Source organism: Paenibacillus xylanilyticus (genome assembly GCF_047246825.1).
GTDB classification, from domain to species: Bacteria; Bacillota; Bacilli; order Paenibacillales; family Paenibacillaceae; genus Paenibacillus; species Paenibacillus xylanilyticus_B.
Map to the genome: position 1 here is coordinate 346,029 of NZ_JBFOLB010000001.1, position 57,671 is coordinate 403,699.

51 protein-coding genes and 2 pseudogenes (2 of these 53 cut by a window edge) are annotated in these 57,671 nt (G+C 46.6%); 45 read left to right on the forward strand and 8 right to left on the reverse strand.

The window, feature by feature from the left end:
* The 4 genes from AB3N00_RS01475 to AB3N00_RS01490 all read left to right on the forward strand — a co-directional run.
* On the forward strand, positions 1-316 hold the end of the coding sequence (locus tag AB3N00_RS01475) for a Gfo/Idh/MocA family protein (protein WP_413032964.1). It extends 788 nt beyond the left edge of the window; the window shows 316 of its 1,104 coding nt (coding positions 789-1,104); its start codon lies off the left edge, out of view; its stop codon occupies positions 314-316.
* Positions 317-432: 116 nt separating this feature from the next.
* Entirely contained in the window at positions 433-1,767 is a 1,335-nt protein-coding gene (locus tag AB3N00_RS01480; protein WP_413032965.1) for an NtaA/DmoA family FMN-dependent monooxygenase, read from the forward strand.
* A 26-nt stretch (positions 1,768-1,793) separates the two neighbouring features.
* On the forward strand, positions 1,794-2,534 hold the full coding sequence (nfsA, locus tag AB3N00_RS01485; RefSeq protein WP_413032966.1) for an oxygen-insensitive NADPH nitroreductase: 741 nt from the start codon (positions 1,794-1,796) through the stop codon (positions 2,532-2,534).
* A 142-nt stretch (positions 2,535-2,676) separates the two neighbouring features.
* Positions 2,677-3,102, forward strand: coding sequence for a MarR family winged helix-turn-helix transcriptional regulator (locus tag AB3N00_RS01490; RefSeq protein ID WP_413032967.1), 426 nt, complete (start codon positions 2,677-2,679; stop codon positions 3,100-3,102).
* A 111-nt stretch (positions 3,103-3,213) separates the two neighbouring features.
* Here the strand turns inward: AB3N00_RS01490 and AB3N00_RS01495 are convergent, their stop codons facing one another.
* Entirely contained in the window at positions 3,214-4,065 is an 852-nt protein-coding gene (locus AB3N00_RS01495) for an AraC family transcriptional regulator (protein WP_413032968.1), read from the reverse strand.
* Between the two features lie 173 nt (positions 4,066-4,238).
* On the opposite strand from AB3N00_RS01495, the gene AB3N00_RS01500 reads away from it, so the two are divergent.
* The 20 genes and pseudogenes from AB3N00_RS01500 to AB3N00_RS01595 all read left to right on the forward strand — a co-directional run.
* Positions 4,239-5,645: a glycoside hydrolase family 4 gene (locus AB3N00_RS01500; protein WP_413032969.1), complete on the forward strand. Its 1,407-nt coding sequence runs from the start codon at positions 4,239-4,241 to the stop codon at positions 5,643-5,645.
* Positions 5,646-6,024: 379 nt separating this feature from the next.
* Positions 6,025-7,227, forward strand: coding sequence for a glycoside hydrolase family 5 protein (locus AB3N00_RS01505; RefSeq protein ID WP_413032970.1), 1,203 nt, complete (start codon positions 6,025-6,027; stop codon positions 7,225-7,227).
* A gap of 206 nt (positions 7,228-7,433) precedes the next feature.
* Entirely contained in the window at positions 7,434-7,973 is a 540-nt protein-coding gene (locus AB3N00_RS01510) for a GNAT family N-acetyltransferase (protein ID WP_413032971.1), read from the forward strand.
* Between the two features lie 525 nt (positions 7,974-8,498).
* A complete protein-coding gene (locus AB3N00_RS01515; RefSeq protein WP_413032972.1) occupies positions 8,499-9,182 on the forward strand; it encodes a cysteine hydrolase family protein in 684 nt (227 codons plus the stop codon).
* Between the two features lie 51 nt (positions 9,183-9,233).
* Positions 9,234-10,241, forward strand: a complete 1,008-nt coding sequence (locus tag AB3N00_RS01520; protein WP_413032973.1) for an ABC transporter substrate-binding protein — start codon at positions 9,234-9,236, stop codon at positions 10,239-10,241.
* A 12-nt stretch (positions 10,242-10,253) separates the two neighbouring features.
* Positions 10,254-11,027: an ABC transporter ATP-binding protein gene (locus AB3N00_RS01525; RefSeq protein ID WP_413032974.1), complete on the forward strand. Its 774-nt coding sequence runs from the start codon at positions 10,254-10,256 to the stop codon at positions 11,025-11,027.
* Positions 11,024-11,776 carry an ABC transporter permease gene (locus AB3N00_RS01530; RefSeq protein ID WP_175398857.1) on the forward strand — a complete coding sequence of 251 codons (753 nt, stop codon included), beginning with the start codon at positions 11,024-11,026 and terminating at the stop codon, positions 11,774-11,776. Before AB3N00_RS01525 ends, AB3N00_RS01530 begins: the two co-directional genes overlap by 4 nt.
* Positions 11,773-12,846 (forward strand): ring-opening amidohydrolase, encoded by a 1,074-nt coding sequence (locus AB3N00_RS01535; RefSeq protein WP_413032975.1) that lies wholly within the window; start codon positions 11,773-11,775, stop codon positions 12,844-12,846. The genes AB3N00_RS01530 and AB3N00_RS01535 overlap by 4 nt, the downstream gene beginning before the upstream one ends.
* A 42-nt stretch (positions 12,847-12,888) precedes the next feature.
* Complete coding sequence (locus AB3N00_RS01540) at positions 12,889-13,323, forward strand: cupin domain-containing protein (protein WP_413032976.1); 435 nt, start codon at positions 12,889-12,891, stop codon at positions 13,321-13,323.
* Between the two features lie 16 nt (positions 13,324-13,339).
* Positions 13,340-14,947, forward strand: a complete 1,608-nt coding sequence (locus tag AB3N00_RS01545) for a PucR family transcriptional regulator (RefSeq protein ID WP_413032977.1) — start codon at positions 13,340-13,342, stop codon at positions 14,945-14,947.
* Positions 14,948-14,983: 36 nt separating this feature from the next.
* On the forward strand, positions 14,984-16,732 hold the full coding sequence (gene atzF / locus AB3N00_RS01550) for an allophanate hydrolase (protein WP_413032978.1): 1,749 nt from the start codon (positions 14,984-14,986) through the stop codon (positions 16,730-16,732).
* 261 nt (positions 16,733-16,993) lie between these two features.
* Positions 16,994-17,458 (forward strand): hypothetical protein, encoded by a 465-nt coding sequence (locus tag AB3N00_RS01555; RefSeq protein WP_413032979.1) that lies wholly within the window; start codon positions 16,994-16,996, stop codon positions 17,456-17,458.
* The gene (locus AB3N00_RS01560) at positions 17,455-18,528 is read left to right on the forward strand and encodes a CehA/McbA family metallohydrolase (protein WP_413032980.1); all 1,074 of its coding nucleotides are present in this window, start codon (positions 17,455-17,457) and stop codon (positions 18,526-18,528) included. The genes AB3N00_RS01555 and AB3N00_RS01560 overlap by 4 nt, the downstream gene beginning before the upstream one ends.
* On the forward strand, positions 18,525-19,280 hold the full coding sequence (locus tag AB3N00_RS01565) for a glycerophosphodiester phosphodiesterase (RefSeq protein WP_413032981.1): 756 nt from the start codon (positions 18,525-18,527) through the stop codon (positions 19,278-19,280). The genes AB3N00_RS01560 and AB3N00_RS01565 overlap by 4 nt, the downstream gene beginning before the upstream one ends.
* Entirely contained in the window at positions 19,265-20,329 is a 1,065-nt protein-coding gene (locus tag AB3N00_RS01570) for a LacI family DNA-binding transcriptional regulator (protein WP_413032982.1), read from the forward strand. The genes AB3N00_RS01565 and AB3N00_RS01570 overlap by 16 nt, the downstream gene beginning before the upstream one ends.
* Complete coding sequence (locus AB3N00_RS01575; RefSeq protein WP_413032983.1) at positions 20,305-21,129, forward strand: ABC transporter permease; 825 nt, start codon at positions 20,305-20,307, stop codon at positions 21,127-21,129. The genes AB3N00_RS01570 and AB3N00_RS01575 overlap by 25 nt, the downstream gene beginning before the upstream one ends.
* A gap of 45 nt (positions 21,130-21,174) precedes the next feature.
* Positions 21,175-22,215, forward strand: a complete 1,041-nt coding sequence (locus AB3N00_RS01580) for an ABC transporter ATP-binding protein (RefSeq protein ID WP_413032984.1) — start codon at positions 21,175-21,177, stop codon at positions 22,213-22,215.
* Between the two features lie 14 nt (positions 22,216-22,229).
* Positions 22,230-23,393, forward strand: a complete 1,164-nt coding sequence (locus tag AB3N00_RS01585) for an extracellular solute-binding protein (protein ID WP_413032985.1) — start codon at positions 22,230-22,232, stop codon at positions 23,391-23,393.
* A complete protein-coding gene (locus AB3N00_RS01590) occupies positions 23,390-24,229 on the forward strand; it encodes an ABC transporter permease (RefSeq protein ID WP_413032986.1) in 840 nt (279 codons plus the stop codon). The genes AB3N00_RS01585 and AB3N00_RS01590 overlap by 4 nt, the downstream gene beginning before the upstream one ends.
* 281 nt (positions 24,230-24,510) lie before the next feature.
* Positions 24,511-25,119, forward strand: a pseudogene (locus AB3N00_RS01595) (ketopantoate reductase family protein); the annotation flags it as partial.
* A 120-nt stretch (positions 25,120-25,239) separates the two neighbouring features.
* Here the strand turns inward: AB3N00_RS01595 and AB3N00_RS01600 are convergent.
* Positions 25,240-25,623: a RidA family protein gene (locus tag AB3N00_RS01600; RefSeq protein ID WP_413032987.1), complete on the reverse strand. Its 384-nt coding sequence runs from the start codon at positions 25,621-25,623 to the stop codon at positions 25,240-25,242.
* A 486-nt stretch (positions 25,624-26,109) separates the two neighbouring features.
* Between AB3N00_RS01600 and AB3N00_RS01605 the strand changes: the two genes are divergently transcribed.
* The 6 genes from AB3N00_RS01605 (at position 26,110) to AB3N00_RS01630 (ending at position 30,998) form a co-directional block, all read left to right on the forward strand.
* The gene (locus AB3N00_RS01605; RefSeq protein WP_413032988.1) at positions 26,110-27,759 is read left to right on the forward strand and encodes a catalase; all 1,650 of its coding nucleotides are present in this window, start codon (positions 26,110-26,112) and stop codon (positions 27,757-27,759) included.
* Positions 27,760-27,972: 213 nt separating this feature from the next.
* The gene (locus AB3N00_RS01610) at positions 27,973-28,437 is read left to right on the forward strand and encodes an NUDIX domain-containing protein (RefSeq protein ID WP_413032989.1); all 465 of its coding nucleotides are present in this window, start codon (positions 27,973-27,975) and stop codon (positions 28,435-28,437) included.
* A 140-nt stretch (positions 28,438-28,577) separates the two neighbouring features.
* Positions 28,578-29,330 carry an alpha/beta fold hydrolase gene (locus AB3N00_RS01615; RefSeq protein WP_413032990.1) on the forward strand — a complete coding sequence of 251 codons (753 nt, stop codon included), beginning with the start codon at positions 28,578-28,580 and terminating at the stop codon, positions 29,328-29,330.
* A gap of 119 nt (positions 29,331-29,449) precedes the next feature.
* Complete coding sequence (locus tag AB3N00_RS01620) at positions 29,450-29,941, forward strand: MerR family transcriptional regulator (protein ID WP_413032991.1); 492 nt, start codon at positions 29,450-29,452, stop codon at positions 29,939-29,941.
* Complete coding sequence (locus tag AB3N00_RS01625; protein WP_413032992.1) at positions 29,941-30,384, forward strand: SRPBCC family protein; 444 nt, start codon at positions 29,941-29,943, stop codon at positions 30,382-30,384. The genes AB3N00_RS01620 and AB3N00_RS01625 overlap by 1 nt, the downstream gene beginning before the upstream one ends.
* A 20-nt stretch (positions 30,385-30,404) precedes the next feature.
* Positions 30,405-30,998, forward strand: coding sequence for a dihydrofolate reductase family protein (locus AB3N00_RS01630; protein ID WP_413032993.1), 594 nt, complete (start codon positions 30,405-30,407; stop codon positions 30,996-30,998).
* Between the two features lie 78 nt (positions 30,999-31,076).
* Here the strand turns inward: AB3N00_RS01630 and AB3N00_RS01635 are convergent, their stop codons facing one another.
* Positions 31,077-32,441 (reverse strand): alkaline phosphatase, encoded by a 1,365-nt coding sequence (locus tag AB3N00_RS01635; protein WP_413035164.1) that lies wholly within the window; start codon positions 32,439-32,441, stop codon positions 31,077-31,079.
* Positions 32,442-32,883: 442 nt separating this feature from the next.
* Between AB3N00_RS01635 and AB3N00_RS01640 the strand changes: the two genes are divergently transcribed.
* Together AB3N00_RS01640 and AB3N00_RS01645 are read left to right on the forward strand one after the other, a co-directional pair.
* On the forward strand, positions 32,884-34,509 hold the full coding sequence (locus AB3N00_RS01640; protein ID WP_413032994.1) for a helix-turn-helix domain-containing protein: 1,626 nt from the start codon (positions 32,884-32,886) through the stop codon (positions 34,507-34,509).
* A 23-nt stretch (positions 34,510-34,532) separates the two neighbouring features.
* On the forward strand, positions 34,533-36,278 hold the full coding sequence (locus AB3N00_RS01645) for a cache domain-containing sensor histidine kinase (protein WP_413032995.1): 1,746 nt from the start codon (positions 34,533-34,535) through the stop codon (positions 36,276-36,278).
* Positions 36,279-36,351: 73 nt separating this feature from the next.
* Here AB3N00_RS01645 and AB3N00_RS01650 read toward each other — a convergent pair whose 3' ends face one another.
* The 3 genes from AB3N00_RS01650 to AB3N00_RS01660 all read right to left on the reverse strand — a co-directional run bounded on the left by AB3N00_RS01650 (position 36,352) and on the right by AB3N00_RS01660 (position 39,960).
* Entirely contained in the window at positions 36,352-37,242 is an 891-nt protein-coding gene (locus AB3N00_RS01650) for a carbohydrate ABC transporter permease (protein ID WP_413032996.1), read from the reverse strand.
* 15 nt (positions 37,243-37,257) lie between these two features.
* Positions 37,258-38,148: an ABC transporter permease gene (locus tag AB3N00_RS01655; RefSeq protein WP_413032997.1), complete on the reverse strand. Its 891-nt coding sequence runs from the start codon at positions 38,146-38,148 to the stop codon at positions 37,258-37,260.
* A 207-nt stretch (positions 38,149-38,355) separates the two neighbouring features.
* Positions 38,356-39,960 (reverse strand): hypothetical protein, encoded by a 1,605-nt coding sequence (locus AB3N00_RS01660; protein WP_413032998.1) that lies wholly within the window; start codon positions 39,958-39,960, stop codon positions 38,356-38,358.
* 294 nt (positions 39,961-40,254) lie between these two features.
* Here AB3N00_RS01660 and AB3N00_RS01665 point away from each other — a divergent pair.
* The 3 genes and pseudogenes from AB3N00_RS01665 to AB3N00_RS01675 all read left to right on the forward strand — a co-directional run.
* Positions 40,255-40,731, forward strand: a pseudogene (locus AB3N00_RS01665) (MFS transporter); the annotation flags it as partial.
* Positions 40,732-40,863: 132 nt separating this feature from the next.
* Positions 40,864-41,352 (forward strand): NUDIX hydrolase, encoded by a 489-nt coding sequence (locus AB3N00_RS01670; protein WP_413032999.1) that lies wholly within the window; start codon positions 40,864-40,866, stop codon positions 41,350-41,352.
* A 148-nt stretch (positions 41,353-41,500) separates the two neighbouring features.
* Positions 41,501-41,950 (forward strand): DUF1569 domain-containing protein, encoded by a 450-nt coding sequence (locus AB3N00_RS01675; RefSeq protein ID WP_413033000.1) that lies wholly within the window; start codon positions 41,501-41,503, stop codon positions 41,948-41,950.
* Between the two features lie 229 nt (positions 41,951-42,179).
* On the opposite strand, the gene AB3N00_RS01680 is transcribed toward AB3N00_RS01675, so the two are convergent.
* Entirely contained in the window at positions 42,180-43,091 is a 912-nt protein-coding gene (locus AB3N00_RS01680; protein ID WP_413033001.1) for an AraC family transcriptional regulator N-terminal domain-containing protein, read from the reverse strand.
* Positions 43,092-43,292: 201 nt separating this feature from the next.
* On the opposite strand from AB3N00_RS01680, the gene AB3N00_RS01685 reads away from it, so the two are divergent.
* Entirely contained in the window at positions 43,293-44,273 is a 981-nt protein-coding gene (locus AB3N00_RS01685) for an aldo/keto reductase (protein ID WP_413033002.1), read from the forward strand.
* Positions 44,274-44,619: 346 nt separating this feature from the next.
* Here the strand turns inward: AB3N00_RS01685 and AB3N00_RS01690 are convergent, their stop codons facing one another.
* Positions 44,620-45,465: a helix-turn-helix transcriptional regulator gene (locus AB3N00_RS01690; protein WP_413033003.1), complete on the reverse strand. Its 846-nt coding sequence runs from the start codon at positions 45,463-45,465 to the stop codon at positions 44,620-44,622.
* A 141-nt stretch (positions 45,466-45,606) separates the two neighbouring features.
* On the opposite strand from AB3N00_RS01690, the gene AB3N00_RS01695 reads away from it, so the two are divergent.
* The 9 genes from AB3N00_RS01695 to AB3N00_RS01735 form a co-directional block, all read left to right on the forward strand.
* A complete protein-coding gene (locus AB3N00_RS01695) occupies positions 45,607-47,550 on the forward strand; it encodes a glycoside hydrolase family 127 protein (protein WP_413033004.1) in 1,944 nt (647 codons plus the stop codon).
* A gap of 158 nt (positions 47,551-47,708) precedes the next feature.
* Entirely contained in the window at positions 47,709-49,469 is a 1,761-nt protein-coding gene (locus tag AB3N00_RS01700; protein WP_413033005.1) for a histidine kinase, read from the forward strand.
* Positions 49,466-50,602, forward strand: coding sequence for a response regulator transcription factor (locus AB3N00_RS01705; RefSeq protein WP_413033006.1), 1,137 nt, complete (start codon positions 49,466-49,468; stop codon positions 50,600-50,602). The genes AB3N00_RS01700 and AB3N00_RS01705 overlap by 4 nt, the downstream gene beginning before the upstream one ends.
* Positions 50,603-50,776: 174 nt before the next feature.
* A complete protein-coding gene (locus AB3N00_RS01710) occupies positions 50,777-52,459 on the forward strand; it encodes an extracellular solute-binding protein (RefSeq protein WP_413035165.1) in 1,683 nt (560 codons plus the stop codon).
* A gap of 81 nt (positions 52,460-52,540) precedes the next feature.
* On the forward strand, positions 52,541-53,431 hold the full coding sequence (locus AB3N00_RS01715) for an ABC transporter permease (RefSeq protein ID WP_175398815.1): 891 nt from the start codon (positions 52,541-52,543) through the stop codon (positions 53,429-53,431).
* 22 nt (positions 53,432-53,453) lie between these two features.
* Complete coding sequence (locus AB3N00_RS01720; protein ID WP_175398814.1) at positions 53,454-54,338, forward strand: carbohydrate ABC transporter permease; 885 nt, start codon at positions 53,454-53,456, stop codon at positions 54,336-54,338.
* Between the two features lie 269 nt (positions 54,339-54,607).
* Positions 54,608-55,363 (forward strand): class I SAM-dependent methyltransferase, encoded by a 756-nt coding sequence (locus AB3N00_RS01725; protein WP_413033007.1) that lies wholly within the window; start codon positions 54,608-54,610, stop codon positions 55,361-55,363.
* A gap of 176 nt (positions 55,364-55,539) precedes the next feature.
* The gene (locus tag AB3N00_RS01730; protein WP_413033008.1) at positions 55,540-56,523 is read left to right on the forward strand and encodes an alpha/beta fold hydrolase; all 984 of its coding nucleotides are present in this window, start codon (positions 55,540-55,542) and stop codon (positions 56,521-56,523) included.
* 392 nt (positions 56,524-56,915) lie between these two features.
* Positions 56,916-57,671: the 5' portion of an NCS2 family permease gene (locus AB3N00_RS01735; RefSeq protein WP_413033009.1), read on the forward strand. Its footprint extends 543 nt past the window's final position; 756 of the gene's 1,299 nt are visible here — the first part of the coding sequence; it begins with the start codon at positions 56,916-56,918; its stop codon lies beyond the right edge, outside the window.

Here is a 57,671-nt window from a genome sequence, read left to right on the forward strand (position 1 = left end):
CTTCGGAGACAAGGGTACGATCGTGCTGAGTGCGCCTGCTTCAATTCAATTCGGGTCACACCAATTGCGCGGTGCAGGCACTAATGACCAACAGCTTGGTGAGCTAACCATTCCCGATTCCTATTACTGGGTGCCAGACTCTCTCAAAGATGACCTAGGATTTGTTCTGAACATGGCTCAGGCTTATCGTAAATTCGCCCAAGATATCCATGAAGGAACATCCTTAACACCCACTTTCGCGGATGCGGTAAAACTCCATCAGTTACTGGATGCAGTAGAGAAAGCAGCACGAACTGGAGAACGTCAATATTTTTGATTCTGAAAATTTAGGGACAGAACAAAGCTATCAACTTTTAGTTAACAGGCTAATTATTAAAGGATTACAAAAAGGTGATTTTACGCTGTGGCTTTCGGAGTAAGGAGAAGAACGACATGAAAACAAGAAGTGAGATGCAGCTGGCTCTACAAATGGTTTCTGGGTATGGAGCTGAGTTCAGCGCCTGGAGAATGCCCGGTACCGACCCAGCAGCTTATACCAATACGGATCAATATGTGGAACGGGCTAAATTAGCCGAAAAAGGAAAATTTCAAATGATTTTCATTGCTGATACTCCAGCATTAACCGTTAACTTAGGGCCTCAGACGCCTATGTTTCCTATGGACCCTATGCTGGCTCTAATGGCTGTAGCAAGAGAGACGAACCATATTGGGCTTGTTGCTACTCTCTCTACGACATTTAATTATCCTTACAATATCGCGCGTCAGTTCAAAGCACTGGATGTAATCAGTCATGGACGTGTAGGGTGGAATGCAGTTACCACATCTGATCCCTTAGCGGCAGCTAATTTCGGTTCACGGGTTGCCAATCGCCAAGAACGCTATGACAAGGCGCATGAGAGCATCCAAATCGTGCAGGCATTGTGGGGGAGCTGGGAACCAGACGCTTGGACGTTAGATGTAGAAGGAGGGACATTTGCCGATATGGACAAAATTCAGCCCATAAACCTTCAAGGTCAATATTATGCATCTCGCGGTCCGTTGCCGATCCCGCCATCCGAACAGGGCCAGCCTGTTATTTTCCAGGCTGGAGGAGGGAGAGAGGGATTGGAATTGGCGGGAAAATACGCTTCTGGCGTCTACGCCAATCCTTATGATATAGAGTCTGCTCGTGAACAAAGGCAAGCGATTCGGGAAAGTGCTGCCCGTTTCGGCCGAAACCCCGATGATATCAAGATGTTTGCAGGTTTCATGTTTTCTCTGGCTTCAACGGAAGAAGAGGCTCTAGTACGTCGAAAACAACTGATGAGTTTTAATCCGGAGGAGATTCCCAACAGGGTAAATTACCTTGGTTCCATGGTTGGTCTGCCTTTATCCGTAAATTCGGTAGATATAGATAAACCTTTAGCGCACGACTTATTGAAGAATGCATATGCCAACCCAATGGATCCACGTTCCGCAAGAGCATTGAAGTTGTTGTTACAAGGGTTATCTATTCGGGATGTTCTCGCCCACGGAGTCATTAACTATCATCCGGTAGTTGCAGGTACCCCTGAGCAAGTCGCTGATTTCTTGGAAGAATGGTTTGTGGCGGGTGCATGTGACGGCTTCTCGGTTGTACCCGATATATCCTTTGATGGAGTTGCCGATTTTGTGAACCTGGTTGTCCCGATATTGCAGGACCGGGGATTATTTCATAGGGAATATGAAGGGAAAACACTACGCGAGAATATGGGCGTTCCTTACGAATATGGGATGCGGAAAAATTAAATAACTAAATATTGGAGAGGACTTTTATGAATAATACACTCGAATTGCTTCATAACCATACATCGTTTCGTGCTTACACATCTCAACCCCTTACGGAAGAACAACGGGACGCAATCTTTCAGGCAGCTAATCAAACCTCATCGTTCAGCCTTCTGCAGGCCGTATCCATTATTCGAATTACAGATCCGGTACTTCGAAAAAAAGTCAGACATCTCTGTGTCGATCAACCTTATATTGAAGAAGCGGCAGAGTTTTGGATTTTCTGTGCAGATTTTAACCGAAACCATCAAATTGCCCCGGATGTGGATATTGAATTTATTGAATTTCTATTGATCGGATCATTCGATGCCGGACTAATGGCACAGAATGCGTTAACGGCAGCCGAATCCATGGGACTTGGCGGTGTTTTTATTGGTGGGGTCAGAGCCAATATTTCCGAACTATCTGACGTATTGAATTTACCGAAATATGTGATTCCTTTGGTCGGATTATGTATTGGCCATCCAGCTGGAGATAAACCTGAGCTGAAACCCCGGCTACCACAATCCATGGTATTGCTTGAAAATCAGTATCAACCCCTTGATCGAGAGAAATTAGCTGTCTACGATGAAACCATGCTGAAGTATTATAAAAGTCGTCCGGTTAAGGCTCCTTTCACAGTGAAAAAAGTAAAAGGATGGAGTGACCATGTCCAGGATCATCTTGAAAGAAGTATTCTGCCTGAAATGATGGACTACTTGAACAAGCAAGGATTTGCAAAAAAATAAGCATCAAAACAAAGCTATCCTTTGTGAAAATTAGATACGAAAACTTTCCCTAACAGGGGAACTTTAGGTAAATTGACACCTGTATTTCACCGTGATACATTTAGTATACTAACTATAATTCGGGTGCAGGGAGGAAACATTCATGACAGATCCAGTGGATTGTGAGATTCGACAGACGTTAGATCGGATTTCTTCCCAAATGCGTCGAAATTATAGTGAATCTCTAAGGGAAATCAATCTCTACGTAGGCCAAGATAATTTGTTGTATCGACTGTGGTTGGGTGACGGGGTAACACAAATGCAACTATGTGAACACTTAAAATGTGAACCGCCTACGGTAACTAATATGGTTAAATCATTGGAGCAGAACGGATTTATATATCGGAAACGTGATGAACAAGATGCAAGAATCATGCGTATATATCTAACGGATAAAGGCAAAGAATTAGAAAAGCCGGTTGAAAACAAATGGAAGGAACAGCAGGAAAAATTACTGCATTCCATATCTAAGGAAGATCGGTTGATCTTAAGACAACTAATGCAACAAATGGAGAGTAATATAGTATAGCTCGCTTATAAATATATTCAGTTCTCAAGATATAATTAGTAGTCCACATTAAATGCATGTGAAACAAGCCGCTATTTCAGCGGCTTGTTTTATTTCAAAAGTACAGCGCGCCTACTCGAATTTTGAAGGAGGCACGTTGTAATATTTTTTGAAGGCTTTAGAAAATGTAAAGGGATCGGGATACCCGAGGAAACCAGCGATCTGTTGTATCGTATATTTTTTTTCGTAGAGATAATCCCTTGCCCGATTCATTTTGATCCGGGAAATGTACTGTCCTGGCGTGATACCTACGGTTTTCTTGAATAAGGAGATAAAATATTTCTCGGAGACACCGGCAATTGACGCGAGTTCGTTGATCCGAATGGAACACTCCAGGTTCGCATCCACGTATTGGAATACGTCCTGCAGGAATTCCAGGCTTCCTTCTGTTTTTCTTGGGTGTTTACCGTCCAGGAATGTACCAGCATAGGTACCTTGTTTGTGAAGCTCGAGGATCTGCGCGATGACGACGAGAAGAGAAGCTTTTAAGTAAAGCTGGTTCCCTGACGTGCCGCTGCCCCGCTTTAAGCGGTGATAGGCTGTGGTGAACAGCGTGACTTCCTCATGGATCAGGTTGCCCGGCACAATGCCCGGGAGTAGAAACTCGCCCAGAATTCGCTGTTGGTCGCCGATGCCGAAATCAAAGTGGATATATATGAATCTGCAATGATCTCCGTTTGTTGAGGCGATATAAGGCATATCGGGATAAAAAAAGACCACGTCCCCCGGGAACGCTATATGTTCGATCCCATCAAGTGTGATCTTAACGGAACCCGATTGGATGAACCAGAGATCGTAATCGGGATGCGACTTGTGTTCAATCCAGCCCATATCATGAGCTTGTTCTAAATAAGAACTCATCCGGAGCGTAATGTACTCCGAGAGTTCGTTGAGTATACTCATATTTATTCTGCCTTCATTCATTGGATCCTCCCAATTTCCTCTACCGCATGACATCCTTCAATTTCAATTAGTATATCAAAGGATTAAGGACTTGTTAATGATCATACTATTTGACATGTTTTAAAAACTATCGCACATTCCGCTTTTGCTTCACTCTCCTATAATGAACTTATAACATATGAGGAGGGTTAATTATGAATAGTTCAAATATGCAGCAACCGAAGGTTGTCGTGATCGGAGCAGGCAGTCTATTTTTCGGACGTCAATCCATTTGGCAGATGATTCACTCCCCTTACCTGAATCGGGGAACGCTTGCTTTGGTGGATACGGATGAGGAAAGACTGGCGAAAATGGTAAGACTCGCAGAAATGGTGGCTCGGGAGAACAACGTATCGTTGAAGGTGGAGGGCTCGACGGATCGAAGAAAGGTGCTACCGGAGGCCGACTTCGTTGTGCTCAGCTTTGCCGAGCAATCGGTGAAATATCGGGGTATTGATTGTCAAGTGTCTTTAAAATATGGCATCCGCATGTGCTCCGGGGATACAATCGGACCGGGCGGGATATTTCGGGCAATGCGGGAGCTTCCGGTGATCATGGAATGCGCCAAAGACATTGAAGAGTTGTGTCCCGATGCTTGGGTTATCAACTACATTAACCCCTCTACCGTCCATGGTATCGCGTTACACCGTTATGCCCCGAAGCTGAAATCGTTCGCGCTGTGCGACAGCCACCATATGCCGCATAAAAAGGCCTTTTACGCAATACGAGCCGGAATAATTGGAGACCGGAGCGAGTTTAGCGAAGAGATCGACAGGAAATTCGATTTTCGCATCGCCGGCGTCAATCATTTCACGTGGCTGCTAAAAGCGGAATATGAAGGCAAGAATCTCATACCCGCGATCGCAGAGACCATGCGCAAGGCAGCTGGTGAAGAGAACAACGGCGGAGACCGCGGCGCAAAAGCACTTCATAATGACGCCATTACGTACGAACTGTACGATACTTTTGGTTACATTCCTACCTGCACAGCCCACACGAAGGAATACGTTCGTTTTTGGCAAGGCCTTGGAAAGACGCAAGACGCCATTCCGCCGTTATCGATTTGGGAGACGGAGGAACGGTATCAGCGTCATGACGAGATGTGGCAGCAGGTGGACGACTTTCTCTCTGGTGACATTCCGATCGCTGATTACATGAGTACTTTTGGCCCGGATCATGCCACAGACATTATCGAAAATATGGTGGGGAATTTGGGAAAACGGTTCTTTATCAATACGCTCAACAACGGGGCGGTAACAAATATGAATCATGATTCGTTCCTGGAGCTGTTATGCGACGTAAGCATGGATGGAATAAAGCCGGTCCACGTAGGTGAGATGCCGCGAGGAGTTCGAGGGATGCAGGAGCTTGTGTTGGATACGCATGAGCTTACGGTGGAGGCAGTCGTGGAGCAAAGTTATGAAAAGCTGAGGAGAGCCATGTTGACAGATCCGCTCATAAGTTCCATCAGTGACGCGGATAATATCATCAAAGAATTGCTGGCATTGGAGCGGGAGATGATTCCGGGTATCTGGTATACGGATGGGCTAAATGAGAATTGACTTTCTGGATAAATCATCATAAGTAAGTTCCGCATCTGGAATCATTAAATAAATCTGAATGCACAATGAAAGTCGCTAATATAAGCGGCTTTTTTGTCTTGAATCCGCAAACGAACACGTATATCTTTCATCCATCTCCTACTCGCGATCTCGTTCTCACGTACCTGTACCATCTATAGAACATAAAAATATTTGTCGAAAAATCATAGACAGAATATCGTTCTTTATTTTCCATATTTGTGTTATTCTGTTCTTGTTAGGCGGCTATTTTATTTGCTTGATCGATACGGAAGGGGGAAGATTATCGAATCATCCAATGGGGATAAAGAGAGTAACGGCACTGCTTGTTGAAAAAAATAGAATAAGCGGAGGTTTGGTTATGCTCAAAAAAATGAAGAAATTTGGCGTTTGCAGCTTAGGGCTAGTATTGTTGGCAGCCGTGGCATTTACCGGGTGGAGTACCCGGGCATCGGCAGCTGATTTCAGATCATTAACAGCCTCGCAAATCGTATCGGAGATGGGTGCAGGATGGAATTTGGGGAATCAGCTTGAAGCAGCAGTAAACGGTGTACCGAATGAGACAGCATGGGGCAATCCTGTCGTTACCCCAGAATTGATCAAAAAGGTGAAGGCTGCTGGCTTCAAAACAATTCGAATTCCCGTATCCTATTTAAATCATATTGGAAGCGCTCCCAATTATACGATCAATGCCACATGGCTGGATCGGATCCAAACCGTAGTTGACTATGCATATAATGAAGGCTTATATGTGGTCATTAACATTCATGGGGATGGGTATAATTCCGTTCCGGGTGGATGGCTTCTGGTAAACGGCAGCAATCAGGCTGCCATTAAGGAAAAATATCAAAAGGTATGGCAGCAAATTGCTACCAAGTTCAGCAGCTATAATGAGCGTCTTATTTTCGAATCCATGAACGAAGTGTTCGACGGAAATTACGGTAATCCGAATTCGGCGTATTATGCTAATCTGAACGCCTACAACCAAATCTTTGTGGACACGGTCCGGAAAACAGGAGGCAACAACAACGCCAGATGGCTGCTGATTCCAGGCTGGAATACAAATATTGATTACACTGTAGGCAATTATGGATTCGCGCTCCCGACCGATCAATTCAGATCCTCGGCAATTCCCAGCTCCCAGAAGAGAATCATGATCTCGGCACACTACTACTCCCCTTGGGATTTTGCAGGTGAGGAGAACGGCAATATCACCCAGTGGGGTGCAACGGCAGCAAATCCTTCGAAGAAGTCTACTTGGGGACAAGAGGATTATCTGAATTCGCAGTTCAAATCGATGTACGATAAGTTTGTAACGCAGGGCTATCCTGTTGTGATTGGTGAATTCGGTTCTATTGATAAAACAGCTTACGACGCTAGCAATAACGTATATCGTCAAGCCTATGCCAAAGCGGTAACAGCAACCGCCAAGAAGTATGGTGCCGTGCCGGTGTATTGGGACAATGGACATAACGGTCAGCATGGTTTCGCTTTGTTTAACCGTTCAAACAATACAATCACTCAGCAAGGCATCATTAATGCCATCATGCAAGGTATGCAATAATCCAAGATCGTGTTTTACCATGAAATTGGCGTGTCCTTTCATAAGAAGGGACATGCCGTTTTTTTGTGCGATCCGTAGAGTTATGAGGTACATTTTTCCAATGAAATTTACATAAGACACATACAGAATTCATTAAACTCCACAATACCTTTTATATACTTAATTTGCTTGAAATAGCGAACTAAAAGGACTAGGTGGTAGACAGAATGCTGAAAAAACGAGATTTGCATGAATGCCACACACTGTACAGCTTATTGATAGACCCCGCAGTGTCACCTTACGTTCGTTACCAGTGCCAGTCGCATGAGGAATATTTATTCCTGACCAAGCAGTTGATGGATGAAGAAGAACAGAATACCACGATTTCCCGAACGATTCTGAACGAAACTGGACAGCCGATCGGAACCATTGATTTGTATCATGTCGTAAATAACACGGGGTACCTGGCCACATGGATTGGAGCGCCGTATTTCGGAAAAGGCTACAGCCAACGAGCGAAATCCGCCTTTTTGACTGAACTTTTCCTCGAACATGCGATCGAAACGGTATTTATGAAAATTCGCAAGCAAAATATCCGATCCAGTAAAGCCGCACAGAAGCTGCCTTATGTAAAGTTAGCCAATGATTTGTATCATGAAATGTATCTATCGATTAATGCGAAGGAACAGATCTATGATCTGTATCATGTGGAACGGTCGACCTTTATCGAGAGCAGCATTGAGCTGCATCACGTAGTGGCTACGTAACAAATAATATAAAGAACCCTTTGCATAAGAGGAACGATTAAGAAATCATGAACATAATAAAGCAAAGTGAGCTGTCGAGGGTCAAAAGCATGCTCTCATTAAATGTCGCTAATTTAGCGGCTTTTTTTGTTGTCTTATCGGCACAAGTTCCTGTCCAGAGGGAGAATAATAACTTGTTCTGTGATGAATCAAACATGGATTGAAACGTGTTACGGCTCACTACGTATCATGCCCTCCTCCCACTATCTATTGTGGGCCTGCCATTCTATTCTCCACACTAAGGAGAAAGGAAGGAAATGGAAGGAGTTAACAAGCTTAATGTCATATTTAATAACATATAAGTCGTGTTTTTGTGAAAATTACAAAATTAAATCAATACTTTTTATGAAAAAACACAAAGACTTACGGAATTTTTCGTAATATAATATGACACAAGAAGAAAAACGATCATAAAAGTCAGGTTATGTAACATGTGATTACGGCCTACTAGATGAATGCTGATACGTACTGAAAGGGGACTAGAACATGCAAATTACAGCAGAGCCTTATCATTGGCCTTTTGACGGGAGTGTCGATCCCATGAGAACAGCATTAGTCATCATCGATATGCAAATCGACTTTTGTGGCAAAGGTGGTTATGTGGACCAGATGGGGTATGACTTGTCCTTGACGGCCAAACCGATTGGGCCCATTCAAACACTTCTTCAGCGGGTTCGACAAATTAAAGGTTTTCACGTCATCCATACGAGAGAGGGACATAAGCCGGATCTGTCTGATTTACCCGCGAACAAACAGTGGCGCAGCAAACAGATCGGTTCAGAAATAGGCTCGCTTGGGCCTGCGGGACGCATATTGGTTAGAGGTGAACCGGGTTGGCAGATTACCCAGGAGCTTGCACCCATCGAAGGGGAATCGATCATTGACAAACCAGGTAAGGGCAGTTTTTATGCGACGGACTTGGATCTGATCTTAAAGAATAAAGGAATTACCCACTTAATTTTGACGGGGATCACAACGGATGTTTGCGTGCACACGACAATGCGCGAAGCCAATGACAGAGGATATGAATGTTTGATTCTTGAGGATTGCACGGGAGCAACCGATCCGGATAATCATCACGCGGCGCTTCAAATGGTTAAAATGCAGGGCGGCGTGTTCGGCAGTGTCAGCAGCTCAAGCGAGGTTTTGAAAGCACTAGCTATGTTTTAAGCAGACAATACCATAAAAACAGACAAAACCAACAACATCGGAGGAAACCATATGTGGAAATGGTCTAGAAAGTCATTAATTATCCTCATGTCCGCTTTAGTTCTCGTACTAACAGCTTGCGGTTCTAATAATACACCGAGTTCAGCTACAGGGGATGGGGAAACAGGTGAGCTGAAAAAGGTCATCCTGCGTCTGAAGTGGGTTCACCAAGCACAGTTTGCAGGGTTCTATACAGCAGTGGAAAAAGGCTTCTATAAAGAAGTGGGCTTGGACGTTGAAATCAGACCAGGAGGCGCGGATTTCCCTTCCGTACAGATGATTGCATCAGGTGCGGAGCACTTCGGTGTAACGGGTGCAGATCAAATACTGATGGCCAGGGAAAAAGGGGTTCCCGTGAAGGCACTTTCCGCTATATATAGAAAAACGCCATTCGTGTTGTTTAGTCTCAAGAATTCCGGGATCACGAAGATGGAAGATCTGGTCGGTCAGAAGATTGGTGTGAAGCTGGGCGGAAATGAAGAATTAACTTACCGTGCAATGGTGAAGAATGCCGGCATCGACGGCACAAAGGTAGAAGAAATGCCAGCGAAATATGACCTGAGTCCATTGCTCAGCGGGCAAGTGAAGGCATGGCCAGGCTATGTGATCAATGAGGTCCTCGCTGTACAGGAACAGGGGAATGAAGTCAACATCATAGAGCCGAACGATTATGATATTAACTTTTATGCGGATACGTTGTTTACGACCGAGGATATTATCGAACGGGACCCGGAGATGGTAAAAAGCTTCGTCCAGGCTTCCATGAAGGGTTGGAGTTACGCCATGGAGAACCCGGAAGAGGCTGCCGAATTCGGCTTGAAATACGGGGATAAATTGACCCTTGATCACGAGGTTAGCATGATGAATGCGAGTATTCCTTTGCTGGAGCCTGAAAATCTTCCACTCGGCAAGATGCAATCAGAGGCATGGGAAGTGCTGCAAAAGAACCTGATTGATCTGGATTTCTTGAAGGAAGAGCAAAAGCTTGAGGACGTATTCTCAAATGAATTTATTGAATAGGGAGTGATTTTAATGCTAACAACGGCTTCTTCCAAAAACGAAATCGCGGTTACGTTGAAAAATTGCTCCTTATCGTTTGGTGACGTAAACGTACTGAATAATGTGTCGATTGATATTTATAAAAATGAATTTGTTTCGATACTCGGACCAAGTGGCTGCGGCAAATCAACACTACTCCGATTAATGCTCGACTTGCTTCAGCCGAACGCGGGAGGAAAGATCGTCTATCCATCGAAGGATCTCTCGCTCGGCATGGTATTCCAGAAGCCGGTATTGATGCCTTGGCTGACTGCAATCCAAAATATCTCCCTGCCTCTCACGATTGGGGAGAAGAAATTCACCAAAAAGGAGATCAAGGAAAAAGCGGAGTCCTCGCTTCGGTTAGTTGGACTGCAGGATTTCATGAATCATTTCCCGCATCAGCTCAGTGGAGGCATGCAGCAAAGGATTGCGATTGCACGGGCGCTCGCGGCAGATCCGACGGTATTGCTTATGGATGAGCCCTTTGGTGCATTGGATGAATTTACGAGAGAAAAGCTGAATTTCGAGTTACTGCGTTTATGGGAGAGTCCCGAAACAAGCCTAAGCACGGTCGTTATGGTTACCCACTCGATTCAGGAATCTGTACTGTTATCCAACCGCGTTATCATGATGTCACCAAGGCCTGCGGGAGTGGAGGATATTATTTCAGTTCCGCTGCCGTCACCGAGAGAGGTGGGGATGGATGAACTTCCGGCCTTCCATCAGACTGTAAATGAGTTAAGAAAGCGGGTCAAACATCTATGAGGACAAAAATACAAGACGCCATGTATCCCGTCGTATTCGCTATCGCCTTCCTGGTATTGTGGGAACTTGCTGTACGTCTCTTCGATATACCGCTCTATTTGCTCCCATCTCCCACTGGAATCATATCTGTTATGGACAGCTCGTTGTGGTCGCATATGCTAGTCACGTTGATGGAAGCTTTGGCGGGCTTCGTACTGGCCAATTTCTTCGGATTGATTACCGCTGTCATATTCGTACATTCCAAACCCATTGAAAAAGGAGTATTCCCGCTGGCCATTGCGCTCAAAACTACCCCTCTTGTCGCTCTGGCTCCGCTTCTGGTCGTATGGATGGGGACGGGTTACTCTTCCAAGGTTGTAGCTTCGATGCTAATCTGTTTCTTTCCCATTCTGGTCAACAGCGTTAAGGGTCTAAAAGCGATTGAGCACGAAGCATGGGAACTTTTCTCCACATATAAAGGTACCAAATCGGAAATTTTCTGGAAGTTGCGGCTGCCGACGAGTTTGCCTTACGTGTTCTCCGCGTTGAAAATTTCGACCTCTCTAGCCATTGTTGGTGCAATTGTCGGTGAATTTGTCGGTGCAAACAAAGGGCTAGGCTATGTCGTCTTGGTTTCCTCGTACCATATGGATACGCCTGTGATGTTCTCCGCAATTATCGCTTCAGCATTATGCGGACTTGTTCTATTCTGGGCAATCAGCTTACTTGAGAAAAAAATTATATTCTGGCAAAGGGCGGATGACCTATGATGAAATGCACCGTGAACCGTGTTCCAAGCCGTTCGCCTAACGACATGGTGTCGCTTGAGCAAGCGATCAAAGAAGGAGTAATTGATCCGCAAGATGTGGTTGCGGTTCTAGGCAAAACGGAGGGCAATGGCTGCGTGAACGATTTTACGCGAGGCTATGCTGTTTTAGCTTTAAAACAATTTTTTAGCGAATATCGCAAAGATTCAACCTCTCCAATTTCTTATGTCATGTCAGGAGGAACCGAAGGCATATTGAGCCCTCACTTTACGGTGATCAGCCGCAAAGGTACCTACAGCCAAAGTGAGGTGAGACAGGATCAAAAATCACTTGCGATCGGTGTGGCTAAGACGGCTGATTTCCTTCCGGAGGAGATTGGGAGGCTGGCTCAAGTGGATGAGGTGGCGGCGGCTGTTCAACGAGCCATAGCGGAAGCTGGCATCGAGTCCGCGGCAGATGTACATTTTGTGCAAATTAAGTGTCCGCTGCTGACGTCGGAGGACGTGCAAGATGCTCAAAATAGAGCTCATAGCACCGTAACGGAAGATACGTATAAATCAATGGGGTATTCGAGGGGCGCATCGGCAATTGGTGCAGCAATTGCTCTCGGAGAGGTTGATCGGGCGGAGCTTAAGGATACGGATATTTGCGGGTCCTGGCAGCTGTTCAGCAATGTCGCCTCAACCTCCGCAGGAAGCGAGCTTGCGTATTGTGAAGTAATCGTCTTCGGTAATTCTGCCTATGCGGAAGGTCCGTACTTCATCGCCCATGATGTGATGAAGGATGCCATTGACGCGGCTGCACTCAAACGTCTGCTGGTGTCACACTCAGATTCTGAAATGGTACAGGTGCTTGCTAAAGCAGAGGCAGATCCAACAGGATTCATTAGGGGCAACCGGCATACGATGCTTGATGATTCGGATATCAATCATACGAGACATGCACGTGCTGTCGTCGGAGGTGTACTTGCCTCAGTGTGTGGCGATCCGATGATATACGTATCCGGTGGTGCTGAGCATCAGGGGCCTCCAGGCGGCGGGCCGGTAGCGATCGTTTTCAAGCGTAAGGAATAAACGAACATCCAACAAATAGCCAAAGACGGAGGAACGATAACGATGATCACAGCAAAGAAAACTGAGGTAATTATTGGAGAAGAAATGCAATGGGGGCTTATGCCAGACCATATTGAACTTTATCACCGCGAGATTGTGTCTGCGTCACAGGCCGATCAAATGGGCTTTCGCACCAGCTCCGTTCTATGGGAGAAAATTGGAGTTGGCGGTCAGGTACTGCCGCATTTTCATGATGTGGCTGAAATTATCTATATTACAGTTGGTAAAGTAAAGCTGTTGTGCAATGGAGAATGGAAAAGCTACAAGGCGGGCGATACGTTCCATGTCCCGGCAGGCGTCGTGCATTCGGTAGCGAATGACGATGATCAACCGACCGAGCAGATCAGTATTTTTTTACCTGTAGAAGAAGATACCCCGACCAACTCGTTTTTTAATACATCGCTGGTGGAAGACGTGTATTCTACAAAATTGAAATAGTCAGGCGGGACATGAGATGGCAGATCACAAGAAGGCAGGATTCACGTGCAACGATGTTTTCCTGATCCCCGACTTTAAGGAAGCTGTCGTCTTGGCTGGCGCTAATGGCATGCAGCGAATCATTAATCGCGTCAACGTGATGGAAGTGCCGGATGTCATCGATTGGGTGCGTCCGGGGGAGTTTTTAATAACGAGCGGCTTCCCATTTCGAGATCAGCCGGATGCGATCGCGGATATCATTCCGCAGCTAGTGGAGAAAGGTGTATCGGCCCTCGGGATTAAGACCAAACGATTCATCGATCAAATTCCTGCTCGTGCGCTGGAGCTGGCTGATCAGCTCGATTTTCCGATCTTTGAGCTTCCAGCCGCGATCGTATTTTCGGATGTTGTCCGGGATATCATGGAGCGGGTGCTCGTGCAGGAGGCAAGGGAGCTTTCGCTGCTGCAAAGCCGTTTTCAGAAGTTGTCACAGCAGCTGCTGCACGGGAAAGGATTAGAGGAATTTTTGCAGACACTGGATAGCATACTGAACAATCCGATTATATTGCTGGATGATTCCAATCAACTCTTTCTTTCTCCACAGGCGGAAATACTAGAGGAAGCGGACAACCCGATGCTATGGGCTGCTCTTCGGGAGGAAAGCAATCTCGGAGTAAGCTTCATTACACTGGGCGAGCGCCGAATCCGTGTATATGTGTCGGCTGTCAATGACAAGCAATACGATAAATGCCTGCTTGTCCTGCTCGAATGGAATCAGGAACATTCCGTTGTTGATCGGCTGACGATCGACCGTGTTGGTGTTTTGGTAGGGTTAGAGATGATTAATGCGAATGCTAGGCGGGAAGTAGAGCTGAAATACGTCGACCAGTTTTTGCAGGATTGGATTACGGGCAGGATCGTTACCATAGAGGATTTGAGGCTGCGTGCCGAAGCGTGCGGGCACTCTCTCGAGGATGACCGGCCGCGCTGCGTTGCCTTAGTACGCTTTCTAAACTCCAAACCAAATATCAAGACGATGCAGCAGGCGATTAAACGGCTGAGAACCAAATCCATATGCGAGGACCTTCAAGCAACGATACTGGAGGGGGAAATGATTTTTCTTTTTCCGGAGGCGATGAATGGTATCCGAAATGTGGCGGTTGAAGCGATTTTGGCGGATATGAAGACACTTTTCCCAACAGAGAGCTTCTCGCTTTGTGTCGGTAATCGAACCCTTGTTGCAGAAAAGGTACATGAGAGCTATAACGATGCCAAAAAAATTCATCATATCAGCTCCATTTGTGATTACCGTGAAACGTATGTCGACTACATGAAGCTTGGTGTATTCCAACTGCTCTATCACCTTCCAGATACGGAGGAGGTTCAAGATTACCGAGATCGATTTATACTTCCATTGCTTGCATATGATGCGAAGCATAACTCCCAGCTATTTGAAACCCTGAAGGTTTATTTCAAGCACAATCGAAATGTGAAAAAGACTTCAGCAGAGCTGTTTACCCACTATAATACCGTATCCTATCGGGTAGAGCGTGTATGTGAACTGCTCGGCATAAAAATGGATAATGGTGATGATCTATTGCAGCTGCATTTGGCTGTGAAACTGAACGAAATGAGACCGGTCTAATGTAAAAACAGGCAGGTGTTTAAGGAGGGAAGCCGGATGAGCAGGTTGAATATGCCGCGTGATATTACGGTTGACTGGCTGCAAGCGAGTTATGGAAGCGGGAAAATTACCCCCGAGCAGGTCATAGAAGAGATTATCCACCGTGCTCATGAGGACGAAGGAATGAACATTTGGATTACACCGCCTGTGCTCGAGAGAATTCAGCCTTACTTGGACAACCTCAAGTCAATGGATACTTCCCTGCCGCTTTGGGGCGTGCCATTCGCAATTAAGGACAACATAGATTTGGCCGGCATACCCACGACGGCTGGATGCCCCGAATATGCTTATATTCCCGAGAAGCATGCTGCAGTCGTAGAGCGACTGGTGAATGCGGGAGCGATTCCTGTTGGTAAAACGAATATGGACCAGTTTGCGACAGGACTTGTTGGCACCAGAAGTCCTTATGGTGAGACACATAATGCGCTAAGTGACAAATGGATTAGTGGCGGCTCCAGTTCGGGTTCTGCCGTTGCGGTAGCGAGGGGGCATGCGGCATTCGCCCTAGGTACCGATACCGCGGGTTCTGGACGGGTTCCTGCCGCATTGAATCGTCTCGTAGGCTATAAGCCGAGCCTTGGTGCCTGGCCGACAAAAGGTGTTGTACCCGCTTGTGCAAGCTTGGACTGTGTAACCGTATTTACCCATTCTTTACAGGAAGCAAGAGTTATTGATAAGCAAGTCCGCGGGTTTGACCCATCGGATCCGTGGTCAAAGAGCGTTCCGCGCTTGAAGGAGAAGCTTCCGGAGAAGATATACTTGCCGATGGAACCATTGAACTTTTTTGGACCAATGGCGGAGGAATACAGCAAAGCGTGGGATGCAGCGGTTGAGAAGATCGAAGCGCTCAATCTGCCAGTTGAGTATATCAATTACGATATGTTTGAGCAGGCTGCGGCGCTCCTTTACGCTGGCCCATGGGTTGCCGAGCGCTGGGCCAGCGTAGGCGAATTTGTGGATGCGCGTCCGGGGATCACGTTTCCGGTGACCGAGCAAGTCTTGCGTACGGGCGCATCCGGGAAGCATGATGCTGCTTCTGTATTTACAGCGATGCATAAGCTGCAGGAGCTGCGTATGAGGAGTAATGAGCTTCTGAGAGGAGCCGTTCTTGTCATACCGACCTGTGGTGGAACGTGGACAAGAGCGCAGGTTGAAGCTGACCCCATATCCACGAATTCGGACATGGGGAATTATACGAACCATTGCAATCTGCTTGATCTATGCGCGATTACAGTACCGGCAGGTGATGCCGCGACAGAAATGCCTTTTGGGATTACACTGTTTTCGCTTTCGGGAAATGAGCATTTGGTAGAAAAAGCTGTAGCTTCGTTTCTTGGAGCAGACTTGCCGCCTTTGGAAGTGAATAGGTCAGAGACGATACTCCTTGCCGTTTGTGGCCTGCATATGAGAGGATATCCACTGGAGAAGCAAATGCTGGAGTTCGGGAGCCAATTCGTTTATGAGGCGCATACGGCAGAGAAGTATCAGATGGTGAAGCTGCCTACAGTACCGGCTAAGCCTGGTTTGCTAAAAAAGAATGTGGGAGGGAGCGCAATTGCACTCGAAGTGTGGGAGATGCCAGCAGCTTCATTTGGTGCTTTTGCTGCACTGATTCCAGCTCCGCTCGGCATCGGAAAGATTGAATTGGCAGATGGAACAGAGATACCTGGTTTTATATGCGAGGGCTACGCGGAAGCGGGTGCAGAGGATATTTCCGCTTACGGGGGCTGGAGAAACTCACCATAAACAAGAAGAAGTCAGGTTCGCTTACTGCGACCAGCCTTCAACGCGTAAACAATCTAGTGATAAAACAGATACGACGACCGTTCTTCTTTTAATAGAAGAGCGGTCTTTTTTGCATTTACAGAACATTAACATGATGCAGATACAGGCCTGATTATTCATCCGTAACATTAGTGGTGGATGTGGGAACGGTCCCACACCGGGAGAATTCTGCATACATAAAGCGATTGAAGACTACGAAAAAAAGAAAGGCGGTGCGGCCCAATGAAGCTGGTGGATCTGCAAGGATATGCGGCACCCGGGGATTCCAAAACGCATATTCGAATTCCTTTTGAGTTGGACGAGGGCTGTGACAAGCTGCACCTGCGATTACAATATGCACCGAAGACGCTGGACAATCGGGAGAAGGCACTGCAGCTGCTCAAGGACAGTTACGACTTATACATCTTGCCGGAACATCGGGAATACGCGATCGTCAACGCCGACCGGTATCTGCCCTTGAAAAATCTGATAACCCTCTCGCTGGACGATGAGCAGGGATACCGCGGAGCGTGCCACCGCCAAGATGAGCTGCAGGAGCTGTTCGTATCGGAGCAAGAAGCTTCTCCTGGCCTCATGGCGGGCGAGCTGGTCGCTGGACATTGGAGCGTCACGCTCAGCCTGCACTGTATCGTGACGGACACCTGCGATTACCGGCTGCAAATCTGGACGGAGGATGACGGGATATGAAATGGCTCGCCTGTGAACTACATACGCACACGCTGCACAGCGACGGCAGCCAGACACTGGAGGAGCTGGCTGAGGGAGCGGCCAAACTGAGCTTCGATGCCATCGCGCTGACCGACCACAACACGATGTCTGGCCTGATCGGCAAAGAAGAAATTGAGCAGAAATATGGACTTCGGATCATCCCTGGGATGGAGTGGACAACGTTTTATGGTCATATGGTCACGATTGGGCTGAGCGCTTTTGCCGACTGGCGTCAAACGGTTCGGGGCGGGATCGATGAAGGAATTAGGTCCGTGCACCGCCTCGGCGGAATCGCCGGGCTCGCCCATCCGTTCCGCATCGGCAGTCCGGCATGCACCGGCTGCTTCTGGGAATACGAGATCGGGAATTGGTCTGCCGTTGATTATATCGAAGTCTGGTCCGGCACATTCCCTTCAATCCAACTGAACAACCGGCGGGCATTCGATCTGTGGACAGACAAGCTGAACGAAGGATATCGAATCGCCGCCACTTCGGGCCGAGATTGGCACGCGCAGAGTGAGACGGATGAGCCGATCTCGGTCACTTACCTAGGCATCGAGGAAGATGGAGTGGTGGAGAACGGGAATTCCGCATCCTTGTCAACCCATGAAGAAACGCTGATTCGTACGCTGCGGGAAGGGCGCGCGTCCGTTACGATAGGACCCCTATTGACCCTGACGCTGGACGCAGGAGGCACAGTCTGTCCGATCGGCTCCACAGTTCCAGCGGTAGTTGAGCGAGGGGAAAGTACTGAGCAGCCGATTCTGGCAAACCTGATGCTGGACTTCTCGGTCCGCGCAGGCCTGTGGTCGCTGCCGAAGCAGATCTGCAGATTGAAGCTGTGCTCCAATCTGGGCGAAGAGCTAAGCCTGGAAGTTCCCTTGCCATTAGACGGACAAAGGATGACGTTCGAAGCCCAACTGCCGGAGTTTCCTCCCGCTATCCCTCGCCGGTGGATTCGAGCCGAGCTATGGGGAACCGTACGGGGTGCCCATGTGCTCATCGCCTTTACCAATGCGATTTATTTCGAAGGAGGAGGACACTTGTGAAGAACAAATTCCCACTGATCACGGCTCACACAGGCTGCATGGGCTATTCTGATCATTCTTTGGAGTCACTGCAGGCCGCTCTGACACTTGACGCGGATATTTACGAAGACGATATCCGGTTAACTCGGGACGGCGTACTGGTGCTAGCCCATGACGAAGAAATTGCCTTGGCGGACGGAAGCCGCGGCAATCTGGCAGAGATGACACTAAAGGATCTGAATGCAGGCAGTTCAGCGTCGTTCCCGACTCTTCAGAATGTGCTGGAGCGGATCCGCGAAGCTGGTAAAATTATGAATCTCGACATCAAAACGGACAGCGCTCTGGAGCCGGTGTCTTCCCTGGTCGAACGAATGGGTATGACGGAACAGGTATTCCTCAGCGGCTGCAAATACGAGACGGCAGTCAAAGCCGGACGGTATGCTCCGCACATCCGCAGGCTGCTGAATGTAAACATTGATAGCTTCAGAAGTCTGCACTACGGCGAGGCGATTATCCAGGCGTGCGCAGAAGGTCGTGATGCCGGCTGCTTTGGGCTTAACGTACCATATCAGGTGGTTCGGCCGGAGCTGCTGGACGCGGTGCGGCGGAACGGTCTGGATATCTTCGTCTGGACAGTTACGGAGGTGGACGACATGAGGCGCCTTGCCCAGTGGGGCGTCGATTCGATAACAACCCGCGATCCAGCGAAGCTGATCGCCGTCCGGAGAGAAACGGAATTTGCAGAGGAGAATAGGGATTGGACAATAAGCTGAATCACAGTCTGCGGGAGCTTGCGCAGCTGGCTGGTGTATCGAAATCGACCGCTTCTCGGGTCATCTCCGGAAACGGATACGCAAGTCCCGAAGTAAGGGAACGTGTGCTCAAGGCGGTAGAGCAGCTCCGATACAAGCCGAGCGCTGTCGCCCGGGCGATGGTAGCCAAGCGGACGTACAACATCGGGGTCATCGTTTTCCGCGACAAGCTTCCGATCGTGTCCCACACGCTGTACGGCAGAATTATCGACGAGATTTTGATGGCTGCTGAAGCGATGGGCTACTCGATCTTTCTGAAGACTGACCGGGAGATGTCGCTCCGCTCCACCGATTATATGCTGGAGCAGCGGGTGGATGGTCTCATTCTGGTCAGCCGGCTGCAGAAAAACGTCATCGACTATGTCAAAAACTTTCATATCCCTTACCTGATGGTAAACGGCTCGACGGAAGATCCGGACGTCGTGCATCTCGTGAGCAATGACGAAACCGGCGGGGAACGGGCGGCGGAGCATCTGTATGAGAGTGGACACCGCAGGTTTTTCATCATCGCTGGACCGGGGGAGCACCGGAGCCACTCTTTGCGGCTGGCTGGCTTCCGTAAACGGCTGGAATCTCTCGGTGTTTCTTCCGGTAAGGAGGGGTTCACCATTGTTGAGTCGCCGGAATCCAGCTTCCAATCCGGCCGGAAACTGATGGAGGAGCATTATGCGGCATTCCGGGAAGGTCGATACAGTGCCCTGTTCAGCACCAACGACATGCTTGCACTGGGTGCGATGAAAGTGCTGCTGGAGCGAGGCGTCCGCGTTCCGGAGGAAGTGTCCGTTATGGGTTATGACAATACCGAAGTCGCTGGCATGTATCACCCGTCGTTGACGACCGTCAGCGTGGATGCGGCAGGTATTGGCCGGGACGCGGTCTCGATTCTGGATCAGCTGATCGGCGGCGAGGAGAGTGTGCCGCGCCTGATTGAATATGAAAGTGAAGTGATCGTTCGTCAATCGACGAATGGAAAGGAGGACGGGACATGTTTTGGTACTGGAAACACGTAGGCCCGAGAAGGATTATCGAATTTTTGCTGCTGACAGTGTTCGCCGTTTTTTTCGCGGGGCCGCTGGTCAACCTGCTTGTGCTTGCCTTTAGCGAGAAGTGGAATTATCCGGACATCCTGCCCCAGGTATGGGGCTTCAAATGGTGGGAGTTCGTGCTGGCGAAGGAAGATATTGTCTCGTCGATCTCGCTGTCGTTTCTCATTGCCACCCTGGTAACCCTGCTGTCTATTGTGGTCTGCATCCCGGCAGCATACGCGTTCGCAAGACTCCAGTTTCCGCTGAAGCGGATGTTCCTGTTCTCGTTTCTGCTGACGCACGCTTTTCCCAAAATGGGATTGTACGTCTCTATCGCGGTTCTCTTCTACCGAATTGGCCTGATGAATACGCTGTTAGGCGTCGTGCTGATCCATATGATTAACGTGTTGATGTTCATGACCTGGATTCCCACTGCCGCCTTTCGCAACGTACACCGGGCGCAGGAGGAATCGGCGCGGGACGTCGGAGCTAGTCCGTTCAAAGTCTTTCGCAGCATCACGCTCCCAATGGCGATGCCGGGCATCATGGTTGCTTCAATCTTCACATTCCTCAATTCGCTCGACGAAGCGCAGGGGACATTCCTGGTCGGCATTCCCGACTACAAAACGATGCCGATCGTGATGTACTCGATCATTTCCGACTTTCCGAGCAGCGCCGGGGCCGTATTCTCAATCATCCTGACGCTGCCGACGATCATCCTGCTGGTGGCAGCCCAGCGGCTGGTAAGCGCGGACGTGCTCGCAAGCGGTTTTCAAATGAAATAAAAAGGTTTCGGTCTATATACCGGGGCAAAGGGAGGCGGCAGCACCATGCAGTTATCTGTACGAGAATTAGCCAAACGCTACAAAACTGGTGACGGGGTCAGCAGCATCAACATCGACATCGAAAAAGGCGAGCTGGTCACCCTTCTCGGTCCTTCGGGATGCGGGAAAACGACCGTGCTGCGCAGTATCGGCGGATTTCTAGAACCGGACTCCGGCGACATCCTGATCGAAGGCAAAAGTGTCATTCAACTTCCGCCGGAGAAACGGCCGACCTCGATGGTATTTCAGAGTTATAATTTGTGGTCGCATATGTCGGTGTACGAAAATCTGGCGTTTGGCCTGAAGATCCGTAAAGTACCGAAGGCGGAGATCCGCACGGCGGTCGAAGATGCGCTCAAGTTGGTCCGGCTGTCAGGCTTCGGAAAGAAGTATCCGGCGGAGCTCTCGGGAGGACAGCAGCAGCGAGTAGCGTTGGCCCGGTCGCTGCTGCTCAATCCGGCGGTGCTGCTGCTGGACGAGCCATTCTCGGCACTGGACGCCAAGTTGCGGCATGAAATGCGCGAAGAGCTGCGGGAGATTCAGATGAAGACGGGACTCACGATGGTATTCGTCACGCACGACCAGGAAGAAGCACTGTCGTTATCCGACCGCATTATCGTCATGAATCATGGGCGCATCGAACAGATTGCTGAGCCGCAGAAAATCTACGATGAGCCCGCTTCACTGTATGTCGCCGGTTTTATTGGCAAGATGAATTTTTTGAAGGGGGTGGCGGAAGGGGAGGACATTCGGATTGGAAACCTTCGCCTGCCGAACGAGAAGGGATTATCGGGGCAGGTGACAGCGGCGATCCGGCCGGAAGATGTCCAAGTGAGTGGCAGCATGGTTGGAGAAGGCGTTTTGGCGGGCAAGGTCAAGCAGGTGATGATTCTGGGACATTACGCCGAAATTACCGTGGATCTGGCGGAATTCGGCATGATACGTGCTTTCCTGAACAAGGAAGTCGTACAGCAGCTTCAAGTAGGAAAAGACGTCGGCATCTCGATATCGAAAATGACCGGATTCCCGGTCGATGAATCGAACTGAGGAGGATGAAACATATGCGTTTGAAGAAGCCATTGTTATCGTTGTTGACGGTTGTGGGATTGTCGGTGTCATTGCTGGCCGGGTGTGGAAACGGAAGTGAGAACACAAGTACCTCCACTGAGGGAAGTGCTGCGGCATCGGGAGATCCGGCATCTTTTAACTTCTATTTTACCGGCTCGCAGAACGTCAAGGACCTGTGGGATTCACTGGAGCCGATGTTTGAGAAACAGCATCCGGATATTGACGTGAAACTGGTTTACATTCCGTCTGGCACCGGCGCTGAGCCGACTTACGACCGGATCGTTGCCGCCAAGACGGCGGGTAAAGGCTCAGGAGATATCGACCTGTACGAAGACAGCATTGCCTACGTTTCACAGGGCACGAAGGACGGAATATGGACGCAATTAAACGCGGATGACATTCCGAACCTCAGCAAAGTCAACGCAGAAACAATGAAGGATGTGGACAACTTCGCAGTGCCGTATCGTTCATCCGCAGTGGTGCTGGCCTATGACAGCAGCAAAATTTCCAATCCGCCGACCACGCTGGATGAGCTGCTGGAATGGATCAAAGCCAATCCCGAGCAGTTTGCCTATAATGATCCGTCAACAGGTGGTTCCGGCAGTTCGTTCGTCCAGACGATCGTCTACAAAGACCTGCCGGAAGAAGACATTCACAACTCCGATCCGGCGATCATGGAGAAATGGGACGGCGGCTTCAACACCCTCCAGGAAATCGGACCATATGTCTACGGTCAGGGCATCTATCCGAAGAAAAACCAAGGTACGCTGGATCTGTTGATGAACGGAGAAGTATCCTTGATTCCGGCCTGGTCGGACATGGTGCTGCAGCAGCTGAATGAAGGTCTGCTGCCGGATACAATCAAGATGCAGCAGATCACGCCAGGCTTCAATGGCGGACCAACTTATCTGATGGTCAATCAGGAATCGGACAAGAAGGAAGAGATCAATGAATTCCTGAACTTCGTCCTCTCGCCGGAAGCACAGGAGGTCATCGTTGAGAAAATGAACGGTTTCCCGGGCATTGAGCTCTCCAATATGTCGCAGGATATGCAGGATAAGTTCGACGGCGTGGCCGAAGGCTTCCGTACGTTCAACATCGGGGATCTGGGCACAGAGATTAACAAACGCTGGCAGAGCGATGTTGCCGCACAATGAGTAAGGAAGCCAAACAGTCGATCACGGGCCTGGCAATGGTCCTCCCCTCCTTCGCCATCCTGCTGATCGTTGTTATTATCCCGATCGTCCAATCCTTCATCATGAGCTTGAGCAACGGCTCTGGCGGATACGATCTGAGCCGCTATACGTATCTGTTCACCGATAAGGGGATGCGCAACAATATTGTCTTTACGCTTCGGGTCACCGCCATTACGTGCGTTGCCGTGATGCTGGTCAGCTACACGCTGGCGATCTACATGCGTTTCAACCAGGGACCGATCGTCAATCTGATCCGCAAAACTTACATGATCCCGCTGTTCATCCCCGGTGTCATCGCCACCTATGGTCTGATCAACCTGCTCGGCAACCACGGCTGGCTTGCCCGCTTGCTCGAGGTCGTCGGTATTACGCTGCCGCGCATCATTTTTGACGAAAAAGGTATCATCATCGCCAATCTGTGGTTCAACATTCCGTTTACAACGATGCTGCTCAGCTCTGCGCTATCGGGCATTCCTTCATCGGTCATCGAGAGTGCGAAGGACGTGGGCGTAGGGAGATTGACACTGTTTACTCGGTTTATTTTTCCTCTGTCATACAAGACATTTCTTGTTGCACTGACTTTCGTCTTCATGGGGGTCATCGGTTCCTTCACCGCGCCCTACCTGATTGGAGCCAACTCTCCACAGATGCTGGGTGTCTCCATGCAGCAGGTATTCAGCGTGTTCCAGGAGCGTGAACAGGCAGCAGCGATCGCTTTCTTCTCGTTTCTGCTTTGTTCGGTACTGGGTGCGTTCTATATCCGGTCGATGGCGGAGGAGGAGAAGGCGAAGATCTAGGTGTGATTGTGAAAAGATAAAAGTTGAAGCGCTCCTTCGTAGGGAGCGCTTTTTTTGATGCGAAGACATGATCGGTTCGATCAGCATGATGAGCGCTGCCAAAATGGAAAGGTTATAGAAGATATTTTTCCTGAAGCAAATTTCTAAAACATCACAAATTTTTAGTGGAACCTAATCAACCTTAAACATGCCAGAGTTAACTTCATAGTAAGCAGTAATAAAATCACGAAAGTTACTAACCGATGAAGATAACCATTTTTGTTTTACCCAAGATAGGCTGCCAATTTAAGAAGTATGCTTTTCAAATTGGGGAATTAAATGGAGAAATCACCGAACGAATTCAGCGCGTTAAATCGGTTTTGGATCTTGTGGGTGGAACACACATTTCCGACAATTTGGTTGGAACCAAGTGGTCAAAATTGCTGATCAACAACGCATTCAGTGGTTTATCAGCCGCATTAAACGGAGAATATGGAGATATTCTTGATAACGAAGTTGGCATTGTGAGTGCCGTTCATATCGCCGATGAGACGATTAAGGTTGGACACGCCAATGGGATCCAATTTGTTAAAATGAATGGATTTGATATCGCCTCGCTTGAACTAAAAAGTGAAAATGATATTCCTGAACGAATTAAAACGTTACAAGTCGTGATGGAACCTTCCAGGCTGTTAAAAGCAAGCATGCTTCAGGATCTTGAGAAAAAACGCAAAACTGAAATTGATTACATTAATGGCGTGGTTTCGAGTAGAGCGAGGGGTACGGGAATTGTGACGCCTTATAATGATCTAGTTGTAAAACTGGTCAAATCTGCTGAAGAAACGCAAACGGTTCCTCATTTTCACACGAATATAAAAGCTTTTGAAGATTTGGTAAGTGGACAAATATAAGGTGAATGAAGGGTAAGGGATAAACCGTTGAACATTAAGTTCAACGGTTTTTTTAATAATTCGATCCTTCTGTTTTGAACAATTAGTTTGTGACTTATGTAAGCCCAACAGGTGACTGGGTTAGTCCGTGTGTGCGACTGCGCTAATTTCGATCAGTTGAACAGGGGACGCCAGGTATGACACGCCGATGCAGCTGCCGGCCGGTCTGTGTTGACCCATGTATTCCTTGAACAGCTTGATGCATGGTTCGAAATGCTCTTCCGCGTTAGTCAGATAGACCTCCACATAAGCTAGGTTCGACTTCGTGACACCAAATTCTGCTAGCACGCGATCTAGATTTTCTAGTGTTTGACGAGTCTGGGCCTCGATATCGCCCTCACCAACAAACGCACCTTCCTTATCATGGGAAAATTGTCCTGAAATGTAGACTGTTCCGTTGACGCTGTAGCCCTGCGAGATACCGTGATCCCAAAGATGGTGATTATAAGTTTTGACAGTAGTCATTTGTTTCTCTCCTTTAGTTCAAAGTAAGGTTAGTATAAAACGAGCGTTAATTAAAAAATAGTACGCACTTTATTGATAGCAACTATCAGAAAAGATAGTGCACCAACGAATATGGCTGTTTATAAACTTCTTAAAACCTTATGTTCTCAACTTTAAAATTAAAGACAGATGGCATGGTGAAAGGGGTAACTTACCAACTGAACTTCTCATAGCATCGCTTAAAAGTTCAAATCCATGTTTAGGTTAATAATGGAAGGGTAACATATTATGGTGGAGATGAATTTGCAAACTTATAAGGCGGTCTAAAAGAACATCTGGATCAAAAAGTAGGATCAACTTGGAGCTGCACCAAAATATTCTAACCACATGGATTAAACCTGCTTACATAGGTTTATTTAATTTTAAATAACGAGTGCAGGATACTGTATAAATTTTCTAATTACAGATAAGATATAGTGGAACTGATTATGGAGGAGGTTTTCAATTTTGGCAGAGAACAAAGATAAAAATGCTTTAAATGAACAAGACGTGAAGCGTGAGACTTTGACTACGCGCCAGGGCCATCCAGTGAAGGATAACCAAAACATCCGTACAGTCGGCAATCGCGGTCCAGCCACACTTGAAAATTACCATTTCATTGAAAAAATATCCCATTTTGATCGAGAAGAGGTTCCGGAGCGTGTGGTACACGCTCGAGGTTCGGGAGCCTTTGGATACTTTGAAACGTACGGAAAAGTTGGAGATGAGCCAGTAGAAAAGTATACTCGTGCGAAAGTATTTTCGGGTGCCGGGAAAAGGACACCCCTGATGGTCCGTTTCTCTACAGTAGCAGGTGCGAAGGATTCGCCGGAAACAGCACGGGATCCGCGCGGTTTTGCAGTGAAAATGTATACGGAAGATGGCAACTGGGACCTGGTTGGAAACAATCTGAAAATTTTCTTTATCCGTGATGCGATGAAGTTTCCTGATATGATTCACGCATTTAAGGCCGATCCGGCTTCAAACGTGCCAAATCCTCAGCGGATGTTTGACTTCGTTTCCCGTACACCTGAGGCAACACATATGATTACATTCCTATTTTCCCCTTGGGGTATTCCAGCTACATACCGGCACATGCAGGGTTCTGGTGTGAACACTTACAAATGGGTCAATGAGAAAGGCGAGGCTGTGTTGGTGAAGTATCACTGGGAGCCGAAGCAGGGGATACGTAATTTAACGCAGGAAGAAGCCGATGCGATACAAGCAAAAAATGTTGGTCATGCAACGCAAGATCTATATGAATCAATAGAGCGCGATGATTATCCGGAGTGGGAACTCTTTGTACAGATTATGGAGGATGATTACCATGCGGAGCTTGATTTTGATCCTCTTGATGATACCAAACTTTGGCCAGAGGAGCTGTTTCCATGGTTGCCTGTAGGACGTATGGTCCTTGATCGCAATCCAGTAGATTTTCATGCGGAAATTGAGCAAGCGGCTTTTGGTACAGGGGTTCTTGTCGATGGTATGGACTTCTCTGATGACAAAATGCTGCAAGGTCGGACCTTCTCGTACTCGGATACACAGCGTTATCGCGTCGGTTCAAACTATCTGCAATTACCTGTCAACGCGCCAAAAACGCCTGTACGTACGAATCAACATCGCGGTCAAATGGATATCCGTGATCCGAAAGAGTCTGGGGAAAATCCGCATATTAACTATGAGCCATCGATGATGGGCGGGCTTAAGGAAGCAAGTGAAGAAAATCATCGTCCGCACCATCCTATGTACAATGCGGCAGCTATGAGTGCACCAATTGATCGGCCTAATAACTATGGGCAAGCGGGCCACACCTACCGTAGCTTTGAGGATTGGGAACGCGATGAATTGATTAAAAATCTCTCTGAAGCACTGGCAGTATGTGAAAAACGGATTCAGGATGCCATGATTGAGCACTTCACACAAGCCGATGAAGACTATGGCCGTCGTGTGAAAGAGGGTATCGAAAAGAAAATGAAAGAAATGAAAGAAATGGAGTCGGATAATAATGTTCCAGGCCGCGAAGCAGGGAAATCGAAATATGGCCAAGGTTCATTAGCAGCGAACAAAGCAACAAAAGATGCTGTGAACAAAAGTCAGGAAGCCGATCCATATTAATGATGAAGTAATGCCAAGGGCGTCCAGCGTGTCAGTGAAAACTGAATCGCTGGACAGCCTTTTTTTTTGCTCATTTCATAATACACTTGGGGGAAACTCGAAAATTTATCCAGCTCATTGATCTGGGTAGTGCGTTCGTGAATGTTCAGAATTTGTTGAGTCATACATGATAAAATCGCGAGACGGATTAATGGCAAAAATGGGGGATCAAAAATGGAGAGAAAAATTAGAAATTCAGCAAAAGCATTAATTATCAAAGATGGGAAAATGCTCGCAATTAAGCTCGATGATCATGGTGATGTTTTCTATATCATGCCTGGTGGGGGTCAGAATGCAGGGGAAACTCTGACTGCTGCCGTGAAGCGAGAGGTAGCGGAAGAAATCGGAGTGGAGGTAGAACCGTTATCATTGGAGTTTGTAATTGAAGGGGTATATGGTGAAGCTTTTCATCGTGTGGATTTGGTTTTTTTATGCGAATACGTAGGTTTAACTGACAATTCTATGCTGCAAGGTGACGAAAACCAAATAGGATATGAATGGCTTGATGTAGAAAATATTATGAATCAACCGTTATATCCGTCCAAATTAAGAAAGCAGATTCTAAGACTATTCAAGGGAGAAAAGACAGATATGTATTTAGGAAATGAGGAACCTGGAGACCCTGAAAGTTTGGCATAATTCTCCTGCGACAATCACATAAAAATTTTGTTTTCGACCTGTTAAGTTAACAGGTCGAACTCATTTAAATATAGACTGGATGTACAGTCATGATTAGAATGAGTATTAAGAAAATATTTCCATTATGAGGAGGGGACAAGATGGAACTTTTTTACGAAATTGAAGGGAATGGAGTCCCGATAGTCCTGATTCATTCGGGAGGTGTCGACTCAAGGGTATGGAGGTATATGGTGCCTGAACTGGCAAAATCATTTAAGGTCATCACCTTCGATGGTCGAGGAACCGGTCGCTCACCTGCTATGCAAGAGCCGACTTCACTTGTGGAGGATTTACGCAAACTTCTCACACATCTCGGACTGGAACGTGTCACACTTGTTGGTCATTCCATGGGCGGGCAGATCGCGACTGACTTTACGCTATCCTATCCTTCAATGGTTGAGCAGCTAGTGGTAATTGCCCCTTCATTAACAGGATACGACTATTCGCAGGAGTTCACCAATTATATGACATCCGTGAATGCGGCTGCTCCCGATATATCTAAAATCGTGGAGTTGTCCCTAGCTGCACCGATCTATCGGGCTGTCATGGCTAGCCCCCATGGGAGCTTTCTGAGTGAAATGCATGCTCACTACATGGGAAGGGTATTTAACGAATGGAAAAGCTTTGAGGTCCTTTGGCCAGAGCCACCTTCTATTGAACGTTTAGAGAAAATTACAGCGAGTACGTTATTTATACATGGAACAATAGAATGGCCGGACATGTATAATATTGCCGAGCACTTCAAGCGTGTACCTGAGATTAGGTTTGTCGAAATCCAAGGGGCCGATCATATGCTTGTCCTTACTCATGCAGCAGAATTAGCCATAAGCATACGAGAGTTTTGTCAGAGGTGAGAACCGCAAGAGAATAGATTTTAATATAAAATTTAAAAAAAAGCACTTGAACGTGACGTAACGTCATCTTTTATACTGAATTTACCGGTAAACAGCTGGCGTAACGAAAGGGGATGATCATGAAACAGAATTGGAAAGTCGGTGAGCTTGCCAAGTTGACGGGGTTAACGGTTCGAACACTTCGATACTACGATCAAATCAGTTTGTTTTCTCCCTCATACTACTCACCTTCAGGACATCGGCTTTATACTGAATCGGACATTGCACGATTACAACAAATTTTGTCCTTGAAGGATCTCGGTCTGTCGCTTGATGAGGTAAAAGCCGTTCTAGCTGATGATCGTATCAGCTTGTTCGAAATAATAACTCTCCAGATCGGGCGAATTAAACAAACCCTTCTGACTCAGCAGAAACTGCTGCAGGAATTGGAGTATGTATACAATCTTATCCAGAGAAAAGAATCTATAGCGATCGGAGATTATACCAAGCTGTTAGCGGTAATGCGCTTGGGTCACGAGAACTTTCTCACGGAGCAGCGGGTTAATTGGAATGCACATCTAGATCGACTGGGCGAATTTCTTGACCAAGATGAATCGGAGGGCGATAAATAATGAAAGAATATTCCATTATCCACGACACATTCAGCCTAGAACGAACCTATAAAGCTTCACCTACTCGAGTGTATGCCGCATGGTCGAACCCTGCCTCAAAAGCCAATTGGTTCGCAAAAGCGGATGAGTTCGAATTCCGCATAGGCGGTCAGGAGATTATCCGAGGTGGGGAGCCCGGTGGTCCGGTCTATGCCTCTATCTTTACCTTTCAGGACATTGTGCCTGACCATCGGATAGTCTACACGGCAACGATCGATATGGAAGAGAAGCGCATTTCCGTATCAGTAATAACGGTGGAATTAAAACCCGAGGGTGCCAGCACCAAGCTCGTTTATACCGAACAGTGCACCTTCCTTGACGGACTGGATTCGAAGGAAGCACACATTGAAGGGGCCAACGATTTTCTGGACAAGTTGGAGATTGAGTTGGAGCATCATAATTAAACGAGAAATGAGGTTGCGACATGGGAAGAAAAGTGATCGTATCCGAATTCGTAACCATGGATGGTGTTATGGAAAATCCGGTTTGGACAGTTCCATTCAATACGGTAGAGCAAAATCAACACAAGTTCGAGGAACTTCTAACGTGTGACGCGCTCCTGCTCGGTCGGATCACTTATGAAGGTTTTGCTGCAGCATGGCCCAAAATGGGCGAAACCAATACGGTTGTTAATCAAATTCGTGATTTTGCACTTCCAGAAGGTTTCGCCGACAGAATGAACAATTATCCCAAATATGTTGTATCCAGAAAGAAAACGCAACAGCAGATGAATTGGAATGCAACCCTCATCCAAGGGGATCTTAAGGAAGAGGTGTTGAAACTTAAAGGGCAACCCGGTAAAAACATCCTGGTGCTTGGCAGTGGCGAATTAGTTAGGACGCTGATGCAGCATGATCTCGTCGACGAGTTTCGAATCATGATTTTTCCGGTTATACAGGGGAATGGTAGGCGTTTGTTCACAGAGAACATCAACACGATGTCTCTTAAACATGTCAATACCAAGACTTTACTTTCAGGCGCAGTTGAATTGACATACCGTCCATCCAAAGAAGATTAACACTTTTAGGAGACAACAATAGCCCATCTCCAATTCCTGACGGAAAGAAGAGAATGGGCTATTGTTGAAGATGGCTGACTATTTATGCTTCTTTAAAATATCGAAAATGATTGCTGCATTATCCGTATTGTCGATCAGGCCTGCGAATCGATGGCTTGCCGGACCGTAAGCATAGACTGGCACGTCGTCTCCCGTATGTCCACCTGTTGTCCAGCCAGTGAACGAACGGTTATCGATAATAGCCTCAATGGCATTGTCGATCGTCGTTACATCTGCGTCTTTTGCTGCATCTTTTACGGATTGAATTTCTTCTGCTGTCAGTTCAAGCTTGAGGTAGCTCTTAAGTGTCTCTTCTACGGATGCACCTTCAGCAATTTGAGCTGCCATGAAGTCTGGAGTGCGTACTGCAGCTTTGATCGGATCCACGAAGAAGTTATATTCTCCGTCTTTTCCGAGCGTGAGTCCGCCAGTGGAATGGTCAGCAGTTGCTACGACAAGAGTTTCGCCGTCTTCTTTGGCAAAATCAATAGCTGCCTGGAATGCTGCTGCAAAGTCCTCCATTTCGCTCATGGCGCCAACAATGTCATTATCATGACCGGCCCAGTCAATCTGGCTGCCTTCAACCATTAGGAAGAACCCATTTTCGTTGGTGCTCAGGCGATCAATGGCTGTATTCGTCATCTCGGCCAGCGAAGGTGTTTCGCTAGTACGATCAATCAATTTGTTCATTCCTCCGTCAGCAAAAAGTCCGAGAATCTGTTCATTTGTATCTTCAAGCAGGGTGCTGCGATCGGTCACGTAGCTAAAGCCTGCTTCCTGAAACTCTTTCGACAAGTCACGATCCTCACGTACAAAATTGGATTTTCCTCCACCCAACAGGACATCAAGTTTGTGATCTCCATTGATCAATTCATCATAGTAATCATCTGCGATCGCGTCCATGTTCTTCCGGCTGATGTCATGCGCGCCGAATGCAGCCGGCGTGGCATGAGTGATCTCCGAGGTCGCAACAAGACCTGTGGATTTTCCGTTTTCCTTTGCCTGCTCCAATACTGTTTTAACTTCAGTATGGTCATTATCGACAGCAATGGCGGCATTATATGTCTTCACGCCAGCAGACATAGCGGTTGCTGCGGAAGCGGAATCTGTTACGTTCTGACTGTCGTCATCCGGATATGTCATTTGAGCTCCCACAAGATAGGGATCAAATACGGTTCTCTCCATGACCTTTGTTGAAGGATTATCTTTCATATAACGATATGCGGAAGTATAAGCAGTTCCCATGCCATCACCAATGAGGAAGATAATATTCTTGATTTGTTTTTTCTCTACACTCACAGCTTGTACTGCATTTGCTTGTCCGGCAGACAAGACTGTAGAAGCAGCAATGGCCAGGCTTAATGCTGCTGCAGGGAGTGCTTTTTTTGTTAATCTCACGAAAATTCCTCCTTGTATTTTAAACATGAATGTATGAAGCATTATTCATCTGTATATGAAGATTACTATTCGAGTGTAAAAAAGGACCAAGATATTTGTATACGTGGGGTAAAAGATGAACAAAAATGGAGTTGTGTAATTGACAGGCAACCAGGCATTAAGGGATGGCATGGATATGAAAAAGTCAATGTATCTTATATTTGAAAAACCCCGCCTATTATCGGCAGGGCTTTTCACTGAAACATCGTTCAGAGTAAGAATAGGGAATCTATGGATTCCTTCAATAATTTTCCGGAGTCGTGGAAAACACGGCTTTTTGTTTTTAGAGAAGATAGGATCGTGGTCTTTGAAATGGTAGAATAGCTAAAAAAGATCAGGTTGGCTCTCATTTTTCAAAATAATAGTGAAGCTTAGAACAATCCAGAAATAACGAAAATGGGGGATGCCCATGTATAAACTAATGATCGTAGATGACGAATTACTCATGCGGGTTGGAATTCGTTCCATGCTGAATTGGGAAGAGTACAACTTTTATGTTGTTGGTGAGGCGGGGAACGGAAAAGAGGCATTGGAGCTTGCGCTTGAAGTGGCACCCGATCTAATCATTACGGATATCAAGATGCCGATCATGGATGGATTACAGCTTATACAAGAGGCCTCAGGTGTGCTGAAAACCTGTAAGTATGTTATCCTGAGTAATTTTGACGAATTTCATTATGTGAAAGAGGCATTGAAACTGGGCGCCGCTGACTACTTGATTAAAAGCGAGATTACAGAAACCTCACTTATCGAGCTCCTGACTACCATTGGACAGAAACTGCAAAGCGAACAAGTGAGCCCGGTAAACACACCCTCTATGTCACTTGATTACTCGAAGAACCTGAGACATCTGAAGGATAGTTTCTTTCAAGATGTTGTAAGCGGATTCATTGATGAAAAGGACATGGTCACCAAAGCTGAAGAACTGCATTTTCGCATAAGATCGGATCAGTTGGTCGTCATCAAGTTCATCGTAAACTATTACGAGGATGCGAAGAGGAAATATGTGGAGAAGGGGGAGAAGCTGCTCCGGTTTTCTATACTTAATATTATGGAAGAGATCATTCCATCCAAATGGGAGAAAGAGATTTTCGTTGAACATTCGTCTGAGTATTGGGTTATTGTCAATGTGCTTCCTGAGCGTAAATCTGTACACGCTGATCTAAATAAACTATGTAATAAGCTTCTGTCTTCAATCAAGGATTTTATGAATTTGTCGCTCACAGCAGGTGTAAGTACAACCGTTTCCGGTTTCCATGGCATTAGAAAGGCATGCCAAGAAGCTGAATTTGCACTAAAACAGGGGTTCTTCACAGGCAGCAACCAGGTACTCTACTACGAAGATGTGATTCAAGCTCCAACCCGGAAAGAAGTGAACGGGATGCTGAGCCCGCAGCAAGAACGGGACTTCCTGAAATTGTGGATAAGCAAAGATGACATAAAAGCAAAGGACTTCCTTGAAGGAATTCGATCTGATCTGGAGATGCAGCGAGCGGATGAGAGCAGTATTCGTAAGCAATATATCATGGTGATGGAAACCATACACTCCCATTTATCAAGAGGTACTGAAAGAGGCAAGCCTTCTTTTACGGAGAAATCGCCTTATGAAATCGTTCTGAAGGGAGAGTATTGGGAGGATATTCATCAAGATATGCTGGATCATATTGCGTATTACTTTAAAACCGATTCCCAGATCATGCAGGAGCGTACCTATACAGACCTCGCCACCGAGTTGATCGACAAATATTATGCAGAGGATATCTCGTTGCAAAGTGTAGCCAGCCAAATTAATGTCAATCCATCGTATCTCAGCCGATTGTTTAAGCAGGATAAGGGAGAGAACTTTATATCTTACTTGACACGAGTTCGAATCGATCATGCGAAGGCTTACCTATTGAGCAGGGAAATGAGAGTGTATGAAATTGCAGATAAGGTGGGTTACCATAACTACACGTATTTCTGCAAAATTTTCAAGAAAGCTGTAGGATACACGCCTGAGGAATATCGGGAACGACTGCAGCAGGGATCCATGTAAACCGTGAATAAGAGGTGCATCAGATGAGGCGTACCCAACTCTTTCGAATCCAAAATAAAATCATGGTGATATGTATAACGGTCATTATCCTACCGGTATTTGTGATGACCATAAATTCGTATTACTCCTCTGAACGGTTATTGGCACAGAATTACACGAAACTGCTCAGCGATTTGGCCAAGCAGACGAATATCCGGATTGACGAGTTCTTAAAAGAGATTGAAAAAATCACGCTGCTGGCCAGCAACGGACTGAGCAACAATCTGTCTGCGACCCATGAAGGAAGCTTTCCGATCCAGGATTTTCTGAGAGATGGGGATCAGCAGCATGAGGTTGCCGCATATAATATTCTGATGAATTATATCATGATGAAGGATCGCGTATTCTCCATTTACCTCTATAACTTAAACGGGGGACAAGATCTGTTCGTGAGTCCTAACCAACCCATTGACCCTAACTACAAGGTGGCTAATGAATTGTGGTTTAAAAAGTTCATGCATGATAAGGATCGAACCATCACTCTGACAACCCGGATGGATGAGCAATTGGAGAATAAAATATTGGCAGTCTCGCACGCTCGAAAAATTCATGATGTGGCTAGCGGGAAACTGCTTGGCGTGATCGTTGTCAGCATTGATATCAAATTCATCGAAATCGTCAATCGTAACTTGCAGGAAGGGCTGCGTTCCAGGTTTATGATCGTAGATGAGAATGACAAGATTGTATATAACGTGGACGAACGATTGATCGGTACACTGTTCCGGGACAACGTTCGCCCACCCGAATCATTGAATGTCGTGGTCACCAGTCCGCTTAGTCAGCAAAAATGGACAACTTACTTATACATGCCCTTGGATGAGCTGACGGCTGATGGCAAAATATTGGGCCGTAATCTGATTACATTGGCCATTGTCATGTTTCTTTTTGCTGCAGTAATATCCATATTTCTATCTCATGTCATTACAACCCCAATTAAGAAACTCCTACGCAATATTGCGCTGGTCGAGAAGGGACAGTTTGAACAAGTCGAAGATATTCGCTCGCGAGACGAGATTGGACACTTATCGATTCGATTTAACAAGATGTCGCATGAATTGAAGCGCATGGTTGAGCGGATGCAGCAGGAGGAAATAGAGAAAGCCAAAGCTGAGATGCGTGCGCTCCATGACCAGATTAAGCCTCATTTCCTGTATAACACACTAGGGTCGGTGAAATGGATTGCGTCCATGCAGCAGGCTGACAAAATCGTGGACATGACAGATGCACTTATCTCGATGCTTCGGTATGCGACAAGATCCGATGGAACGCTTGTTACGATTCGTGAGGAGATTGATAATATAACGAATTACGTGACGATCCAGAATGTCAGATACTATGATTGTATTCAGATGAGATATGAGATTGAGGAGCGACTGATGGATTATCGTATGCCCAAAATGATCCTGCAGCCCATTGTTGAGAACGCGATTTTTCATGGTCTGGCCGAACTCGAAGAAGACGGAGTTATTACCATTCGGATTCAACCAAAGGGCAGTGACATTACGATCGAAGTCTGCGATAACGGAGTCGGGATGGATCATCATACAATCCTGAACTTTATGGAAGAAAAACTTGAAACAGGTACCGGAACCACTGGAATTGGTCTGCATAATGTGCAGAGGCGCATTCAGCTTCATTTTGGCAAGCCCTATGGAATACAGGTGGAAAGTCAGATTGGAAAAGGTACCATTTTCACCATTCTGCTCCCCGCCATCATAGAAGCCAAGTAGTATTGTGCTTTGTGGGTAATAGGGTTGGATACACCCAAAGGGCTTGCAGTGAGCACTGCAAGCCCTTTCATATTTATCCTTTGACGCTGCCGAGTACCAAACCCTTGGTAAAATATTTCTGTAAGAACGGGTAAACGAGCAAAATCGGAATGGCACCGAGGAACATTTGAGCGGCGCGTCCGGTTCTTGCATTCATCATGGATAGAAGTTGGGTATAATCGGAGCCTGATTTCAGCATGATTTGCTCAAAGCTCTGCAGAAGGGTCTGTAGATAGCTTTGTAATGGATAATTGGCTGGATTGTTCATATAGATAATGCCATCGAACCATGAATTCCAATGGCCGACAATACTGAACAAACCGACTGTAGCGAGAGCTGGCTTGAGGAGAGGAAGTAGAATGCGAAGCAGTACCTGTACAGGCCCGGCACCATCGATGATGGCTGATTCTTCAATTTCCTCTGGTAACCCTCTAATGAAATTCATGAGAATAATCATGCTAAATACCGGTAGAGCTCCGGGCAGGATCAGGGACCAAATCGAATCAATTAGTCCCATTTTGACAACCACGAGGTAGGTTGGAATTAATCCTCCGCTAAATAACATGGTCACAATGAAAAATCCCATATAGATATTACGGCCCATCAATTTTTGTTTGGATTTGGAAAGTGGATAAGCTGTGAGCACGATTAAAACGAGATTCACGAACGTTCCGAGAACGGTCCGTTGGATGGCGACCCAGAGAGAGGAAAAGAATGACCCTCCAGTTAATGCAAATTCATACGCCTTAGTCGTGAATTCGACGGGCCAGAACGTGACACTTCCCGCAGATACTGCCGAGCTGCTGCTGAACGAAACCGCCAACAGGTTGATAAACGGGAGGATACAGAGAAGAGAGATAAGAAGCAATATCGTGTAATTCATGATATGAAACAAACGCCTGCCCATACTTTTATCATGGATCATAATGATAGTTCCTCCTTAGAAAATACGATAGCCGGCTACCCTGTAGGCCAGGATGTATGATACGGCAACCAGAATACTGGAAATGATGGATTTGAATAATCCGACGGCAGTACCAATCGAATATTGTGCCTGCTGAATACCCAGACGGTATACATAGGTATCGATAATGTCCCCGGTCTGGTACACAACAGGGGAGTAGAGGTTATAAATTTGATCGAAACCTGCATTGAGTACGTTCCCAAGCGACAACACGGTCATTAAGACAATCGTAGGCATAAGGAGGGGCAAAGTAATGTAAATGGTCTGCTTCCACCGTTTGGCACCGTCAATCACAGCGGCTTCGTAAAGTCCAGGATCGATGCTGGTCAGGGCTGCCAGGTAAACAACCGTGCCGAATCCGAAGCCCTTCCAGATGTCACTCACGATCATCGTCCAAGGGAATATGGAAGGTGTGCCAAGAAAGGAGATAGGTGCAATCCCGAATACGCCTAAAAATGTGTTGATGATGCCGTCGGAGCTAAGGATATCCAGCATGATGCCGGCCATAATGACCCAAGAGAGGAAGTTCGGAATATATACCAGGGTTTGGAATGTGCGTTTGATGCCACTGTGCAATACTTCATTAAGCAGTAATGCGAAAATAACAGGTACAATAATACCACCGATGATCTTGAAGACGGACATATAAAGTGTATTCCAGATCGTTCTTACGAAGTTCGGCTGATTAAACACGTGCGTAAAATTATCCCATCCTACCCATGGCGAGTTGAAGCCGAGGCCCGGATTGTACTTCTGAAACGCAATAATAAGTCCGTAAAAAGGGATGTAACTGAAGATGAAGACCAGGACCAGGCTTGGGATCAACATCAGATGGTAGGGACTCTGCTGCTTCCATTTTTTCAGCATTCATATTCCTCCGTTCTTCGGGTACTGAAGGTGTAACCGCTATAAGAAAACCTTCTGAACGATGCACTATCGATGATGATACATTCGTGGTTTAGCGGTTGCTTTTCTTGCGATTATTGAATCCTTCAGCTTCGCTGAAAACTTATAAATTCTATAATCTTTAAAAAGGGGCGAGAACATTCTCATCCCCTCTTGGTAACCGCATAATTATTTTCCGTAAGCGTCATTCACTGCTTGGGTTGCTTCATCGCCTCCGGCTGCTCGCCAATTCTGGACGACAACATCAAAATAATCGATACTTTCGCTACCCATTATGATCTTGGTGAATCCCTCAGTCAGGATATCATCCAGAGTTGTGCCGTAGTTCGACAATGCTTCTGGTGAAACTCCCCATAGAGCCGTCTTCGTGTAGTTCCCGCTGTCGAGCACTTTCTTCGCAAGACCGTAAGCATTTTTTGGTGCCCCTTGTTGCAAATAATCACCGACTGCTCCTGGTGTTGCGTTCTTCATAAACTCAACACTGTTGTTATATTTCTGCCACATTCCCGAAGTTGTCAGTCCACTGGTATCCTTGGATTGAAGGGCTGCGGATACAGCCTCAAACTGCTCGTAGTCGGAATTCGGATTAAGTACACGGAACGCTCCCACAACATGGGCAATATCGTTGTCCAGCAGGGCGGATAACGTTTCTTTGGATTCCTTGCCATTACCTTCATCCACGATATAAGCATAGTCGTTCAAAATTTTAATCACTTCTTGAGGGTTCTTGAATCCCTTTTTCATGACAATATAATTGTTGTTGGCGAAGAAAATGGATTGTTTCGCTTCCTTTCCATCGACGGTAGGGATGATATACGGGTAAAAGATCGCGTCCTTACCCAGATTGGCTATCGTATCGACACCCGGATTATATCCCCACCACTGGTAGTAAGGCTGCATCCCCACTTTGCCGGCTACGATATCAGCGTTCATTGCATTAAAGTCTTTGATTGCAAATTCCGGATCAATGATGCCTCGCTTGTACCATTCCGACCATTCAGCCAGCGCATTCTTCATCTCAGGCTGGACTGAGCCGTACACCAGTTTTCCACTGTTATCCTCGATCCACATATCCGGATGTGCATTCCATGCAATGGCGAGCAGGTTCAGGTAATCCAGCGTTTGATCTACCGCGATACCGTAACCGCCATGTTTTTCCATAAATTTCAGTGCGATGTTCTTGATGTCTTCCACAGATTTCGGATCCTGGAGACCCAGTTCTTCTTTCCAATCGTTCCGAATCCAGATGAAGTCTGGTTGCTCAATTAATCCCCAGTGCATCTGAGGTATCCCGTACAGTTTACCTTCCTTCTTTCCAGACTCGTAACTGTCCGCATCCGCTTCCATGTAACCTTTGAGACGATCTGAAGCGTGCTGTTCGAAGACTTCCGTAAGGTCCATCACCATATCCGCTTCAACCAACTGCCTTAATTGTGATGGGTTAACCCTGAACACGTCGGGAAGATCGTTCGATGCTATAGCCAAATTTAATTTGGTATCGTACTCATCGCTCACCCAGTCTGTTTTGACATCAATATTAAACTTCTCTTTGTAACGCTTAATCCAGACATTGTTTGTGATATCGTCTCCCTGGGGATATTTCGCAGAAGTGTATTCAGACGTTACCGTGTGAATGGTTGTTGTTCCACCCTCATTAGTATCCGAATCCGTATTTGTCGGACTTTGCTCGGTGCTGCTTCCGTTCGTACAGGCAGCGAGTAATAAGGTCGACATGCATAAAGACAACATTAAGATTTTCGTTTTCTTTTTCAAATTGCTTCCCCCTTTTTCGTGATAGTTACTAATGACTTTCTTGAAAATATTGTAAAGGAGAAAGGGGACACGTGATATAAAAGTTATTGACGAGAAGCGGTAAGTTTTTTTACTTTCCATTCAACGGGGAGAGATGATAAAAGAGGAGCATGCACTTATTTTACTTTTGACAAATCTTTTTTTACATCAGAAATGCACGACGAATAATGAAAGGAGGGGGAAGGGCGATACAACTGCTGCAATTCGTGACCAAAGCAAAGGCGTGGCTATTTTAGTACAGAATACCTTGGAACCGTAACGAATTTGACAGGTACAACTTTAACTTTTGCGTTATTCTTATTAGGTTTAGCAAGCTTAGTAGGAAATCTAGCTGGAGGAAGATTACTTACTAAAAATGCGATGAAGACAGCATTACTTTTTCCGATCGCATTGGGATTCTCACTTGCATTATCGTTCTTTACAGGAAAATCAACGGTTCTCATGTTAATTACAATTATGCTTTGGGGGTTATTCTTTGCTATAGGAAATAATGTGGCACAATATTGGATTACTTCTGCGGCGCCGGAAGCCCCCGATTTTGCGAATGGTTTATTTTTATCATGTAGTAACTTTGGGATAACGATAGGAACAGCAGTAGGAGGATTGTTTATATCAGGGATGGGTACTCAATACATTGTTGTAGGAGGAGTCTTATTCTTATTATTGAGTTGGATATCTATATTGCTGAGACAGTACAAGTTTAATTCAAAAAAACATCAACAAATTAGCTGATTAGTAAGTATCTACGCATTGAATGAGCAGTTGCCGGTTGGCAGCTGCTCTGTTTTTAGTAAGCTAATGGCAGGATAGTTCAGGGACCGCGTGGAATAAATATACATCTTTACCGAATTAGGAGGTCGTGCAATGGCGTTTCCGACACATATTGTATCAGCAGGTGGAATTGTAGAAGATGGAGATGGAAATATCCTATTAGTAAAAGCTCATGACGATGGTTGGGTGTATCCTGGTGGCATCACTGAAGTTGGAGAAAATCTGATGGATGGCGTGATTCGTGAGATCAAAGAGGAAAGTGGAATAGACGCCACGGTTAGCCATTTAATTAGTGTTGTTTCGAATACAGCGATACATAAGTGGTATGACGGTGTGACCGATGTTCCTACGAAGGTCATGTTTGACTTCGTGTGCAAGGCTGTGGGTGGAGAGTTAGCTATTTCTGATGAAACGAGCGAATGTAGGTGGGTTCCAAAGGAACAAGTTCTGGATTTGATTACATTACCCGCCATCCGAATGCGTTATGAAGCTTATTTGAACTTTAACGGCAATGTGAATTATATGGAGTACGTCACTGGGACAATGTCAGAATGTAATGTCAAACTTCAAAGGCATGTTTAATTGCACGAGAGCTCCTGTTGTAGGAATTTTTGAACTAGTGGGCAGGATCGGTTGGTTATAGTAGATATCTATTCACTTTGAATCATATTCTTATAACCAATTATTAATCAGATGATTCTTATGTAAATGTAAGGAGGTCTTTGTCCAAGTGAACAATATTTTTGATCTATCACATACCAAAGGGATTTTAATGCGCATCGATCAATTGGTCCAAGACTCCCACCCACAATGGGGGCGTATGGATGTTGCTCAAATGCTAGCTCATTGCACTTCATTCCATGAAGTAGCAACGGGAAAATCCCTTTCCTCAAGAAGTTGGTTAGGAATGTTGATAGGAAAGTTTGTAAAACCCATTTTATATAACGACAAACCACTTCCTCGCAATATGTCTACGATTCCGACCATGATGATTGTGGACAAGAGAGAGTTTGAAGTAGAAAAAGAAAAGCTAAAACAAAATATAATAGCATTACAACGTAATGGTCCTAAGACTTGTGCAAATCGACGACATCCTTTTTTCGGAGTACTTACTTCCGAGGAATGGGGTAAAGGAATTTACAAGCACTTGGACCATCATTTAAAACAATTTGGCGTTTAGTTTTAGTCAAACTAACTGGTAATGTTCATTCAATATCAAGTTCTTGTACCCGGACAGCTGCTGCTGCGAAATACAAGAACATAGCCCATTGAAAGTCGCTATTTTAGCGGCTTTTTATCTTTTTGTTTTATCGGTACAAGTTCTAACCCTAATCTTCGCTATAAGCGACTGCATTGAAGTATTCAGGTTCGATACGGTTATCATCTGTATCTTCGAAGCTCATTTCAATTTAAATCTTTCCCTCTCTCAGTCGGTTAATATCTGCTCTAGGGGATAAACCAAATAAGCGGGAATATTCCCGACTGAATTGAGATTGACTTTCATAACCCACGCTGATGGCGGCGTTAGCTACATCGGTCGACTCGGTTATTAACAGCCGTCTAGCTTCCTGTAATCTCAATTGTTTTTGAAACTGAACCGGACTCATAGCCGTTACCTCTTTAAAATGCCGATGAAGCGAAGCTGCACTCATGCTGGCTATTTCCGCCAGCTCCTCAATTCGAAAGGAATCTTTATACGTTTCAATAATATGTTGAATTACTTTTCGTATTCGAACGGAGTTGCTGCCTTCTAACGCCATTTGCTCGAGTGCTTCCCCATGTGGGCCTTGCAGAATCCAGTAAAGTATTTCTTTCTTGATTAATGGAGCGAGTACTGGAATATGTTCTGCATGGTTTAGCAAAAAAGCTAATCGGTAAACGGCATCCAGCAAAGGTGGTTCGACGTTGCCAATAAATATCGCCCGTTTTGCGTTTTTTTTGGGTCCAGGTTGAAGAGCTGCGTGATTTAGAACCTCTAAGACTTCGCTGGGTGAAAATTCAAGTTTGAGTGCCAAATAAGGAGATTCAGGCGTGGCTTTGATAACTTGACCAGTCACGGGTAATTCAACGGACGCAACAATGTAATTGTTAGGACCGTATCTATAGCATTCTTCACCCAACCAAATCTCTTTCTCGCCTTGAACGATAATGCAGAAGGAGGTTTCGTTAACTCTAGCTACGGGTTCGCTAATCATGGATTCTCGGATCAGAAATAATGATGGAATAGATGTAGGATGAACACCATCCTGATTTATGTAATGTTCAATAAGTTTACTCAGTTCATGCTCCTGGCTAAACTTCTCAGCTGTGATCTCAGGCATGTCCGTTTCTCCTTTACTCTTTCTTTTGCAAGTTTTCATTTTACTTGATTACTGAGGACAATGAAAGTGATTTGAGAGGATTAGGCATAAACTTGATATGAATGTGGGTAGGGTTTGTTTAACATTTATGACATAATCAAATTTATAATAATCCATTCAAGAGGGAAATATGTAAATACATGAAAGGGAGGAATAAATAAAATGGAATACGTTAAATTAGGTCATACAGGATTGGATGTATCCCGGTTTTGTCTTGGTTGCATGAGTTTTGGTGATCCAAAGAAATGGATACATCAATGGGTACTTGATGAGGAAAAGAGCCGCCCTATTATTAAAAAAGCCCTTGATCTGGGAATCAATTTTTTTGACACTGCTAATGTTTATTCGATGGGGAGCAGTGAAGAAATTCTTGGTAGAGCCTTGAAGGATTATGCCAATCGTGATGAAATTGTGCTTGCTACCAAGCTCCATGGCCGCATGCACGATGGTCCAAATGGTGCCGGTCTTTCAAGAAAGGCAATCATGAGTGAAATCGATAAAAGTTTAAAGAGGCTTGGCACAGATTACGTAGATCTGTATATTATCCACCGCTGGGATTACAATACTCCCATTGAAGAAACGATGGAGGCGTTACATGATGTTGTGAAGGCCGGAAAAGCAAGATACATCGGTGCTTCCGCGATGTTTGCTTGGCAATTCCAAAAGGCACTGCACGTAGCGGACAAAAACGGATGGACTAAGTTTGTATCCATGCAGAATCATTTGAATCTTATGTACCGTGAAGAAGAGCGTGAAATGTTACCACTTTGTAAGGAAGAGGGAATTGGAGTAACGCCATATAGTCCACTCGCATCAGGAAGATTAACACGTGATTGGTCGGAAACGACTCTTCGTTCGGAAACGGATCAAATCCAGAAATCCAAATATGATGCGACTGCAGATGCAGATCGATTGATTGTCGAACGAGTTGCAGCCCTCGCAGAAAAACATGGTGTCCCACGAATCCATATCGCACTTGCCTGGTTACTGCAGAAAGAAACCGTCTCATCTCCGATTATTGGAGCCACAAAAATATCTCATCTAGAAGGTGCCATAGGAGCTTTAGATATGAAGTTAACAGCTGAAGAAATGGAGAGCTTAGAGGAGCCTTACGTACCACACTCGATCGTTGGACATGCGTAATTGAAAAATCTACTGTTACGAAGGATGAGATGAAAGGTCGTAGGGTGATCTTCTTTTGTCCACCAAAATTTGATAAAGTGGGGAAAAAATATGCCTTACATTGTTGAATTAATCTTATCTGTATTGATTTTAATTGGAATTTATATTTTAGTAGCTAGTTTACTTAAATCTCCTCGAATGGGTAGTTACATTGAACATCGGCATAAGCAATTCGAGAAGAATCTCTACGGAGATCAAGATTGAGGAACGTGCTTCAACAAACAAGAATGCGAATTAAAATTCGTTCATACGTTAAAAGAAGAGCGATTCACGCCGGACCACTGCGCCGAATGAATTCGCTCTTTTTTTATTTCAAATATTGCCTGCGAAATTGCAACGGAGAAAGGCCGAATTCGCGTTTGAAGCAGGACGAGAAATAGGGGGAGTGACGAAAACCCACTTCCTCGGCGACCCGGTCAATGGACCAATCGGTGGTGACCAGGAAACGTTTGGCCCGCTCCAGCCGGTATTGCTGCAGATAATCCGATGGCGTGCAGCCGTATCTCGCTTTCATGCAGCGAACGATATAGTTCGGATGAAAATGCAGCGCAGACGCAATCGCATCATTGGTGATTTTCTCCCGATAGTTGGCCTGAAGGTATGCCGCAGTCCGTTCGGCTAGTCGGGAAGCGACGGAATCCGTTCTCCCGAAGCTTCCTTCTTCGAGTAAGCCAAGCAATTCGCCAAGCAAATGCTGCTCCTGCCAAAAGGAAAGGGCTGAGGGCTGGGCCAACAGCTGTTCCACCATACCAAATACCGTCCGTGAGTCAGGCAAGTGCATGTACTTTGGCAATCGCAGCGTGTAAGGGTTGATGAATGGCCTGGTTGAATAAGGTGATGGATTGTTCTCCGTTTGCTCTTCCGGAAAAGCATCCCGTCTGGGTGCATGCTCGAAGTGCACCCAGTAAAAAACGGTATCCTGCTCGCAGGGCTGGAGAGGATAATGTTCCGCATCAGGCAGCAAAAGCAGCATGTCCCCTTCTGTTAGCGTCCAACCCGATCCATTCTCGCCAATATGCATCTCGCCACGAACCAGGATCAGCAAATCATATGCCCCGATATTACTGCGATGGGGATGTTGATCCCCGATTTTGTATTCCGTCCGGCCTGATCCCAGATAATAGGGCAGCGGGGGGATCCGAAGCTTAATCATGGTGTTTTCCACCAGAACATTCACGCCCCTTCGGCTGTGTTAAATTTTATAGAAAATGGTTCATTCCATCGCTATTAAGTCCCTAGTACCAAGCATATAATTGAGTTCGAAAAGAGTCAATTTATATAGGAGGTACGGTAAATGCAGACAACACAGGTTCACATCCGGGACAAGTTTTGGGAGGACTATTCCGAATTGGTTCGCCAAACGGTCATTCCCTATCAATGGGAAGCGCTGAACGATCGCATCGCAGGGGCAGAACCGAGCTATGCCATACGCAATTTCCGGATCGCTGCGGGTCTGGAACAGGGCGAATTCGGGGGCTGGGTGTTTCAGGACAGCGATTTATATAAATGGTTGGAAGCGGTTGCTTATTCACTGAGAAACCACCCTGATCCCGAATTGGAGAACATTGCAGACGGAGCGATCGATCTGATTGGTCAGGCTCAGCATGATAATGGGTACATAAACACTTATTTCACGATCAAGGAACCGGGGAAAGAGTGGACTAACCTGTATGAGGCCCACGAACTGTACTGTGCCGGGCATCTGATTGAAGCCGCGGTGGCTTACGCCGAAGCGACGGGCAAACATAAGATACTGGACATTGCATGCCGCTTTGCCGACTTGATCGATACTCTTTTCGGCACGGGGGAGAACCAGAAGCGGGCATACTGCGGGCACCAGGAGATTGAACTGGCACTCGTCAAGCTGTATCATTCAACCGGGGAGGAACGATACCTGAATCTGAGCCGATATTTCATCGATGAGCGGGGAAGCAGTCCGAGTTATTTCACCCAGGAATGGGAACGGCGCGGCAGAACGGGCATTTGGTCGCAAAGTTCACCCAATCTGGAAATGTATCAATCGCATCTTCCGGTGCGTGAGCAAACAGCTGCGGTCGGACACTCTGTACGTGCCGTATACATGTATACGGCTATGGCCGATCTCGCCAGCTTGACCAATGATGACAGCTTGAGGGCTGCGTGTGAACGGCTGTGGGCCAATACGACCCGCAAACAGATGTACATTACGGGCGGCGTCGGAGCAACGCATCTGGGCGAGGCGTTCACCTTTGACTATGATCTGCCCAATGACGCAGTGTACGCGGAGACATGTGCATCCATCGGACTCATCTTCTGGGCACGCCGGATGCTTCGCCTGGAAGCGAAAAGCGAATATGCGGATGTAATGGAACGCGCGCTGTACAACAACGTGCTTGGCAGCATGTCCAAGGACGGCAAACATTTTTTCTACGTCAATCCGCTTGAAGTATGGCCGGAGGCCAGCAAACGCAATCCGGACAAGCACCATGTGAAACCGATCCGCCAGAAGTGGTTTGGCTGTTCCTGCTGCCCGCCGAACGTGGCCCGTTTGCTCAGCTCGCTGAATGATTATATCTATGATGTGTCTGCGGAAGGGAACGTGGTTCACGTTCATTTGTACATTGGCAGCACGGTACAGTTTACGTCGGCCGAAGGCCGGGAAGTCACGCTGAGTCAGCGTTCCGAACTCCCATGGAACGGCAAAGTTGACTTCAACGTCTCGCTTGCTCCAGAAAGCGCCAACGGTGCTGCCTTTACGCTCGCGCTGCGGGTCCCCAACTGGTTCCAGAGCGGGCAGCCTATTCTGCGAGTGAATGGTGTAGTGCAGAAGGTTACGGTGAATAACGGTTATGCACATATCAACCGCCTCTGGTCAGAAGGAGATACACTGGAGTGGCTGCTGCCACTGGAAACGAAGCTGATTGAAGCTCATCCGCAAATTCGGGCCGATGCTGGCAAGGCAGCCATTCAGCGCGGACCACTTGTTTATTGCGTGGAAGAGGCGGATAACAGAGCACCGCTTGCCTCATTATCCATTGCCGAGACAGCCAATTTAACGGAGCGGGAAGCCTCGGATCTGCTCGGCGGTTGCATTGTGGTGGAGGGTGACGGATTGGTCGCGGACGGATCCGCATGGCCGGAGGATCAACCGTACCAGCCGATCCGTAAGCCGCGTAATCCGGTACGATTCACGGCCATCCCTTATTATTTATGGGGCAACCGCGAACCGGGTGAAATGAGCGTATGGCTGCGTAACTAAGGCGGGAGTCATCGAATCGAACCCAATGTTTCAAGGCATTGCATGGCAACTGAACATAACGCGTGGTTTCGAGACTGGCAGGTCAGGAGGTCCCTAGTGTATACCGGGGGCCTTCCGTCATGCCCTGCATGTTGAAACCCGGAAGCGGAGATGAATGCATGAAAACAGACCATGTACGAAAGTCCCGTATGGAGCGAATCACGCTGAAAAATCGAATTCTTCTGCTTTTTGCGGTCGTAGCCCTCATTCCTTTCCTTTTATCCTGCTACCTATCCTACCGTACGATCAATTCCATCCTGACGACCAAACTGCAATCCGGCATCCAAAGCAATCTGAAACAGGTGACATTGTCCCTGGAAAACACGCTCAGCAACCTGAACCATGCCTCCCAGCAACTTGCCTTCGAAGGAAGCATCGGCAAACAGCTGGAACAGCTCATGATTGCGGATCAACCCTATGACCGCAGTTATTTGACCGACCAGATCAAATATCAGCTAAACCTGATTGCCTTTACCAATCCCAATATCGGGCTGTCCATGTACTATTTTCGTGAAGACGATACTTATCTTTTTGAAACGATGGGGGTTAAGGATTCATTCGATCCGGAGAAACTGCCCATCATGGCCAGCTATTACGGGATTACGTATTTCGGACCCCATATCAGCAACGACAGGTTTAACGATCAATACGTTCTTTCCGCGCTGCGAAAGGTGGATTTGCCTGAACGTGAGGACGCCTATGTGTACATTGAATCCGGGTTTAAGCTAACGCAAAGCATCCTTGACCTGGACGATGTCAGCAAAAACACAGCTCATCTCATTTTGGATAACCATGGGCGAGTCTCTTACAGCGAGTTAGGAGATATGTTTCCCGAAAACACGACTTTTCCTGGTTCTCGGGATTCTGCAGCTGCCGCAGCAACTTCAGGCATCACCTCAGATTATTACTGGTACAGGCAGTACAGCAACCAGGGATGGAGTGTGGTATCACTTGTTTCCAAAGCGGATTACGACCAGGAGAAAAACCGGTGGATGATGCAGATGTTTCTGTTAACCGTGTTGTTTGCCGCAGTCAGCTTGGCGATCGGCTGGTTGCTGTGGAAAATGGTATATCGGCCATTATCCCAATTTCATCGGGAGATGAAGCAGATGCTTGACAGCAACTTCGATGTGGTGGATGCAAACTCCCGCATACCAGAGTTTGAAATGCTGCTGACGCAGTTCGGGCGGATGAAGTCTCACATTGCAAGGTTATATTCCGAGGTTGAGCTAAAAGAGAAGCGAAGGGCAGATCTGGAAATCGAAAAGCTGCTGTACCAAATCAACCCGCATTTTCTGATGAATACGCTGGATACCGCTCATTGGCTGGCTGTCATGAATGGACAGGAGGAGATTGACCGGCTCGTAACTTCGTTGAACAAGTTGCTGTATTACAATTTGCGTAAAGGCGGTCAGAGCTCTACCATCCGTGAGGAGATGGATTCGCTCAGGCAGTATCTCATTCTGCAGCAGATTCGTTATAATTTTCAATTCGATGTTCGCATCCACATCGATGACGAACTGCTTAACGTATCGGTGCCGAGGTTCATTCTGCAGCCGCTGGTTGAAAACTCCCTGTACCATGGGCTGGACGACAAGGGAAGGATTGAAGTGGAAGTAAGTAGGCACAACAGCCGGCTTGAAATCTCGATCAGGGACAATGGCAGGGGCATCTCGGAAGAAAAGATCAAGGAGCTGCTGGAACAAGAACAGGCCGAACGTCATCGGGTTGGAATGGGGATCGGCATGAATTATGTTAAGCGTATGCTGGAGTCTTATTATGAAGGCCATGCCAGCCTGAACGTATCCAGCGAACCGGGAAAAGGAACCTGGATTGTCATACAGCTGCCTATTCAATGCAAAGAGGAGGAATCACCATGATCAACGTGCTGATCGTCGATGACGATCAACTTGTACGCAAAGGGCTCATGCTTGCGATGCCGTGGGATGCATTTGAAATGAAGGTCATTGGCGAAGCGGGGAATGGCGAGAGAGCGCTTGAATTTTTATCAGAGAACCGCGTGGATTTATTGATTACAGATCTGGCGATGCCTGTCATGTCAGGAATTGAGTTAATCCGTATCGCACGCAAGCAATACCCGGAATTGCCGATTGCTGTCCTTACGCTGCATCAGGATTTCGAATACATTCAGGAAGCGCTGCGTTTGGGCGCCATCGATTACATTGCCAAAGTACAACTGGAGAAGGAACGGTTCGAGGAAGTGCTTGGGCGCATCCATGACCGTATTCTGACGGACAGGCGAAAACGTTTAAATGACGATACCGCATCAGAATCCGATAAGGACACGCTGTTTTATGGGGGGGCTGACACAGGTACACCATTACTGAACGAATCGATCTGCGAATGGGAGCAAACCGGATCGGCATTCGTTGAAACGGGAGAGGGGAGCCTAAAGGACAAGTTGCACTCCTTTCGCTGGGTTCATGATGAGCGGTACTTGAATGAACTGCTGCAAGAAATGAGGACCTTGAGATTGCCCGTGCCCCGATTGATGCAGTTGCTATACGGCGTTACGGTAGACTGGAACCGAACATTCAAAAACATCGTCCAAACGGAAATGACCACGCCCGTTCATTTTGCGTCATGGCAAGACGTGGTGGAATGGATGGCTGACTTTCGTGCAGAAGCGCTTGTATTATCGGGCGGCCAGTACCTTCGCAAGGAGGTGAGCAGCAGCATTTTGACTGCCGTCAAAATTGTTCATGACGAGCTGCAAAAACCGTTATTCGCCAGCGATGTCTCGAAGCGGGTCAATCTCAGCCGCAGTTACTTCAATCAATGCTTCAAGGAAATGGTCGGTTATTCTTTTAATGAATATCTTCGCAAGATCCGGATCGACAAGGCGCGGGACTATTTGACCCAAACGGCCAAACCGATTGTCTGGATTGCGGAGCATACAGGTTATGCGGACGAAAAGTACTTCAGCCGGATGTTCCGGGAACAGGTGGGCATGCTGCCAAGCGAGTACCGTAATGCACCAAGAGGAGGGTAGACGGATGGAGCTCAGGGGGGATGAATGGATTGTAAGCGTTATCAAAAACGGACGTTTCACCGCCTGTTTCTCGTTCGTCCCTCTATCCATAAACGTTTTCCGGCCGTGTTATATTGTTGGTGCTGGACGCTAATGACATTCCATTAAAGGGGGAGCATCCATTTGAGCAAAAAAATGGTCATGGTGGCGATGATGCTGTTACTCACATTCACGAGCGCCTGCAGCAGCGCAGGCAGCAAGGAGAACGGAACGGCGGAAAACAATACTGCGCCTGGCGTTGCTGAAGAAGGACCGGCCGATCCGTTCGGCAAGTATGAACAGGCGATTACCCTGACGTATGGCAAAGAGGTCGATCCAACGGACAAAAGTTTGCCTGCCGGAGATACGCCGGAGAATAACCAGTATTCGCGTTATGTGAAGGACAATCTGAACATCGATACCAAAGTAACCTGGCAGGCGGCCACCGGAACGAACTATGAGCAGAAAGTAAACCTGGCAATATCAAGTAATGATTTGCCCGATGCGCTTGTGGTCAAGGATACCCAATTGCGGGCAATGGTGAAGGCTGGCCAGCTGGAGGACCTTACCGATGCATTTAATCGATATGCCTCTCCGGCCATGAAGAGTTATATGGAAAAAACGAACGGTGTATCGGCCGAGGCGGTGACATTTGACGGAAAAATGTATGCTATTCCTAGTATACAAGTACACTCCGACGGTGTTCACCAAATGTGGATACGCAAGGACTGGCTCGACAAGCTGGGACTTGAGCCGCCAAAAACAATGGAAGACCTGGAGAAGGTTGCAAAAGCATTCGTGGAACAGGACCCGGATGGCAATGGCCAGAACGATACGATCGGTATTGCCGGACAACAGAACGGAGGCAGGTTATACGCCAATTTTTTGGAATCGACGAACAACACTTATGGACTTGATCCGATCTTTGGAGCGTACCAAGCTTATCCTGGTTACTGGCTAAAAGACGATTCAGGCAATCCGGTCTACGGCTCCATTCTGCCCGAAACGAAGGAGGCACTCGCCAAACTGCGCGACATGTATGCTAATGGGCTAATCGACAAGGAACTCGGCATACGCAAAAGTGCGTCCGAGCCAGTAGTCAATGGAAACGCAGGTATCTTCTTCGCTCCGTGGTGGATGGGATACGGACCGCTCCCGGATGCGATCAAAAACAATCCTGAAGCCAACTGGCAAGCATACCTGCTTCCGCTGGATGCCGATGGACAATTTAACGCTCACATGGGAGCTCCTTCTACCGTATTTGTTGTCGTTCGCAAAGGTTATGAGCATCCTGAAGCCGTCATCAAAATGCTGAACCTGCTCATAAGGGACGAGTCGAAATTCGATATCTCCGTGCCTGTAGGACATTATCCGCTGCGTGTTCCGATGTCCTATATGGATGAGAGCGAATATTCGGCAAAAGCGCTGCAGGAAGTGCTCGCCGGCGCGAAAAAACCTGAAGACTTTACCGATCCGGGCTACAAACTGCTGGCGGCAGATATCCAAAATGTCAAAAAGGTAAAGAAAGAGCCGTATGACAATATGGATATCCAGTACTGGGATCCTCAGGCCGACCTTGGCGTATGGAGCCGTATCTATTCGCTGTTGGTCGGATCATCGTCCTTGCAGCAGGACTATAACAAGGTATATAGCCTGCTATATTCCCAGACTCGCACGATGGAAAGCCGCTGGTCGAACCTGAAGAAGCTGGAGGATGAAACCTTCCTGAAGATCATTATGGGGGCCGCCCCTTTGGATACGTTCGATACGTTCGTCAGCGACTGGAAAAAGCAAGGCGGGGACAGAATTACCGAGGAAGTCAAGGAATATGTCAAGTAGACAGCCGTCCAGAGCGCCGGATTCATCCGGCGCTTCTTCTTGAAAGAATCAGGATGGGAAATTGCAAGGGAGGAACACCGGATGCGAAACCGAAGTTTCATCAAACATTATTACATCATGTTGTTGCCCGGAATGGTGTGGCTGCTGTTCATCAGCATCATTCCCATGTTCGGGATTGCCATTGCCTTTCAGGACTTCAACCCGGGCCAAGGCATATGGAAATCAACCTGGATCGGGCTCGAAAACTTCGAATATATGTTCAGCCTGAACGATACCAAAACCATTTTCTTTAATACGGTGTACATTGCTGTCATGAAAATTGCGGGCAATCTGATCGTGCCGTTAATCTTTGCGATTATGCTCAATGAATTGCGTCTCATGGTGGTCAAGCGCTGGGTTCAAACGATCGTATACCTTCCGCACTTTTTGTCATGGGTTATTCTTTCCGGCATATTGCTCGATGTGTTTTCGTATACGGGTCCTGTCAATGGACTACTCAACTTGCTGGGGATTGAACCGGTGTTATTCTTTGCGCGTGCAGACCTGTTCCCGTTTATTGTCGTAGGCAGTGATGTATGGAAGGAATTCGGTTTCAACACGATCATCTATCTGGCAGCGCTGACGGGCATCAGCCCATCCCTGTACGAAGCCGCTTCGATTGACGGAGCAACCCGGATGCGCAGAATCTGGCACGTGACTTTACCTGGCCTGCGAACTACGATCGTGCTCTTGGCTGTGCTGAGTTTGGGAAACGTGCTCAACGCAGGTTTTGATCAAATTTTCAATCTGTACAATCCGCTGCTGTATTCGACGGGCGACATTATCGATACCTGGGTATACCGCGAAGGTCTGCTGAACATGCAGTACGGACTTGCAACCGCGGTTGGGTTGCTGAAATCGGTGGTCAGTTTCGTGCTCATCATCGTCTCGTACCTGCTTGCTTCGAAGTTCGCCAATTACCGCATATTCTGACAATGAGAAGGAGTTGAGCGAGATGATAAGAGAAACGACGCTGCGATCCAGAGTATTCGATGTAACGCTGCTGGTCGTGCTGCTCCTGATCGCGTTCCTGTGCATTTTGCCTCTCTGGTATACGCTGGCCGTGTCTTTAAGCGAAAAATCGGCTGCTGCTGCGGGGAAAGTATGGTTATGGCCCGTTGGCTTCAACTTCAATTCATACCAGCAAATTATCGGAGACCGTTCCTTTTTCAATTCCTTCTGGATTTCCATTCAACGGGTTGTGCTTGGTGCGACAATCACGTTTATCGTGACGACAATGATGGCTTATCCGCTCTCCAGAAGTCCGCGCGAATTTCGCATGCGTAATGTGTTTATGTGGATTCTCGTGTTCACACTGCTGTTCAACGGTGGTTTGATTCCCTGGTATATGACTGTAAAGGCCATCGGGCTTTATGATACCATTTGGGCGCTTGTTCTTGGCGGGGGAGTGCCGGTATTTAACGTCATTCTGATCGTGAACTATTTCCGTAATTTGCCCAAGGAACTTGACGAGGCTGCGCTCGTGGACGGGGCCGGGCCGTGGAGAATGTTGATCACCATTTATGTGCCGCTGGCCGTGCCCGTGCTGGCTACTGTAACGTTGTTCACCATCGTGTACCATTGGAACGAGTTCTTTCATGGTCTGGTGCTGACTTCAGGGCAGGATCATTATCCGCTGCAAACGTTAATCCAGCAATTTGTCGTGGTCATCGACGCGTCCAACATGACGGAAGACCAATATAAGCGGATGAATGAGTTGTCCAATCAAACACTGAATGCCGCAAAAATTTTCATCGCCATGCTTCCCGTATTGATTGTCTATCCATTCCTGCAGCGCTTTTTCATTCACGGGATTACACTCGGTTCGGTGAAGGAGTAGCTGCTTGGTTCATGATGCAATACGGGGCTATTGAAAGGTTCCATGGCCTGGAATTTCTGCCAAATTGAAAAGCCTGCAAAAGATGGATCGGTGCGTCCCATTTTATTGCAGGCTTTTTGCATGGTTCGATATACAGGAGACGATATAACTCCTCCGAGAGTAAGTTTGTGAATTTGTACAAAAATAGGAAATTAAATCCGAAAAGCTTCTCTTTTTTTTAATGGATTTCATCTGTATCATTTGATTAATTCAGAAGGGAGACTGACGAGATGAACAATAGAGAAGCGTTTTCGAACCGGGTCGATTCGTATTTAAAATACCGCCCGAGCTATCCGGAAGAGGCAGTTCATTATTTATACGACTTTGTGGGTTTGCGTTCGAACAGTAAAATATCAGACGTCGGTTCTGGTACAGGGATTTTTTCCAAGCTGCTTCTGGAACGGGGAAGCAATGTGATTGCGGTCGAGCCCAATCCAGCCATGAGGGCAGCCGCTGAGCAATTGTTAGAAAGCTATCCAAACTTTCAAAGTGTCTCAGGTTCCGCAGAATTTACTGGGTTACCTGATCAGTCGGTGGAGTTTATTGTATGCGCACAGGCGTTTCATTGGTTTGATCGTTTAGCAGCGCAAACCGAGTTTCGCAGAATTCTACAGCCGGGTGGGAGAGTGATACTCATCTGGAATTCCCGTCTTACAACGGGTACTCCATTTCGTGAACAGTATAATCAACTGCTTCATACATACGGAACCGACTACGAAAAAGTAAATCATAAAAATATTTCACGCACGAAGCTTCTCTCTTTCTTTAAGGAAGGTTCGATGCAAGAGATGGGATTCAGAATGAGTCAGGAGTTCGATTTCGAGGGCTTGAGAGGAAGGTTACTATCATGTTCCTACAGTCCTGCACCTGGGCATCCAAATTACAATCCAATGATGACGGAACTGCGAAATCTATTTGATCGGAATCATCAAGATGGTATCGTTCCATTCGATTATGAAACGGAGATATTTTGGGGAGAAGTATAGTTTGATGTGATGTGTCTTTGGAAGGACAACAATAAACCCATTGAGAAGTCGTCGTTTGGAGGCTCTTTTTACTTGTTCATATTCCGTTCATATTGTCGTCACGAAGGGGACATCTTGCTTGATTACACTTTGAATATGTCGCTAAGGTGGCTCTTCAGATACAAGGACAGGAGAAGATGAACGTGGCAAAAACGGTGGAAACAAAAACAACGGGGACCAAGAGCCGCAAGAAACGGAACTTATGGTTAAAAATTATCGGGGGTATCGTCGGGGTGCTCGTGCTGTTCATGGGCATCGTGTTTGTCGTAAATGCAATCAGCAACGGAGTCGAGAAAAAGAAAATCGAACCGTATGGCCAGTATGTCCATGTGGACGGGAAAAAGATGAATACTTACATTCAGGGAGACGGCGAACAAACCATCGTTCTCCTTCCGGGGCAAGGAACTCCGTCGCCTGTGCTTGATTTCAAGTTATTGATCGATGAGTTGTCTCCCGATTACAAAGTCGTGGCGATCGAGCCGTTCGGATATGGATTGAGTGACGAAACCGAGAAAGACAGAACAACAGAGAATATCATCGGTGAAATTCATGAAGCTGTGCAGCAGCTGGGTATTGACCGTTATGTTCTGATGGGACATTCGATCACAGGGCTATATGCTGTATCCTATGTGAATACCTATCCGGATGAAGTTCTTGCTTTTGTCGGTATTGACAGCAGTGTTCCCAATCAGCCCGGCATGGATGTTAAATTGCCTTTAAAATCAATGCAGTTTCTTCAAGATTCAGGTCTGATGAGATTGCTCAAAAAAGTGAGCGGAGATCCTTATGAGTCGCTTGCGTTCGATGAGCATACCAAAGAACAAATGGACTTGATTTCGAATCAAGTCGGAAGCAACCGGTCGTTGTTGGATGAGCTCCGACATCTCGGTTCCAATTTTAAAAATGCTGAGCATCTCACCTACCCTCATGATTTGCCAGTACTTCTCTTCGTTCAATCGAATAATGAGCACAATGAGCAGTGGATTCCGCTGCATGAGCAGCAAGTCAAACAATCTGCACAGGGCAAAATGATCCCGATGGAAGGTTCACATTACCTGCATCATACAAAATTCAAAGAAATCGCCGAGGAATTCAAAAACTACATGAAGCAAATCCAATAGTATGGTTGATAATTAAACTGCGGTGCCGAACCTTGGTGCCGTGGTTTCTTTGTTATGCGATTACCTGTTACCGATTACGTTAATGAGGGGCTATAAACCATTCCAAAAAAAACGAATGAATAATTTATGTAGTATCTATATAGTTCGTAAATAACTGTGAACAAATCGTTAATTCGTTGACAATGGATGTTATATTTATTAGAATACGAAATGGACATCAGGTTAAAAACAGATATGAGTATCCTTATTGTTGGTTTGGAAGCTTACAATTATAGAGCTGTTAAATCCTAATGACGAATATAGGAGCAATAATATTACAATCCTATATGAAGATTAGGATTTTTTGTTTTTAGCTTTGGAGCATAATATGAAGGTTGGAGGCTGGCTTTATCATGGACAATTGGTTCAAATTAAAAGAAAGAGGCACGAGCGTTTCCACGGAAATCATCGCAGGGATCACGACGTTCTTCACGATGGTATACATAGTGATCGTAAATCCAGGAATACTCAGCAGCACAGGGATGGACTTCAATGGAGTATTCATTGCTACGGTGCTGGCAAGTATTGTGGCAACACTGATTATGGGATTATGGTCTAATTATCCAATCGTCTTGGCGCCTGGTATGGGACTGAATGCGTTCTTTGCCTATAGTGTGGTTGGCGGTTATGGCGTGTCTTGGCAGGTTGCACTGGGAGCGGTATTTATCGCAGGGCTTTTGTTTATTATTTTATCGCTTACTTCATTCCGCTACATGCTGCTTGATGCAATTCCTTCGAGTCTTAAACACGCGATAACAGCGGGGATCGGATTGTTTATTACAACGGTAGGCCTGCAAAATTCCGGGATAATTGCCGATTCAGAATCGAATTTGATTACCCTTGGGAACTTGGCTGAGCCAATGACTTACCTGACCATTATCGGATTGATTATCACGGTTGTGCTAATGGCCTACAATGTAAAAGGTTATCTGTTCATCGGAATGGTGATTACAGCGATACTCGCCTGGATCATGGGGCTGTTTCAAATGCCGGAATCCATTGTATCCATGCCGCAAGGTATTACGACAACGGCGTTCCAATTGGATCTGGCAGGCGTATTCTCTAATGGGCTGTATACGATCATATTTACGTTCCTGCTGATCACCCTG

Excerpts from the sequence above, each read along its gene's own strand:
- AB3N00_RS01480 (WP_413032965.1), top strand. The coding sequence starts at position 433 with ATGAAAACAAGAAGTGAGATGCAGCTGGCTCTACAAATGGTTTCTGGG.
- nfsA (WP_413032966.1), top strand. The coding sequence starts at position 1,794 with ATGAATAATACACTCGAATTGCTTCATAACCATACATCGTTTCGTGCT.
- AB3N00_RS01490 (WP_413032967.1), top strand. The coding sequence starts at position 2,677 with ATGACAGATCCAGTGGATTGTGAGATTCGACAGACGTTAGATCGGATT.
- AB3N00_RS01495 (WP_413032968.1), bottom strand. The coding sequence starts at position 4,065 with ATGAATGAAGGCAGAATAAATATGAGTATACTCAACGAACTCTCGGAG.
- AB3N00_RS01500 (WP_413032969.1), top strand. The coding sequence starts at position 4,239 with ATGAATAGTTCAAATATGCAGCAACCGAAGGTTGTCGTGATCGGAGCA.
- AB3N00_RS01505 (WP_413032970.1), top strand. The coding sequence starts at position 6,025 with ATGCTCAAAAAAATGAAGAAATTTGGCGTTTGCAGCTTAGGGCTAGTA.
- AB3N00_RS01510 (WP_413032971.1), top strand. The coding sequence starts at position 7,434 with ATGCTGAAAAAACGAGATTTGCATGAATGCCACACACTGTACAGCTTA.
- AB3N00_RS01515 (WP_413032972.1), top strand. The coding sequence starts at position 8,499 with ATGCAAATTACAGCAGAGCCTTATCATTGGCCTTTTGACGGGAGTGTC.
- AB3N00_RS01520 (WP_413032973.1), top strand. The coding sequence starts at position 9,234 with ATGTGGAAATGGTCTAGAAAGTCATTAATTATCCTCATGTCCGCTTTA.
- AB3N00_RS01525 (WP_413032974.1), top strand. The coding sequence starts at position 10,254 with ATGCTAACAACGGCTTCTTCCAAAAACGAAATCGCGGTTACGTTGAAA.
- AB3N00_RS01530 (WP_175398857.1), top strand. The coding sequence starts at position 11,024 with ATGAGGACAAAAATACAAGACGCCATGTATCCCGTCGTATTCGCTATC.
- AB3N00_RS01535 (WP_413032975.1), top strand. The coding sequence starts at position 11,773 with ATGATGAAATGCACCGTGAACCGTGTTCCAAGCCGTTCGCCTAACGAC.
- AB3N00_RS01540 (WP_413032976.1), top strand. The coding sequence starts at position 12,889 with ATGATCACAGCAAAGAAAACTGAGGTAATTATTGGAGAAGAAATGCAA.
- AB3N00_RS01545 (WP_413032977.1), top strand. The coding sequence starts at position 13,340 with ATGGCAGATCACAAGAAGGCAGGATTCACGTGCAACGATGTTTTCCTG.
- atzF (WP_413032978.1), top strand. The coding sequence starts at position 14,984 with ATGAGCAGGTTGAATATGCCGCGTGATATTACGGTTGACTGGCTGCAA.
- AB3N00_RS01555 (WP_413032979.1), top strand. The coding sequence starts at position 16,994 with ATGAAGCTGGTGGATCTGCAAGGATATGCGGCACCCGGGGATTCCAAA.
- AB3N00_RS01560 (WP_413032980.1), top strand. The coding sequence starts at position 17,455 with ATGAAATGGCTCGCCTGTGAACTACATACGCACACGCTGCACAGCGAC.
- AB3N00_RS01575 (WP_413032983.1), top strand. The coding sequence starts at position 20,305 with ATGTTTTGGTACTGGAAACACGTAGGCCCGAGAAGGATTATCGAATTT.
- AB3N00_RS01580 (WP_413032984.1), top strand. The coding sequence starts at position 21,175 with ATGCAGTTATCTGTACGAGAATTAGCCAAACGCTACAAAACTGGTGAC.
- AB3N00_RS01585 (WP_413032985.1), top strand. The coding sequence starts at position 22,230 with ATGCGTTTGAAGAAGCCATTGTTATCGTTGTTGACGGTTGTGGGATTG.
- AB3N00_RS01590 (WP_413032986.1), top strand. The coding sequence starts at position 23,390 with ATGAGTAAGGAAGCCAAACAGTCGATCACGGGCCTGGCAATGGTCCTC.
- AB3N00_RS01600 (WP_413032987.1), bottom strand. The coding sequence starts at position 25,623 with ATGACTACTGTCAAAACTTATAATCACCATCTTTGGGATCACGGTATC.
- AB3N00_RS01610 (WP_413032989.1), top strand. The coding sequence starts at position 27,973 with ATGGAGAGAAAAATTAGAAATTCAGCAAAAGCATTAATTATCAAAGAT.
- AB3N00_RS01615 (WP_413032990.1), top strand. The coding sequence starts at position 28,578 with ATGGAACTTTTTTACGAAATTGAAGGGAATGGAGTCCCGATAGTCCTG.
- AB3N00_RS01620 (WP_413032991.1), top strand. The coding sequence starts at position 29,450 with ATGAAACAGAATTGGAAAGTCGGTGAGCTTGCCAAGTTGACGGGGTTA.
- AB3N00_RS01625 (WP_413032992.1), top strand. The coding sequence starts at position 29,941 with ATGAAAGAATATTCCATTATCCACGACACATTCAGCCTAGAACGAACC.
- AB3N00_RS01630 (WP_413032993.1), top strand. The coding sequence starts at position 30,405 with ATGGGAAGAAAAGTGATCGTATCCGAATTCGTAACCATGGATGGTGTT.
- AB3N00_RS01640 (WP_413032994.1), top strand. The coding sequence starts at position 32,884 with ATGTATAAACTAATGATCGTAGATGACGAATTACTCATGCGGGTTGGA.
- AB3N00_RS01645 (WP_413032995.1), top strand. The coding sequence starts at position 34,533 with ATGAGGCGTACCCAACTCTTTCGAATCCAAAATAAAATCATGGTGATA.
- AB3N00_RS01650 (WP_413032996.1), bottom strand. The coding sequence starts at position 37,242 with ATGATCCATGATAAAAGTATGGGCAGGCGTTTGTTTCATATCATGAAT.
- AB3N00_RS01655 (WP_413032997.1), bottom strand. The coding sequence starts at position 38,148 with ATGCTGAAAAAATGGAAGCAGCAGAGTCCCTACCATCTGATGTTGATC.
- AB3N00_RS01670 (WP_413032999.1), top strand. The coding sequence starts at position 40,864 with ATGGCGTTTCCGACACATATTGTATCAGCAGGTGGAATTGTAGAAGAT.
- AB3N00_RS01680 (WP_413033001.1), bottom strand. The coding sequence starts at position 43,091 with ATGCCTGAGATCACAGCTGAGAAGTTTAGCCAGGAGCATGAACTGAGT.
- AB3N00_RS01685 (WP_413033002.1), top strand. The coding sequence starts at position 43,293 with ATGGAATACGTTAAATTAGGTCATACAGGATTGGATGTATCCCGGTTT.
- AB3N00_RS01690 (WP_413033003.1), bottom strand. The coding sequence starts at position 45,465 with ATGATTAAGCTTCGGATCCCCCCGCTGCCCTATTATCTGGGATCAGGC.
- AB3N00_RS01695 (WP_413033004.1), top strand. The coding sequence starts at position 45,607 with ATGCAGACAACACAGGTTCACATCCGGGACAAGTTTTGGGAGGACTAT.
- AB3N00_RS01700 (WP_413033005.1), top strand. The coding sequence starts at position 47,709 with ATGAAAACAGACCATGTACGAAAGTCCCGTATGGAGCGAATCACGCTG.
- AB3N00_RS01705 (WP_413033006.1), top strand. The coding sequence starts at position 49,466 with ATGATCAACGTGCTGATCGTCGATGACGATCAACTTGTACGCAAAGGG.
- AB3N00_RS01710 (WP_413035165.1), top strand. The coding sequence starts at position 50,777 with ATGGTCATGGTGGCGATGATGCTGTTACTCACATTCACGAGCGCCTGC.
- AB3N00_RS01715 (WP_175398815.1), top strand. The coding sequence starts at position 52,541 with ATGCGAAACCGAAGTTTCATCAAACATTATTACATCATGTTGTTGCCC.
- AB3N00_RS01720 (WP_175398814.1), top strand. The coding sequence starts at position 53,454 with ATGATAAGAGAAACGACGCTGCGATCCAGAGTATTCGATGTAACGCTG.
- AB3N00_RS01725 (WP_413033007.1), top strand. The coding sequence starts at position 54,608 with ATGAACAATAGAGAAGCGTTTTCGAACCGGGTCGATTCGTATTTAAAA.
- AB3N00_RS01730 (WP_413033008.1), top strand. The coding sequence starts at position 55,540 with ATGAACGTGGCAAAAACGGTGGAAACAAAAACAACGGGGACCAAGAGC.